Below are 54,419 nucleotides of genomic sequence, written 5' to 3'. Positions count from 1 at the left end.
CACCATCGAGGACACCGCCGAGGCCGCCGACGAGGCGACCGCCAAGGCCGCCCGCAAGCCGGCCAAGCGCACCACCGCCGCGCGCGGCAAGGCCACCGGCACCTCGACCCGCGTGAGCCGCACCCGCACCGCCAAGACCACCGACTGACCTCGGTACCCGACCAGGGCCCCGGAGCTGCCACGAGCGCTCCGGGGCCCTGTCGCGTCCGGGGGCGGTGTCCTCCGTGCGGAGGGGTCCCGCCGTGCGTCCCGGCGGGTACCCTCCCGGGCATGGCGTTCGACGCGGTCCTGCTCGAGGCCCTCTACTGGGCCACCCTCGCGCTGACCGTGTGGGCCCTCGTCGACGCGGTCATCCGCCCGGCGCCCAACTACGTCGCCGCCGGCAAGCTCACCAAGCCGGCCTGGGCGGCGATCACCGCACTGGCCGCGGTGGTGCTCTACCTGTCGGGGCCGATGACGTTCCTCGGCCTGCCCGCGGTCATCGCCGCCGTCGTGTACCTGGTCGACGTGCGGCCCGCGGTCCGCGGGGTGCAGCGGGGCAACAGCCCCTGGTGACCGCGGGCGGCCGGGTCAGTACCGGTCGTCGCGCGGCATGAGCGCCCACAGCACCAGGTAGGCGATGAACTGCGGTCCGGGCAGGATGCACGAGACCACGAAGGCCAGCCGCAGCGCGCCGGTGGAGATGCCGTAGCGGCGGGCGATGCCGGAGCAGACGCCGGCGATCATCTTGTTGCGGGTGTCGCGGGCGAGCCGGCGCGGGGCCGGTGCGGGATAGGTCATGACCCGACCCTAGGCGCGTGCCGGGCACCCCGGCATCGGGGAAGACCCTGGTCAGCGGCTGAACACGCCCGGCGGGGGCTCGGGGGAGGCGACCGCCTCGGCGTCGGTGACCGGCCGCGCCCGGCCCACGAACCGGGCGAGGTCGTCGCCGTCGACCACCCGGGCGGGCATCGGGTCGCCGGCGCAGCGCCGGGTCAGGGCGGCCACCGGCAGCGGCGCGTCCGAGGCCACCGCGACGAGGTTGCCGAACCGCCGCCCGCGCAGCGTGCCGGGCTCGGCGAGCACGCAGACGTGCGCGAAGACGGCTTGCAGCGTGGCCACCTGCCCGCGGGCGAAGCGCAGCGGCGGGCCGTCGGCGACGTTCACGGTCAGCGCGCCACCCGGCCGCAGCACCCGGTGGGCCTCGGCGGCGTACTCGACGGTGGTGAGGTGCGCCGGCGTCCGCGCCCCGGCGAAGACGTCGCTGACGACGACGTCGGCGCTCGCCGCCGGCAGCGCCGCCAGCCCGGCGCGGGCGTCGGCGGCGCGCACCCGCACGCGCGCGTCGCGGGGCAGCGGCAGGTGCGCGCGGACCAGGTCGGTCAGCCGCTGGTCGACCTCCACCACCCGCTGCCGCGAGCCCGGCCGGGTGACCGCGAGGTAGCGGGCCAGCGTGAGCGCGCCGCCGCCCAGGTGCACCGCGTCGACCGGCTGTCCCTCGGGCGCGGCCAGGTCGAGCACGTGCCCCATCCGGCGGACGTACTCGAACTCCAGGTGGGCGGGGTCGTCGAGGTCCACGTGCGACTGCGGCGTCCCCTCGACCATCAGCACCCACGAGCCGTCGCGGTCGGCGTCGCCGAGCAGCTCCGCGACGCCGCCGTCGACCTCCGTGGGCCCCGGGGGCACGACCGGCGCGCGCTCGCCGCGCCTCACGACGGCGCCACCGCCGACCAGCGCACCGTGAGCTCGCCGTGCCGCCAGCGCCGCGTGGAGCCGACCAGCGGCCAGCCGTCGTCGGCGAGGGCCTGCACCGCGGCCACCCAGCGCTGGCGCGGGCCGAACGCGGTCAGCCCGGCCGCGGCGGCCCAGGCGGCGTCGAGGGCGCGCAGCAGGTCGTGCACCGGCCGGCCGGGCACGTTGTGGTGGATGAGCGCCTTGGGCAGCCGCTCCGCGAGGTCGGAGGGCCGGTCGAGGTCGGCGACGCGGGCGGCCAGGGTCAGGGTGAGCGGGCCGTCGGCGTCGAGGGCCACCCAGGTCGCCCGCCGTCCCCACTCGTCGCAGGTGCCCTCCACCAGCAGCCCGCCGGGGCCCAGCGCCGCGCACGTGGTCTCCCACGCCCGCGCCGCGGACGCCTCGTCGTACTGGCGCAGCACGTTGAACGCGCGCACCAGCACCGGGCGCAGGCCCGCGAGCTCGAAGCCGCCCACGCGGAAGTCGACGCGCGGCGGGTCGCGGTCGGCCTCGACGGCGGCCACGCGGGCCGGGTCGATCTCCAGCCCCACCACCTCGAGGCCGGGCACCGCGGGACCCAGCCGGTCGACGAGCTCCAGGGTGGTCACCGCGGACGCGCCGTAGCCCAGGTCGACGACGAGCGGGCGGGCGGCGTCGCGCAGGCGGGGGAGCTGGGTGGCGAGGATCCAGCGGTCGACCCGGCGCAGCCGGTTGGCGTTCGTGGTGCCGCGGGTGGGCAGGCCCAGCGCCCGGGCCCGGCCGGCGGCCAGACGGGGGTTGGCCTTGCGGGGGGTGAGCGACGCCCGGCGCTTGTGCCCGCTGTCGCCCTCGCTCACCGGGTCCGAGGGTAGTCCGCCTCCCCGGCGGGCTGGCGGGCCGTGTCTACCGTGGGCGGGTGCTCGTCCGCTCCGACGCCCGTCTCGCCGACCTGACCACCCTCGGCGTGGGCGGTCCCGTCGACCGGCTGGTCGAGGTCACGACCGCCGCCGACCTGGTCGCCGCCGTCCGGGAGGCCGACGACGCCGGTCGCCCGCTGTTCGTCCTGGGCGGCGGCTCGAACGTCGTCGCCCCCGACGCCGGGTGGTCCGGCGACGTCGTGGCGGTGCGCAGCCGCGGCGTGCAGCGGCGCGGCGACGTCCTCGAGGTGCAGGCCGGCGAGCCGTGGGACGACCTGGTCGCGCTCACCGTCGAGCAGGAGCTGGCCGGGATGGAGGCGCTGTCGGGCATCCCCGGCTCCACGGGCGCGACGCCGGTGCAGAACGTCGGCGCCTACGGCCAGGAGGTCGCGCAGACGATCACCGAGGTGCGCGTCTGGGACCGCACCGAGCGTTCCGAGCGGGTGCTCTCGAACGCCGACTGCGCCTTCGGCTACCGCGACAGCCGGCTCAAGCGCGAGCCCGGCCGGTTCGTCGTCCTCACCGTCACCTTCGCGCTCGACCCGGGCCCGCTCTCGCGCCCCGTGCAGTACGCCGAGCTGGCCAAGCGCCTCGGCGTCGAGCTGGGCGGCCGGGCGCCGCTGGCCGACGTCCGCGCGGCCGTGCTGGAGCTGCGGCGCGGCAAGGGGATGGTGGTCGACCCCGCCGACCCCGACACCCGCAGCGCCGGCTCGTTCTTCACCAACCCGGTCGTCCCGCCCGAGCAGGCCGTGCCGGGCTGCCCGAGCTGGCCCGCCGGCGACGGCCGGGTCAAGCTCAGCGCCGCCTGGCTGGTGCAGTCGGCGGGCTTCGGCCGCGGCACCCGCGACGGGCGGGTGGGCACCTCGTCGCGGCACAGCCTGGCGCTGACCACCGAGCCCGGCGCGACGGCCGAGGAGCTGATGGCCTTCGCCGACCGCGTCGTCGCGGCCGTGCGGGAGCGCTTCGGCGTCACGCTGGTCCCCGAGCCCCAGCGGCTGTGACATGGTGATCCTCCGGATCACACCGCGGCCGGGTGCCGTCCCCGGCTCGCCGTGAGCCCTGCCACGGCGTCCCGGTCGGGAGCCTCCGGCCCCGCGACCGGCCCACCGTCCTGCGCGGGGGCGGCCCCGGTCGGGTGCCGTCCCCGGCGCGTGGCGGGCCGGAGGGTCAGTCCTCGCGGTGGATCTTGTGCTGGGCGGCCTGGGCGCGGGGGCGGACGACGAGCAGGTCGACGTTGACGTGGTGCGGCCGGGTGAGCGCCCAGGCGATGCAATCGGCGACGTCCTCAGCCACCAGCGGCTCGCGCACGCCCCGGTAGACCGCATCGGCCTTCTCCTGGCTGCCCGTGCGGTTGAGCGAGAACTCCTCGGTGCGCACCATCCCCGGCGCGATCTCGATGACGCGCACCGGCTCGGCCACCAGCTCCAGCCGCAGCGTCTCGGCGAGCGTGTGCACGCCGTGCTTGGCCGCGGTGTAGGACGCGCCGCCCTCGTAGCTGATGAGCCCCGCGGTGGAGCCCACGAACAGCAGGTCGCCCGCGCCCGAGGCCCGCAGCGCCGGCAGCAGCGCCTTGGTCACCCGCACGGTGCCGAGGACGTTGACGTCGTAGGTGCGCGCCCAGGAGTCGAGGTCGGCGTCGGCCACCGGGTTCGCGTCGAACGCGCCGCCGGCGTTGTTGACCAGGACGTCGACCCGCGGCAGCGCGGCGGCGAACGCCTCCACCGACGCGGGGTCGGTGATGTCCAGCTGCAGCGCGCGGCCGCCGGTGCGCTCGGCCAGCTCCTCGAGGCGGTCCAGCCGCCGGGCGCCGAGGACGACGTCGAAGCCCTCCGCCGCGAGCCGCTCGGCGGTGGCCGCGCCGATGCCGCTGGAGGCACCGGTGACGACGGCGGTGCGCCCGGACCCCGGCAGGGAACGGGCGCTGGACGGTGAGAGATCGGCGACACCCGGCATGTGGTCATCCTGTCCCTGTTGCAGGATGGAGAGCCGACAGGGGTGCCGGGACGGTGCCCGGGACGGCGCGAGGCAGGAGGTCGGGGGTGCCTGCTCGCCGACGCCTCGGCTCCCGTGCGCTCCGCCGGGTGGCGACGATCTCGGTGCACACCAGCCCCCTCGACCAGCCCGGTGCCGGCGACGCCGGGGGCATGAACGTCTACATCGTCGAGGTGTCCCGGCGGCTGGCCGCGCGCGGCATCGCCGTCGACGTGTTCACCCGCGCCACCTCCAGCGACCTGCCTCCGGTGGTCGAGATGAGCCCCGGCGTCACCGTGCGGCACGTCAGCGCCGGCCCGTTCGAGGGCCTCGGCAAGGAGGAGCTGCCCGGCCAGCTGTGCGCCTTCACCGCCGGCGTGCTGCGCGAGGAGGCCCTGCACGAGCCCGGGCACTACGACGTCGTCCACTCGCACTACTGGCTGTCGGGCCAGGTGGGGTGGCTGGCGCGCGACCGGTGGAGCGTGCCGCTCATCCACACCGCGCACACCCTCGCGAAGGTGAAGAACGCCGCGCTGGCCGACGGCGACCGCCCCGAGCCGCGGGCGCGGGTGATCGGCGAGGAGCAGGTGGTGGCCGAGGCCGACCGGCTGGTGGCCAACACCGAGGAGGAGGCCCGCCAGCTCGTCGAGCACTACGGGGCCGACCCGCGGCGCACCCTCGTCGTCCCGCCCGGCGTCGACCTCGACCGGTTCACCCCCGGCGACCGGGCCGCCGCCCGCCGCGCGCTCGGCGTGCCCGCCGACGCCGTCGTGCTGACCTTCGTCGGGCGCATCCAGCCGCTCAAGGCGCCCGACCTGCTCCTGGCCGCCGCCGCCCGCATGCTCGACGACGACCCCACGCTGCGCGGCCGGCTCCGGGTGCACGTCGTCGGCGCGCCCAGCGGCTCGGGACTGGAGGCGCCCCGCCAGCTGGAGGAGCTCGCCGCGCACCTCGGCATCGCCGACCTCGTGCGCTTCCTCCCGCCGCAGAGCCCCGACCGGCTGGCGCTGCACTACCGCGCCGCTGACGTCGCCGTCGTGCCCAGCCACAACGAGTCCTTCGGGCTGGTGGCCCTGGAGGCCCAGGCGTGCGGCACCCCGGTGGTGGCCGCCGCCGTGGGCGGGCTGCCCACCGCCGTGCGCGACGGCGTCTCCGGCGTGCTCGTCGGCAGCCGCGACCCCGGCGCCTACGCCTCCGCCATCCGCGCCGTGCTCGCCCGCCGCCCGCTGCTCGCCGCCGGTGCCCGCCGGCACGCCGCGGCGTTCTCCTGGGACCGCACCGCCGGCGCGCTGGTCGACGCCTACGCCTCCGCGGCCGCCGAGATGGCCGCCGCCGGGCGCCCTGCGCTGCGGCCCGTGGCCGGGCTCCCGACCGTGCCGCAGGTGGCCTGGTGACCGGCCCGGAGGAGGTCCGCACCGCGCGGGCCGACGTCGTCGCGGCGCTGGACGCCGTCATCGACGCCACGCTGCGCGAGGCCGAGCTGGTGCACGAGCACCCTGCCCCCGGTCGCTGGCTGGTCGACCTGCCCGGCACGAAGAAGCTCAAGACGGTGTGCGGGCTCGTCGTCGGCGAGCACGCGCTGCGCGTGGAGGCGTTCGTCTGCCGCCAGCCCGACGAGAACCGCGAGCAGCTGTGGACCCACCTGCTGCAGCGCAACGCCCGCATGTACGGCGTCGCGTGGTCGATCGACGGCGTCGGCGACATCTACCTGACCGGCCGGCTGCCGCACGCGGCGGTCACGCCCGAGGAGCTCGACCGGGTGCTCGGCGCGGTGCTCAGCTACGCCGACGACTCGTTCAACACGCTGCTCGAGATCGGCTTCGGCACCTCGATCCGCCGCGAGTGGGAGTGGCGGGTCAAGCGCGGGGAGTCGCTGCGCAACCTCGAGGCCTTCGCCGCCTTCGCGCAGGCCGGGGGAGCCGACCGGAGGGACGGCGGGGCAGCGCCCGCAGCGGACGGCGGGGGATGACCGCTCCCGGGCGGGAGGACCTGGCGGCCGCCGCCGACGAGCGTCCCGGACACGCCCGGCGCTGGTGGGTGCTGGCCACCATGACCGTCTGCCTGCTCGTGGTGATCATGGGCAACACGACGCTCAACGTCGCCATCCCGACGCTGCAGCGCGAGCTCGGCGCCACCCAGGGCGAGCTGCAGTGGGCCGTCGACGCCTACATCGTCGTCTTCGCCGGGCTGCTGTTCTCCTGGGGCGTCCTCGGCGACCGGATCGGCCGCCGGAGGGTGCTGCTGATCGGGCTCACCGTGTTCGCCGCGGGGTCGGTGCTCGCCGCGTTCTCCGACAGCCCGCTGGAGCTGATCGCCTGGCGCGCGGTCATGGGCGTCGGCGGGGCGGCGGTGCAGCCGACCACCCTCGCCGTCATCACCAACGTCTTCCCGCCCGCCGAGCGGGGCCGCGCCATCGGCATCTGGGCGGCCACCGCCGGGCTGGCCGTCGCGGGCGGGCCGCTGGCCAGCGGCGCCGTCCTCACGCACTACTGGTGGGGCGCGATCTTCCTCATCGGCGTGCCGGTCGCCGTCCTCGGCGTCGCGGGCACGCTGGCGTTCGTCCCCGAGTCGCGCGACCCCGCGCCCGGCCGCCTCGACGTGCCCGGCGTCCTGCTGTCCATCGCGGCGCTGGCCGGCCTGGTCTACGGGATCATCCACGGCGGCTCCGGGGTCGGCTGGGCGACGCCGGGCGTGCTCGTCCCGCTCGTCGGCGGCGCGCTGCTGCTGGTGCTGTTCGTCTGGCTGCAGCGGCGCTCCCCGCACCCGGCGCTCGACGTCTCGCTGTTCCGCAACCCGGCCTTCTCCGCCGCCGCCGCGGCGCTCGGCCTGAACTTCTTCGCGCTGATGGGCGCGACCTTCTACCTCGTCTACTACTTGCAGGGCGCCCGCGGCTACGACCCGCTGCAGTCCGGCGCCGCGCTCATCCCGGTAGCCCTCGGGATGGCGCTGATGGCCCCGCGCAGCTCGCGGCTGGCCGAGCGGTTCGGCGCGAAGGCCGTCTGTGCGGGCGGGTTCGTGCTCATCACGCTGTCGTTCCTGGGCTTCCAGCTGCTCGACCAGGCCGCGCCGCTGTGGCTGCTGCTCACCGCACTGACGGTGCAGGGCCTCGGCATGGGCGCGGTGATGGCGCCGGCCACCGAGTCGATCATGGCCGTGGTGCCGCGCGAGAAGGCCGGCGCCGGCGCCGCGGTGAACAACACCGTCCGCCAGGTCGGCGGCGCGCTCGGCGTGGCCATCCTCGGGTCGGTGCTGGCCACCGCCTACGCCGCGAACGTCGGCCGCGCCGTCGACGTGCTGCCGTCGGCGGTCCGCGCCGAGGCGAGCACGTCGATCGCGGCCACCCTGGAGGCGGCCCGGACGACGGCGGAGCAGGCCCGCGCCGCCGGCGACGAGCAGGCCGTCGCCGCCGCCGGGGCGCTCGAGGACACCGCCCGCGAGGCGTTCGTGTCGGCCATGCACCTGACCGCCGTCGGCACCGCCGCGGCCTCGGCGATCGCCGCCGTCGTCGTCCTGGTGTGGCTGCCCGGGCGGCGCCGGCCGGGCGCGCCGGGGGCGTCCGCCGCCTAGCGTGGGGGCCGTGCAGGAGCCCCCCGCTCAGCAGGAGCGGCTCGGCCGCGCGCTGATGGGCGTGGTGGCCGCCTCCGGCCTGGTCTACCCGCTGCTGCTGTGCGCCGTGCAGCTCGTGCTGGCCCAGCTGTTCGTCGTGGACGTCGGCGCCACCGTGCTGTGGCTGGCGGTCGCGGTGGGCTGCAGCGTCGCGCTGGTGGCGGCGGTGCGGTGGGGCGCCGCCCGGCGGGTCCGCAGCCCCTGGCTGCTGGCCGGTCTGGCGCCCCCGGCCCTCTACGAGGCGTGGGTGCTCTGGCCACTGGTCACCCGCTGAGGACGGCGTCGGGCAGGATGGGCCCGTGACCATGTCTGCGGGAACCACGCCCGGGACCCTCGTGCTGCTCCGCCACGGCGAGAGCGAGTGGAACAGGGCCAACCTGTTCACCGGCTGGGTCGACGTCGAGCTGTCGGAGAAGGGGCGCGCCGAGGCCGCGCGCGGCGGGCAGCTGCTGGCCGAGCACGGCCTGCTGCCCGACGTGCTGCACACGTCGCTGCTCAGGCGCGCCATCACCACCGCCGAGCTGGCGCTGGCCGCCGCCGACCGGCAGTGGATCCCGGTGCGCCGGTCCTGGCGGCTCAACGAGCGGCACTACGGTGCGCTGCAGGGCAAGGACAAGGCCGCCACCCTCGCGGAGTACGGCGAGGAGCAGTTCATGACCTGGCGCCGCTCCTACAGCACCCCGCCGCCGCCGATCGAGCCCGGCAGCGAGTACTCCCAGGACGCCGACCCGCGCTACGGCTTCCTGCCCCCGGAGGTGCGGCCGGCCACCGAGTGCCTGGCCGACGTCGTCGTCCGGATGCTCCCGTACTGGTACGACTCGATCGTCCCCGACCTGCGCACCGGCGCCACCGTGCTGGTCGCCGCGCACGGCAACAGCCTGCGGGCGCTGGTCAAGCACCTCGACGGGATGGGCGAGGACGAGGTCGTGGGGCTCAACATCCCCACCGGCGTCCCGCTGCGCTACGACCTCGACGCCGACCTCCGCCCGGTGAAGCCGGGCGGGGAGTACCTCGACCCGGAGGCCGCCGCGGCCGCGATCGAGGCCGTGAAGAACCAGGGCAAGAAGTAGCCCCGACGACGAGGGCCCCCGCACCGTGCGGTGCGGGGGCCCTCGTCGTGGGCGGGGCTCAGTTGCCGATCGCGGACATCTCCCGCTCACCGGTGACCAGGAAGACCACCCGGCGGGCGACGCTGACGGCGTGGTCGGCGAAGCGCTCGTAGTAGCGGCCGAGCAGCGTGATGTCGATGGCCGACTCCATGCCGTGCGGCCAGCCGGGGCTCAGCAGCTCGGTGAACAGCTGGCGGTGCAGCTGGTCCATGAGGTCGTCGTCCTTCTCCAGCTGGGCGGCGCCCTGGACGTCGAGCTTGGCGATCACCGAGCCGACCTGGGCCACCAGGCTCTGCGCGACGTGGCCCGCCTCGAGGAAGATCGGCCGGACCTCGGCCGGGACGGCGGACTCGGGGAACCGCATCCGGGCCAGCTTGGCCACGTGGACGGCGAGGTCGCCCATGCGCTCGAGGTCGCCCACGATCCGCATCGCGGTGGTGACCGTGCGCAGATCGGTGGCCACCGGCTGCTGGCGGGCGAGCAGGGTGAAGCAGCGCTCCTCGATGCTCTCGCGCACCGCGTCGATGTGCTCGTCGCCGGCGATCACGAGGTCGGCCAGGGCGACGTCGGCGTCGAGCAGCGCGGTCGTGGCCTTGCTCATCGCCGAGCCCACGGAGTTCGACATCTCCACCAGGCAGTTGTTGATGTCCTCGAGCTCTTCGCGGTAGTGCTCGCGCACGGGGTCCTCCTCGTCGGGCCGGCCGTCACCGGGCACGCCGTCCGGACACCTCTGCTCGGCGCCGTCCCTGAGACCATGAGGGTAGGTGCCCGCCGGACACGGTGAGATCCCGCCCGGTGAACGCGGGGGCACCCGGGCATGAACAATCGGTCTACCCGGTTCCGCGTCCACTCACACGGGGGATGTACCGGGCCCGGCGACGCCTAGCATCGGCGGCGTGAGCCTGCTGGTCGCCGTCGTGGCCGGCCTCGTCGTCGGTGCGGCGCTGGGAGCCGTCGCGGTCCTCCTGGCCCGCCGGCCGTTCGACGCGGCCGCGCGGGCCGCTGCCGACCCCGGAGACGCCGCCCGCGAGGCCGCGCTGGCCCGGCGGCTCATCGACCTCATGGACCCCGCCGTCCTGGTGCTCGACAAGGACGACGCCGTCGTCGTGGCCAACCCGGCCGCCCGCGCGCTGGGCCTGGTCCGCGACCGGCGGCTGCTGGTCCCCGCGCTGTCGGACCTCGTCCGCACCGTGCGCACCTCCGGCAGCCGGCGCGCCGACGTCTCCCTGCCCGGCGAGGTGGTCGGCGGCGGCACCCGCCTGGTCGGCGCCCACGGTGTCCCGCTCGACGCCGCGCCCACCGTGGTCCCCGGCCCGGTCGCGCTGGTGCTCCAGGACGTCACCGAGGCCCGCCGCGTCGAGGCGGTCCGCCGCGACTTCGTCGCCAACGTCGGCCACGAGCTCAAGACCCCGGTCGGTGCCCTGGGGCTGCTCGCCGAGGCGATGCAGGGCGCGGCCGACGACCCCGACACCGTGCAGCGCTTCGCCGCCCGCATGGCCCACGAGGCCGACCGGCTCGCCAAGCTGGTGCGCGAGCTCATCGACCTGTCCCGGCTGCAGGGCGCCGAGCCGCTGCCCGAGCTCGCGCCGGTCGACGTCGACACCGTCCTCACCGAGGCCGTCGACCGCACCGGCCTGGCCGCCGCGGCCAAGGGCATCACCATCGCCGTCGGCGGGCGCCGCGGCCTGGTGGTCCGCGGCGTGGAGAACCAGCTGACGACGGCGGTCACCAACCTGCTGGCCAACGCCGTCGCCTACAGCCCCGAGAACACCAAGATCGCCGTCGGCGCACGGGCCCGCGGCGGGTTCGCCGAGATCGCCGTGACCGACAGCGGCATCGGCATCCCGCGGGCCGACCGGGAGCGGGTGTTCGAGCGCTTCTACCGGGTCGACCAGTCGCGGGCCACCAGCACCGGCGGGACCGGGCTGGGCCTCGCGATCGTCAAGCACGTGGCCAGCAACCACGGTGGCTCGGTGAGCGTGTGGAGCGAGGAGGGCCTCGGCTCCACGTTCACCCTGCGCATCCCCCTGGCGGTCGAGGACCCCTCCGACCGCCCCGAACCTCCCGGCGCGGCGGACGACGCCCCGGCCGGGGTCCTCCAGGAAGGACGGAAATGACGCGAGTGCTCGTGGTGGAGGACGAGGAGTCCTTCTCCGACGCGCTGTCCTACATGCTCGGCCGTGAGGGCTTCGAGGCGGTCGTGGCCGCCACCGGCCCCGAGGCGCTGGCCGAGTTCGACCGCGCCGGGGCGGACATCGTCCTGCTCGACCTCATGCTCCCGGGCCTGCCCGGCACCGAGGTCTGCCGGGCGCTGCGCTCCCGCAGCAACGTCCCGATCATCATGCTCACGGCCAAGGACTCCGAGGTCGACAAGGTCGTGGGCCTCGAGCTCGGCGCCGACGACTACGTCACCAAGCCCTACTCGGCCCGCGAGCTCGTCGCCCGGATCCGCGCGGTGCTGCGCCGCCGCGGCGACGTCGACGCCCCCGTCGACGGCGCGCTCGAGGCCGGCCCGGTGCGCATGGACGTCGAGCGGCACGTCGTCGCCGTCGACGGCGAGCAGGTCGCCCTGCCGCTCAAGGAGTTCGACCTGCTCGAGCTGCTGCTGCGCAACGCCGGGCGCGTGCTCACCCGCGGCCAGCTCATCGACCGCGTCTGGGGCTCGGACTACGTGGGCGACACCAAGACCCTCGACGTCCACGTCAAGCGGCTGCGGGCCAAGATCGAGCCCGACCCGGCCAACCCCAAGCACCTCGTGACCGTCCGCGGGCTGGGCTACAAGTTCGAGCAGTGACATCTGTCGGCCTCCGGCCGACCCCGCGGCCAGGTGCCGTCCCGGCCTGCGCTGAGCCCTGCCACGGCGTGCCGGTCGGGAGCCTCCGGCCCCGCGACCGGTCCGCCGTCCTGCGCAGGGCGGCTGCCGTGGGGTGACGCGGCTCCGTGCCGCTCACCTCGTGTCGCGCGCGCGTCCGTCAGCTCAGGGGTGGGTCCTGCGGACCCGCCGCCCGAGCCGACCGGCGGGGGTCACTGGCCCCGGCCGGTCTCCTCCTGGAGCTCGTCGATCTTCTTCGACGCGTCGGCCTTCGTGATGTCGTCCGGCACGTCCTCGCCGGCCTGGCGGGCCAGCGTGTGCAGGTAGCTCTTCTGCGCGCCGGTGGCGGGCTCGTCGCCGGTCACCCAGTCCGACGGGTCCTTCTCCGCCGTGGGGTCGCCGGCCTGACCGGTGTTGACGTTCGATTCGCTCATGTGTTCGAGCCTAGGCGCGCGCGAGCTCCGGCGCAGGTCGAGCGGCCGCGGCGGCCGGGGCGGTCTCGCGCTCCTCCCAGCGGCGGCCGGTCCGGTAGACGTGCACGCTCCCGCAGGAGGGGCACTCCACGGCCAGCGCGACGTGGGTCGGGTGGTTGGTGACCGATCGGATCCGCCGGTCGGCGACCAGCTCGTCGGTCCGGGTGACGGGGCAGGTGATCAGCAACATGCGATGAGCGTGCTCCGGCCGCCTCGCGCGGACGAGTGGCAGAGGTGACATGGATCGCGTCTTTCCTGCCATGATGTCGGCGTGACCGGAACCGACCGTCCCGTCGTCGTCAGCCTCCTCGCCGGTGACGGCGTCCTGGGCGCCTTCGGCCTGGGCGTCGCCGCCGAGGTCTTCGGCTACGACCACTCCCGCTTCGGCCTGCCCCGCTTCGACTTCGCCATCGTGAGCACCGCGCCCGGGGTGGTGCGCACCGACACCGGGCTCGCGGTCCACGCCGAGCACGGCCTCGAACGGCTCGCCGTCTCCGACGTCGTCCTGGTCACCGCCTGGGAGAAGTTGTCGAGGCCGGTGCCGGACGAGGTGCTCGACGCGCTGCGCGCCGTGCACGCCCGCGGCGGCCAGATCATCAGCCACTGCACGGGCGCGTTCGTCGTCGCGTCGGCGGGGCTGCTCGACGGCAAGCGCGCCACGACCCACTGGCGCTACGCCGGCGAGCTCGCCGCCCGCTACCCGGCCGTCGACGTCGACCCGCGGGTCCTCTACGTCGACGAGGGCACCCTCATCACCGGCGCCGGCACGGCCGCAGGTGTCGACGCGCTGCTGCACTTCGTCCGCCGCGAGTGGGGCTCCGCCGCGGCCAACGCGCTGGCCCGCGAGATGGTCGTCCCGCCGCACCGCGACGGCGGCCAGGCCCAGTACATCGACGAGCCCGTCGCCCGCTGCGAGGACGACCTGCTCGGACTCGTCCTCGACTGGGCCCGCGCCCACCTCGCCGAGGACATCAGCGTCGAGGTGCTCGCCCGGCGCGCGCTCATGAGCCCGCGCAGCTTCGCCCGCCGGTTCAAGGCCACCACCGGGACGACGCCGCACGCGTGGCTGCTCGCCCAGCGGCTGGCCGCGGCCGAGACCCTGCTGGAGGAGAGCGACGCCCCGGTCGAGGAGATCGCCCGGCTCGTCGGCTTCGGCACCGCGGCGGGCTTCCGCGAGCAGTTCGGCCGTCGCCGCGGCGTCTCCCCGCGGGCCTACCGGCAGACGTTCCGCGCCGGGGCCGTGGTGCCGGTGGGCGAGGGCTCGGCCGCCTGAGGGCGGGAGGTCAGACCGGGATCGGGCGGGCCACGCCGACCAGGCTGTCGAGCCGGCCGGCGTTGCTCGGCGCCAGCGGGCTGCGCACCACCTGTGTCAGGGCGAAGCCCGCGCGCGCCAGCACCATCGCGTGCGTGCGCGGGGTGAAGTGCCAGATGTGCTCGGCGGGCTTGAGCGTCCACCAGCGGGTGCCCAGCAGCCGCGCGGGCAGCGACGAGACGTAGGGCGTGGAGAACAGCACGACGCCGTCCTCGGCCACCAGCGAGCGCGCCGTCCGCCAGAAGTCGAGCGGGTCGGGCACGTGCTCGACGGTGTCCCAGGCGCAGACGACGTCGAAGCCCGGGGTGAGCGGCGCGTCGGCGAGCTGGCCGCAGAAGACGTCGAGTCCGAGCGTGTCCACCGCGTGCCGCGCGCCGGTGCGCGACAGCTCCACGCCGCTGGTCTGCCAGCCGCCGCGCCGCGCCGCGTCGAGGAACAGCCCGTAGCCCGCGCCGACCTCGAGCAGCCGGCCCCCGGCGGCGCGGCCGCGCACCCGGTCGAGCAGCGCGAGCCGGCCCGCCGTCCAGGTGCGCTGCAGGACCATCGCCGGGTCGAGGCGCTTCGCCTCCTGGGCCGTCCCGCCGTCGATGGCGTCGCCGTAGACGCGGCCCTCGAAGTAGCCGGCGTCGTCGTAGAGGCGCTGCAGGGCCTCCGGCCGCAGCCGCGGGCTGACGAACACCAGGCCGCAGGACGGGCAGCGGACGACGCCGAAGGGCGTGAGGTCGTGCACCGGCCGGCCGCGGACGCCGCAGAGGCAGCAGTCGACCTCCTCGGTGTCCTCGGCCGTCCACGTCGGCGGGGGAGGCGTCACCGGGGCAGTCACGGCGATCAGCCTACGGAGCCTCCGGGGATGCTCCCGGTACCGGTCCGGCCCGCCCCGACCGGCGCGTCGGCCGGACCGCTCGCGCCGTCGGTGGCGTCCACGGGGTCCGCGGGGGCGCTCTCCGGGTAGCGCTGGGCCAGCAGCGTGCCCAGCCGGCGCTTCACCGCGGCCGACACCAGCCCGTCGCCGTCGTGCGGCGCGTCGGCGTCGAGCAGCTCGCCGGGGACGACGACGTAGCGGTCGGGCGCGGCGTCGGCCCGGGCGAGGAAGCCGGCGCGCACGGCGTCGGCGTCGGCGCCGGGGGGCCCGACGGTCACCGGCGAGTCGACGAGCACGGTCAGGTCGGGCAGCAGGCCGCGGGTGGCCCACAGCGACGTGCGCAGGATGCGGTCGGCGTCGAGGCCCTGGCCGGCGCCGTGGAAGGCCATCGAGGTGTCGACGTAGTGGTTGCACACCACGACCTGGCGGCGCTGCAGCGCCGGGCGGATCACCGTGGCCACGTGCTCGGCGCGGTCGGCGGCGGCCAGCAGCGCCGCGGTGTAGGCCGCTACCGGGCGGCCCTCGTCGTCGGTGACCGCGCGTCCGTCCGCGGGCGGCGCGGCCGGCGGGAACAGCAGCCCGCGCACCTGCCGGCCCAGGCCGGTGTCGCTGGGCTCGTGCGTGGTCACCACGGGGCGGCCGTCGGCGCGGAGGACCCGGGCCAGGTCGGCGGTGTAGCGGCGGGTGAGGTCGCGGTCGGCGCCCTCGACGACGACGAACAGGCCGACCCCGCTCGAGGAGGCCGACAGCAGGTCCGAGCTGCCCCACAGCAGCCGGAACACGTCGCGGGCCCGGGTGCCGGGGCGCCCGCGCGGCGCCACCTGCCGGACGGCGTAGGCGCTCACCCCGAGCGCCAGGAGCGCGCCCACCAGCAGCGTCAGGCCGGGGCCGGTGACGGTGAACCGCAGCTCGCCGACGTTGAGCTCGTGCGAGCCCAGCAGGCCGGCCAGGCCGGGGCCGACGGCGACCGCGAGCAGCAGCTCGATGCGCACCGAGGAGAAGACGAAGGCGAACACCCGCCCGCGCAGCCGGTCCTCGACCTCGAAGCCGATCAGCGTGTAGCCGATGATCCAGGAGACCCCGGCGAACAGGCCGACGAGGAACGCCGCGGCCGCGGCCAGCACGAACTCCTGCAGCAGCGACATCGCGAGCAGCGCGAGGCCGGCCAGGCCGATGGAGCGGGCGAACAGGCTGCGTCGGGGGATGGTCGGCAGGATCCGCGGGCCGACGAGCATGCCCATCGCCAGGCCGGTGAAGACGACGCCGAAGAGGATGCCGTACCCGGCGGCGCCGGCGTCGAGGGTGACGACGTAGAGCTGGGCGACGCCGACGGTCAGCCCGCCCGCGCCGAAGGCCCCGATGACGCCCACGTACAGCGCCCGCATCAGCGGCTGCCCGCGGAGGAACGAGACGCCCTCGACGACGAGCGAGAACACGTTGGCCGGCGCCTCGCGGTCGACCTGGGTGGCCGGTATGAGCGCCCGCGACAGCAGCACGATGCCCGCCGACAGCGCGAACGTCAGCGAGTTGAACACCAGCGCGACGACGATCGCCGTCCTCGTGTCGCCGTCCTCGCCACCCGGGAACACCCGCGAGACGGTGGACAGGAGCGCGAACAGCAGCGCGGCGACGGGCACCGACCCGTACACGCTGAACAGCGACACCTGGTTCGCCGTCGCCAGCCGCTCCCGCGGGACGATCGCCACCCAGTTCGCCTGCTTGGCCGGGTTGGTGAACAGGCCGACCGCCTCGACCAGGAACTGCGCGACGTAGAGCCAGGTCAGCTCGTAACTGAGCGCGATGGAGAGGTAGAGGCCACAGGCCAGCAGGTCGCCGACGATGACGGTCGTGCGGCGGTCGAGCCGGTCGGCCAGGGCGCCGGCGATCGGGCCGAGGAGCAGGTCGGGCAGCAGCCGGGTGAGGATGACGCCGGAGATGGCGACGCCCTGCACCGCCGTCGACTCGTCGCGGGTGAGCTGCTGGGCCATCGCGGTCGTGGCGAGCAGGCCCAGCCAGTCGCCGAGGCTGGAGACGGCGATCGCCGCCCACATGCGCCGGAAGACCGGGATGCGCAGCAGCGCGACGAACGCGTTGTCGGTGCCCCGACCGGTCGCCGACGACCCGGGCCCGTGCGTGCCCGGGCTCGCCGCATGTCCGTCGCTCACAGTCCTCGCCGTCCGGTCGTCGCGGTCGTCCTCCGCAGGGTAGTGGCGCAGCGTGATCGTCAGGCCGCGCCGCACCCGGACGGGCGAGCGGTCTCAGGCTCCCGGCCGCCGGGGGAGCAGCGTCAGGGACACCGGTGCGGGGCTGGCCGGGTGCGGGGCGACGAGCCCCTGGTCCAGCCGCGCCTCGGTGAGCCGGAGCAGCTCGGCGTAGGCGTCGGGGCCGACCAGCGCGGCCAGCTCGGCGGCGTAGGTGAGCACCAGCGGCTCGGGGGAGACGTGCGCGGCGGGCGAGCCGGTGCACCACCAGTGCAGGTCGGCGCCGCCCGGCCCCCAGCCGCGGCGGTCGAACTCGCCGATGGTGCTGACCAGCACGGTGCTGCCGTCGGGCCGCTCGACCTCCTCCTGCTCGCGGCGCACCGGTAGCTGCCAGCAGACGTCGGGCTTGGTGAGCAGCGGGTGCAGGTCCTCGCGCAGGGCCATGCGGTGCAGCGCGCAGCCGGTGCCGCCGGCGAAGCCGGGCCGGTTGAGGAAGACGCACGCGCCGTCGACCAGGCGGGTGCGCAGGGAGCGGACGCCGCCCTCCTCGGGGGCCACGTCGTCGGCGGAGTCCTCCTCGGTCCAGGCGCCGCGGCCCACCGGGGCGAGCTGCCAGTCGTCGTCGGTGAGGTCGGCGACGGCGGCGGTCACCCGGGCGAGGTCGTCCTCGTCGCTGAAGAAGGCGCCGTGGCTGCAGCAGCCGTCGTCGGCCCGGCCGGGGACGACGCCGGCGCAGCCGCGGCCGAACACGCAGGTCCAGGCCGAGGACAGCCAGGTGAGGTCGGCGCGGACCCGGTGCCGCGGGTCGGCCGGGTCGGGGAACTCCACCCACTCGCGGGCGAAGTCGGGGTCGACCTCGGGCGGCACGTCCTGCACCCGCCCAGGCTAGACGGAGGACCCCGTCCCTCTCCTGCCTCGCTCCGCTCGCCACGAGCCTCCGGAGGGGGCCAGGCAGACTGGGGCCATGCGGCTCGGGGTGCTGGACGTCGGCTCGAACACCGTCCACCTCCTGGTGGTCGACGCGCACCGCGGCGCCGAGCCCACCGCGCAGCACGACGACCGGTGGCTGCTGCGCCTCTCCGAGCACGTCGGCGCCGACGACGTGCTGTCGAAGGAGGGCGAGAAGGCGCTGGTCAAGGCCGTGCAGAAGGCCTGCGACCAGGCGGAGAAGGAGAAGTGCGACGAGGTCCTCGCACTCGTCACCTCCGCCATCCGCGAGGCGCGCAACGGCATGGACGTGCTGGCGCGGGTGCGCTCGCGGACCGGCGTCGACCTGCAGGTGACCAGCGGGGAGGAGGAGGCGCGGCTGACCTTCCTCGCCGTCCGCCGCTGGTACGGGTGGAGCGCCGGGCGGCTGCTGGTCCTCGACATCGGCGGCGGCTCGCTGGAGCTGGCCACCGGCACCGACGAGGACCCCGACGTGGCGCTGTCGGTGCCGCTGGGCGCCGGCCGGATGACCCGCCGGTTCCTGCCCGAGGCGGCCACGGGCGGCCGTCCCGACCTCGCCGCCCTCAACGCCCTGCGCGAGCACGCCTCCGACGTGCTGCGGCCCGCGGCGAAGAAGCTGCGCGCCGCCGGGCCACCGGACCTGGTCGCCGCCACCAGCAAGACCTTCCGCACGCTCGCCCGGCTCACCGGCGCCGCGCCGTACTCGGCGGGGCTGCGGGTGCCGCGGGAGCTCAGCGCCGGCGGGCTGGACCAGCTCATCGGCTTCGTGTCCCGGATCGAGTCCCGCGCGCTGGCCGAGCTGCGCGGCGTGTCGCCCGACCGCGCGCACCAGGTCCCGGCCGGCGCCGTGGTGGCGCAGGCCGCCATGCAGGCTCTGGATCTACCCTCCGTGCGGATCTGCCCGTGGGCCCTGCGGGAGGGCGTCATCCTCCGGCGGCTCGACTCCCTGGGAGGCGCGTGATGTCACAGCCCGGTCCGGAGACCGGTGGCCGGCCGCTGGCCGACATCCTGCGCGAGGCCGGCATCGAGGCGCCGCGCAGCGCCCGGCGCCGCCGCGGGGACACCGGCGACATCCCGGTCAAGCAGCGCTCGCGGGAGTCCGACACCGACGGCGGCCGCCCCAACCCCGGCCGCCGCGCCAGTGACACCGGCCGGACCTCCGACACCGGGCGGGTCCCGGACACCGGGCGGGACCCCGGCCGGAAGCGCGAGGCCGCCCGCCCGGCCCGCGACGCCGACCGGGACACCGGGCGCAGCGCCCCGGCGACGGCCGGTCGCGGGCCCGACGGCCCGACGACGGCCGCCATCCCCGGTCTCGGCGGTCCCTCGCGCAAGCCCGGCGTGCCCGGCGCCGCGGATCCCGCGCCGGCCACCGGCCCGATCCCGGTGACCCGGGCCGGCGAGACCGACGTCCTCGACGAGCCGCTCGGCGCGAAGGAGGGCGCGCTCGCCTGGCTGCGGTTCGCCGGCGAGCTGGTGCTGGCCCTCGCCGCAGGCGTCGGCATCTACTTCCTGTCCACCGTCGTGTGGGAGCAGCTCCCGCAGGTGGCCGTGGTGCTCGCCCCGCTCGCGGTGACCGCCCTGGTCGCCGGCGTCGGCGCCTGGCGCAGCCGCACCGGCCGGGAGCCGGTGGGGCCGAAGCTGGTCGCCGTCCTCGTCTTCGCCGGCACGCTGCTCACCATCGCCCCGGCCGCCGGGCTGCTCGCCGCCGCCACCTGACGCGGCGAGCGGCCCGGCCGGGGCTCACTCGTCCTCGTCGGCCTCGGTGTCGGCCTGCGCGAACTGCTCGACGATCGCCGCGGAGAACGCGTCGAGGTCGTCGGGGTTGCGGCTCGTGGTCAGGTTGCCGTCGACGACGACCTCCTCGTCCACCCACTTGGCGCCGGCGTTGCGCAGGTCGGTCTGCAGCGAGGGCCACGACGTCATGCGCCGCCCCCGGACGACGTCGGCCTCGGCGAGCACCCACGGCGCGTGGCAGATCGCCGCCACCGGCTTGTCCGCCTCGAAGAACGCCTTCACGAACGCGACGGCGTCGGCGTCGGCCCGGACGAAGTCCCCGTTGATGACGCCGCCGGGCAGGACCAGCGCGGCGTAGTCCTCGGGGTCGGCCGAGGCGACGGTGGTGTCGACCTTCTTCGTGTCGCCCTTGTCGATGTGCTGGTACATGGTGATCGTGCCGCCGTCGAGCGACACGAGCTCCGGTTCGGCCCCGGCCTCCTCCAGCGCCTGCCACGGCCGCTCGAGCTCGACCTGCTCGACGCCGTCGGTCGCGAGCACGGCCACCTTCATCCCGTCCAGTTCTCCTGCCATGCGGGCGCGGCTACCCGGGGCCCCCGGGCGGCACACCCCGGCGCACTACGGTCCGACCGGTACCTCGACAGGCGGGAGCGGGCGGATGGGCGAGCGGCGGGGCCTGGCGGTCCTGGGCGGCGGCAAGATGGGCGAGGCGCTGCTGGCGGGGCTGGTGAGGCGGCAGGGCGCGGACGGCGTCGTCGTCTGCGAGCGGCACCCGGAGCGGGGCGCGGAGCTCGCGGCGCGCTACGGCATCGACGTCGTCTCCTTCGAGGAGGCGGCGGCGCGCTCGCGGGTGCTCCTGCTGGCGGTCAAGCCGCAGGACCTGCCGGCCCTGCTGGAGCTGCTGGCGCCGTCGGTCGGCCCGGACCACCTGGTGGTGAGCATCGCCGCGGGCATCTCGACGGCGACCATCGAGGCGGCCCTGCCCGCCGGCGTGCCGGTGGTGCGGGTCATGCCCAACACCCCGGCGCTGGTCGACGAGGGCATGAGCGTGCTGTCGGCCGGGGCGTCGGCGGGCGAGGCCGAGCTGGACGAGGCCGAGGCGCTGCTGTCGACCGTGGGCCGGGTGGCGCGGGTGCCGGAGTACCAGCAGGACGCGGTGACGGCGCTGTCGGGCAGCGGCCCGGCCTATTTCTTCTACCTCGTCGAGGCGATGGTCGACGCCGGCGTGCTGCTGGGCCTGCCGCGGGCGCTGACGACGGAGCTGGTGGTGCAGACGGCGCTGGGCTCGGCGGTGATGCTGCGGGAGTCCGGCGAGCACCCGGCCCAGTTGCGGGACGCGGTGAGCAGCCCGGGCGGGACGACGATCGCCGGCATCCGGGAGCTGGAGCGGCACTCCGTCCGCTCGGCGCTCATCGCGGCCATCGAGGCGGCCGCGCGGCGCTCGGTGGAGCTGGGCCGTCCCGACGGGAGCCGGTGACCGTACCCCGGCTCAGGCGCTGATGGGTGGACGCTGCGTCACCGTGTCGACACATCTCCTCGTGGACGCGCCGATACGGCTGTGAAGCGAGTTGCATAGGTGTAGTTCTGCCAGGGACGGACCGTTCCCCGTGTTCGTTTCTTCCATCGCATCAGTCACGCGGGCCCCCCTACTCTCTGTATCAGCACGTGCGTGTCCCGTAGCCGGTGGGGAAGCCGGCGCCCGACTCGTGCTAGGTCCGGAGAGCTGATCATGACCATGCCCCAGCGCACCAACGCCGCCTACGTCCGCCCGGCCGTGCCCGGCCCCCGCCCGATGGCCCGCCCCATCCCGGCCGCCGCCGTCGCCCGCCCCGTGGGCCCGCAGCACCCCGCCGCCGTGCCGGTCGGCCGCCCGGCGGTCCCGCAGCCGCGCGCCGCGGTCACCTTCCTGACCGTCGCCGAGGTCGCCAGCATGATGCGCGTCTCCAAGATGACCGTGTACCGCCTCGTCCACGCCGGCGAGCTGTCCGCCGTCCGCGTCGGCCGCTCGTTCCGCGTCCCGGAGCGCGCCGTCCAGGACTACCTGCGCGACGCCTACACCGACATCGCCTGAGTCGTGACCGCCTGACCGGGCGCGGCCCGGTCGCCGTGGCACCCCGCCGCGGCCGCACCACAGCACCACCACGCAGCACCACCACGCAGCACCACCGATCGACCGTCGATCGGCGCCCCCACCCCTCGGGGTGGGATCCGTCCGGCCCGGTTCCCGCGGCAGCGTCGCCGCGGGGGCGCCGGGTAGGCTCGGGCGCCGAGCGACAACCCCGGCCCCGGCCGGAGCCGTCGCACACGAGCTGATCCACACTCGCGTGGCGTCCGGTTCCGCCCCTGCGGCCACCGGCGGACGCCACGCGGCCAACACGTCGGGAGCAGGACATGGGTTCGGTCATCAAGAAGCGCCGCAAGCGGATGGCGAAGAAGAAGCACCGCAAGCTGCTGAAGAAGACCCGCGTGCAGCGTCGCAACAAGAAGTGAGCTGACGCTCGTGCCGCCCGCGGTCGTCCTGGTCACCGGCGTGAGCCGGTGGCTCGGTGGCGCGCTGGCGGCCGAGCTCGCTCGCGACCCGGCCATCGACCGGGTCATCGGGGTCGACACCGTCCCCCCGTCGGCGGAGCTGCTCCGCCGCCTCGGCCGCACCGAGTTCGTGCGCGCCGACATCCGCAACCCGCTGATCGGCAAGGTCATCGCCACCGCGGGGGTCGACACCGTCGTCCACATGAACATCAGCTCCACACCCGCCGGTGCCGGTGGGCGGGGGCCGATGAAGGAGCTCAACGTCATCGGGACGATGCAGCTCCTCGCCGCCTGCCAGCGCGCCCCCTCGGTCCGCCGCCTCGTGCTCAAGTCGACCAGCGCCGTCTACGGCGCCTCGCCGCGCGACCCGGCCGTCTTCACCGAGCGGATGCAGGCCCGCCGCGTCCCCTCCGGCGGCTTCGCCAAGGACAGCCTCGACATCGAGGGCTACGTGCGGTCGTTCTCGCGCCGCCGTCCCGACGTCGGGGTCGCCGTCCTGCGGTTCACCAACTTCATCGGCCCGCGGATCGACTCGGTGCTCACCGGGTTCCTGCGCATGCCGGTGGTCCCCACGGCGCTCGGCTACGACGCCCGAGTGCAGCTGCTGCACGAGGACGACGCCCTCGGCGTGCTCACCCGCGCCACCACCGGTGACTTCGCCGGCACGGTGAACGTCGGGGGAGAGGGCACGCTGCTGCTGTCGCAGGTCATCCGCCGCCTGGGTCGGCTCCAGCTGCCGGTGCCCTCGCCGGCGCTGGGGTCGCTGAGCCGGCTCACCCGCCGGTTCGGTTTCGTCGACTACTCACCCGAGCAGATGCGCTTCCTCAACTTCGGCCGCGTCGTCGACACCACGGTGCTGCGCACCGAGTTCGGCTACACGCCCCGCTACACCACGTCCGAGGCGCTCGCCGACTACGCGCGCACCGTGCCGCCGGTCGTCCCGCCCGCGCTCGTCGGCGACCTCGCCGGCCGCGCGGAGGGCCTGGTGCACCGCGCCGGCTCGGTCGCCACCACCGTCGGCACGACCGTCCACGGCAGGCTGCGGCCGGCCCCGGCGCCCCCCGGGCTGCGGGCGGTGCGCGATGCCTGAGGCCCGCGTCATCCGGCTGCGTCCCGACGACGAGCAGCCGAACGTCCCGCCGCCGTCGGACCCGAGCTGGGACGAGCAGGTCGCCGGCGGCCTGGAGTTCCTCCGCCGCCGGCTGACCGGGGAGTACGAGACCGACGAGTTCGGCTTCGACCCCGACCTCACCGACCACGTGCTGCTGCCGCTGCTGCGGCCGCTGTTCTCGCGCTGGTTCCGGGTGGAGACCTCCGGTGTCGAGAACGTCCCCACCGACGGCGGCGCGCTCGTGGTGGCCAACCACTCCGGCACCGTCCCGGTCGACGCGCTCATGGCCACCGTCGCGCTGCACGACGACCACCCGGCGCAGCGGCGCTTCCGGCTGCTCGGCGCCGACCTGGTGTTCGACCTGCCCGTCGTCGGCTCGCTGGCCCGCAAGTTCGGCGCGACGCTGGCCTGCAGCGAGGACGCCGAGCGGCTGCTGTGCGGCGGCGAGCTGGTCGGCGTGTTCCCCGAGGGGTTCAAGGGCGTCGGCAAGCCGTTCCGCGACCGGTACACCCTGCAGCGGTTCGGCCGCGGGGGTTTCGTCACGGCGGCACTGCGCACCGGCAAGCCGATCATCCCGTGCGCCATCGTCGGCGCCGAGGAGATCTACCCGATGATCGGCAACGCGAAGACGCTGGCCCGCCTGCTCGGGCTGCCGTACTTCCCGGTGACGCCCACCTTCCCGGCGCTCGGCCCGCTCGGCCTGGTGCCGCTGCCGTCGAAGTGGCTGATCGCGTTCGGGGAGCCGATCGAGACGGCGTCCTACGGCCCGGCGGCCGCCGAGGACCCGATGCTGGTGTTCAACCTGACCGACCAGGTCCGCGAGACCATCCAGCAGTCGATCTACCAGCTCCTCCTGCAGCGGAGCTCCGTCTTCTCCTGACATCCGTCGGCCTCCGGCCGACACCGCGGCCAGGTGCCGTCCCCCTGTGGCGTCGAGCCGCACCCGCCGCTCCTCGGGGACCCTCCGGGCGCCGCTCGTCGCGCCGCCTCACAGGGCGGCTCGCGTGGGCCCCCGCGGCCGGGAGCGTCCTGGGACGGCGCCGCGCCTGCGGGCGCTTCCTCGTCGGGGACCCTCCGGGTCCCCTCCTCAGACGGTCTTGCGGCGGCGGAAGGCGAGGGCGCCGCCGACGACGCCGCCGGTGAGCGCGGCCGCGGCCACCGTGGGGACGCCGATCCGGGCGGCCTTCCGGCCGGTGCGGAAGTCGCGGATCGTCCAGCCGCGGGACCGGGCGACGGCGCGCAACTCGGTGTCGGGGTTCACCGCGACCGCCGTGCCCGTCAGCGACAGCATGGGCAGGTCGTTCGCGGAGTCGCTGTAGGCGGTGCAGCGCGACAGGTCCAGGTCCTCGCGCTCGGCCAGCGCCCGCACGGCCTCGGCCTTCGCCTCACCGTGCATGAGCTCGCCCACCAGCCGGCCGGTGTAGCGCCCGTCGACCACCTCCGACACCGTGCCCAGCGCACCGGTCAGGCCGAGCCGGTGGGCGATGATCCGCGCGAGCTCCACCGGCGTCGCGGTCACCAGCCACACCCGCTGCCCGGCGTCGAGGTGCTGCTGGGCCAGGTTGCGGGTGCCCGACCAGATCCGGTCGGCCATCAGCTCGTCGTAGATCTCCTCGCCCGCGTCGACGATCTCCGACACCTCGCGCCCGGCGACGAAGGCCAGCGCCGTCTCCCGGATGGTCAGCATGTCGCCGGCGCTCTCGTTGCCGGCCACCCGGAACTTGGCCTGCTGCCAGGCGAAGCGGGCGATGTCGCGCGAGGTGAGGTACTTGCGGGAGGCCAGGCCGCGGGCGAACCAGAACAGCGAGGCGCCCATCATCATCGTGTTGTCGACGTCGAAGAACGCGGCCGCGGCGCGGTCCTGGACGACGGCCGGGACCGGCTCGACCTCCGCCGCGGCGGCCGACGCGAGACCGGCGACGTGCGCGCGGAGCTCCTCCTCCGACGTCGCCGCCGCGTCCGACCGGCGGCGGCCGCGGAACGGCAGTCCCGGCACGGGCTCCCTCCCTGGCTCTGCGGCCCCGCCTCGCGGCGGTCCCCCGAGCCCGACCCTATCGGCAGCCGCCGGGACGGCCGCCGGGCGTCAGCAGACCAGCGGCCAGACGCAGATGGGCAGCGGGAGGTCGACCAGCGGGCCCGGGGACGGCGACGACGACGTCGGCCCGGTGCCGCCCGGGACCGGCAGCGGCGGCAGCGGCAGCCCCGGGGGCGGGGGCGGGGCCGGGGCCGGGGCCGGGGCCGGCGGCACGCTGCCACCGGTCGGCGCCGACGGCGTCGGCTGCGCGCCGCCCGAGGGGGCGGGTGCCGGTGCCGGCGCGCCGCCCGTCGGGGCGGAGGGAGCCGGGACCGGCGAGGGCACCGCCGGGTCCTGGCCGGCGGGCGGCTCGCCGGAGGGGGTGGCCGTCCCCGGCGCGGGGGCGGTGGGCGGAGGCGAGGGCGCGGCCGGCGCGGCACCGCACACACCCGGCAGCGGGCCGAGCGCGTCGCGGCCGGCGGTGGCCGGGCCGGAGGGGCAGGTGAGCGCGGTCTGCAGGGCGGCGGCGCGCGAGCCGACCTGCTCCACGAGCGCGATCGACGTGCCGGCCTCGCCGGGCAGCGCGGCGCGGATGTCCGAGAGCCGGGTGCCCTGCTGCCGCGCCCAGCCGCCGAGCACGGTCAGCGGCGCGGCGTCCGCGGCCTCGACGGCGCGCGTGAGCACGAGCGCGGCGCCCTCGGTGGTCTGCGCGTCCATCGTCGCGAGGGTGTCGCGGACGAGGTCGGCCGGCGGGGCGCCCCCGGTGGCCTCGACCAGCGCGTCGAGCTCCTGCAGCCGGGTGGTGGCGAACTCGAGCAGGGTCAGGCCCCGCTCGTCGCCGGCCAGGGCGAGCTGGGTCTGCTCGGTGCCCCGCTTGAGGCCGTAGAGGACGTCGCCGGGCTGCGCGTCGCTCGAGAGGGCCACCAGCGTGCCGAGCGCGGTGACCGCCACCGCGACGCCGGCGACCGTGGCCGCGAGCCGGGCGCGCCACGGGTTCGTGCGCCGCCGGGACGGCGCGAGCCGGGCCAGGCCGCCCCGGGGTGCGGGCTCCGGGGTGCGGACGGCGGCCATCGCGACCAGCCGGGCGCGGGTGGCGGCGCGGAAGTCGGGCGCCGGCGCGTCGTCGAGGTCGGTGGCCAGGGCCCGGAGCCGCTCCTCGACGGCGAGCTCGCGTTCCTGCACGGACGCGCGGCGGTGCCTGCCCGCGGCGTCGTGCTCGGCGCTCACCTGCGTCCTCCGGTCGGTCGGTCAGGAGTCGATCGACGGGAGCAACGACGCAGGTCGGGGGCCGTTACGGGGTACCGGCCGGTAACAACGGCGGGTCCCCCGCACGGGGTCCCGGCGGTCACCGCAGCCCCTCCGGCAACAGGCTCGCCAGCCGCCGCACCGCGCGGTGCTGCAGCGCCTTGATCGCGCCGTCCTTCTTCCCCATGACCGCGGCGGTCTCCGACACCGACAGCCCCTGCAGGAAGCGCAGCGAGATGCACTCCTGCTGCTCGCTGCCCAGCTGCCGGATGCAGGCGAGCAGCTGCTCGTTGGTCAGCCGGGCGACGACGGCGTCCTCGGGACCGTCGGTGGCCTGGTCGGCGTCGCGCATGTCCGCGGTCGTGACCTCCAGCCGGAACCGGCTGCTCTTCACGTGGTCGCGGATGATGTTGCGGGCGATGGTCACGAGCCAGGCGCCGACGTCGCGGCCCTGGAACGACAGCGAGTCGATCCGGCGCAGCGCCCGCACGAACGTCTCGCTGGTGAAGTCCTCGGCCTGCGCCCGGTCGCCCACGCGGTGCAGCACGTAGCGGTACACCAGCGTCACGTAGTGGTCGTAGAGGCGGCCGAACGCCTCGGCGTCGCCGTCCTGGGCCTGCCGGACCAGGGTCCAGACGTCCACCCGGTCCCCGGGCAGCGCCTCCTCGAGGGCGGCGAGCTCCTCGGCGAGCGCGCCGTCGTCCTCGACGTCCTGCGCGGGGACCCCGGGCTCCGCGGCCGGGGTCTCGACGTCGGGGGCGTCGACGGCTGGCTCCGCCGGCGGCGCGCCCTCCGCGCTGGCGCGCGGGTACGGCGTCGGACGGGGACGCGGGCTGGGCCGCCGCCCGGTCGGGACGGCGGACGACCGCTCGTCCACCGGGCGCGACTGCGGCATGCGGGACGTCGACCTCCTCGTCGGCCCGCCGAGCCCGGACGGCTCGCCCGACGGGGGTCCTCCCAGCTCGGCGGTGTCCCGCACTGCTGCGGGTCCTGCCCCATGGTGACAACATCACTCCGAACCGTCCACGCCGGGCGGTCGGCCGGTATCCCGCGGTACCTCCCCTGGGGGACCGCTCCCGCCCGGAGGAGGTGCCCGTGACCCCGCCCGCTCCCGCCGCGCCCACGGGACTCGCCGCGCTGGTACGGGACGCCGCGCGGCGCCGGCCGGCCGCGCCCGCCGTCGTCGACGGCGACACCCGGCTCAGCTGGGCCGAGCTCGACGCGCTGGTCGACCGGAGCGCCGCCGCCCTGTCCACCCGCGGGCTCGGGCGCGGCGACCGGGTGGCCGTGCAGCTGCCCAACGGCGTCGCCTGGCTCCGCGCGGTCCTCGGGGCGCTGCGGGCCGGGCTGGTCGTCGTACCGGTGAACACCGCCTACACCGACGACGAGGTCGCCCACGTGCTGACCGACTCCGGGGCCGCGCTCCTCGTGGCCGCGGCGGAGCGGGAGCCGGTGGCCGGGGTGCCGGTGGTGGCCGGCCCGCCCGACGCCGACGGCGACCCGCCGGCGGACGACGACGACCCCGCCGCGCTGTCGTTCCTCGCCTACACCAGCGGCACCACCGGCCGACCGCGCGGCGCGATGCTCACCGCCGCGGCGCTGCGCGCCAACCAGGAGCAGTGCCTGGCCCTGGACCCGCCGCCGGTACGCGCCGACGACCGGGTGCTGCTGGTCCTGCCGCTGTTCCACGTCTACGGCCTCAACGCCGGCTTCGGCCTGGTGGCGGCCACCGGCGCGTGCGCCGTGCTGCTCCCGGTCTTCGACCCGCGGGCCGCCCTCGAGGTCGTCGAGCGGGAGCAGGTCACCGCCGTCCCCGGCGTGCCGCCGATGTACCAGGCCTGGCTGGCGGTCGCCGACGCCGAGGGCGGCGACGGGCACCTGCGGCGGGCGCTGGCCACGGTGCGCCTGGCTTCCTCGGGTGCCGCGCCGCTGCCGGCGGAGACCTGGACGGCGATGCGCGACCGCGCCGGCGTGCGGGTCTGGGAGGGCTACGGGCTCACCGAGGCCTGCCCGGTGGTGGCGAGCACGCTGGCCACCGGGCGGTCGAAGCCGGCGTGCATCGGTGGCCCGCTGCCCGGCGTGGAGGTGGCGCTGCGCGAGGCGGCCGGCGCCCCTGACGGCGGTGACCCGGACGTCGGCGAGGGGCCGGGGGAGCTGTGGGTGCGCGGCGCCAACCTCTTCGCCGGCTTCTGGCCCGACGGCGCCGACGGCCCCGACGCCGCGGGCTGGCTGGGCACCGGCGACCTGGCCCACCGCGACAGCGACGGCGACCTGCACCTGGTCGACCGGCGCAGCGACCTCGTGCTGGTCAGCGGATTCAACGTCTATCCGGCCGAGGTGGAGCGCGTGCTCGACGCGCACCCCGCCGTCGCCGAGAGCGCGGTCATCGGCGTTCCGGACCCGCGCACCGGCGCCGCCGTCGTCGCCGTGGTGGTGACCGTCCCCGGCGCCGAGGTGGACGCCGCAGAGCTCCGTGCCCACGCCGCCGCGTCGCTGGCCCGCTACAAGGTGCCGACGACGGTCGTCTTCCGCCCGGCGCTCCCGCACTCGCTCACCGGCAAGGTCAGCCGGGCCCGGCTGCGCGAGCTCGGCCTCACCGCGGAGGAGGCCCGGTGACCGACCCCGCGCCCCGGCTGGAGCTGCTCACCCGCGCCGGCTGCCACCTGTGCGTCACCGCGGCCGAGACGCTCGCCCGCATCGCGGCGGAGGCCGGCGTGGCCAGCCGGGAGGTCGACGTCGACGCCGACCCCGAGCTGCAGGCCGAGTACGGCGACCGGGTGCCGGTCGTGCTGCTCGACGGCCGCGAGCACTCCTACTTCACCGTCGACGTCCCGCGCCTGCGCCGCGACCTCGGGACCGGCTGACCGCCGGGCCTCCCGTCATCCGCGCGGGTATGGTGTCGGACACAGGTCGCCGCATCCGCGCAGGCCCGGGGCCCGGAGCCCGTCGCGCGACTTTGTTCCTGCGTTCACAAGCGGTTACCGTGGCAGATGCCGGGCGGCCGACCGCCCGGATCCCCGATGTCGTCCGCCCCCCTCGGCTCCCGCCGTCGCCCGGGCGCGACCGCTGTGGAGTAGGCCCGTGATGCAGTCGCGGCCCCGGATCCCGGAGGCCACCGTCGCCCGGCTGGCCGTGTACCTGCGGGTGCTCACCGGCCTCGCCGACGGCGGCCGGGGCACCGTCTCCTCCGGTGAGCTGGCCTCCGCGGCCGGCGTGAACCCGGCCGGGCTGCGCAAGGACCTCTCCCACCTCGGGCCGTGCGGCACCCGCGGCGTCGGCTACGAGGTCTCCACGCTGCGCGACCGCATCGCCGGGGTGCTGGGCATGGAGACCGCCCACGCCTGCGTGCTCGTCGGCATCGGCAACCTCGGCGCGGCGCTCGCCGGCTACGGCGGCTTCGGCAGCCGCGGCTTCGAGTTCGTCGGGCTCTTCGACGCCTCGCCGGCCCGGGTGGGCCAGCAGATCGGCGGCCTCCCGGTGCGCCCGGTGGCCGAGCTCGAGGACGTCGTGGCCGCCACCGGGGCGACGATCGGGGTCATCGCGACACCGGCCGAGGTGGCCCAGCCGATCTGCGACCGGCTGACCACGGCCGGGGTGAGGAGCATCTTGAACTTCGCGCCGGTGACGCTGAGCGCGCCCGCCGGGGTCGACGTCCGCCAGGTCGACCTCTCCGTCGAGCTCCAGGTCCTCGCGTTCCTCGACAAGCAGCGCGGTGCCGTCCCCGGCGTCCGGCTGGACGCGCTCGCCGGGGGGATGACATGAGTCTGCTGTCCGTCGGCATCAGCCACCAGACGGCGCCGGTGGCGCTGCTCGAGCAGTTCGCCATGACCACCGATGACAAGGTCAAGGCGCTGCACGAGCTGGTCGAGAGCGACCACGTCAGCGAGGCGCTGGTCCTGGCCACCTGCAACCGCATCGAGGTCTTCGCCGAGGTCGACCGCTTCCACGGCGGCGTCGCCGAGGTCAGCCGCGTGCTGGCCCGCCAGGCCGGCGCCGGCGTCGAGGAGCTCACCCCGTACGTGACCGTCCACTACGAGGACCAGGCCGTCGCGCACCTGTTCACCGTGGCCGCCGGGCTCGACTCGATGGTCGTCGGCGAGACGCAGGTGCTCGGGCAGCTGCGCGCCGCCTACGCCCTCGCCCAGGAGGAGGGCACGGTCGGCCGGTCGCTGCACCCGGTCGCCCAGCACGCCCTGCGCGTCGGCAAGCGCGTGCACTCCGAGACCGGCATCGACCGCGCCGGCGCCAACCTGGTCACCGTCTCCCTCGACCACGCCGAGGACCGCGTCGGCCCGCTGGCCGGCCGCCCCGCGCTCGTCGTCGGCGCCGGGTCGATGGGCGCGCTCGCCGCCACCACGCTGTCCCGCCGCGGCGCGCTGGTCACCGTCGCCAGCCGCTCCCCGGAGTCGGCCGCGCGGCTGGCCGCCGCCGTCGACGGCGGCACCGCCGAGCTGACCGACCTGCGCGCGGCGATCGCCGACGCCGACGTCGTGGTCACCTGCACCGGCGCCACCGGGCTGGTCGTGGGCACCGACGTCGTCGCCGCCGCCATGGCCGACCGCGGTGGGCGCCCGCTCGCCGTCGTCGACCTGGCCCTGCCCCGCGACGTCGACCCCGGCGTGGCCGCGCTGCCCGGCGTGCACGTCGTCGACCTGGCCCTGCTCCAGGGCGAGCGCTCGGCCGCCGGCGAGGCCGGGGCCAGCCCGGTCGCCGCCGACGACGTCTTCGCCGCGCACGCCCTCATCGAGGCCGAGACCGCGCTGCTGCGCGCCGAGCGGCAGGCCGCCGCCGTCGCGCCCACCGTCTCCGCGCTGCGCAGCCAGGCCGCCGAGGTCGTCGACGCCGAGCTGCTGCGCCTGTCCACCCGGCTGCCCGACCTCGACGCCCGCGCGCGCAGCGAGATCGCCCGCACCGTGCGCCGCGTCGTCGACAAGCTGCTGCACGAGCCCACCGTGCGGGTGAAGGAGCTGGCCAGCACGCCGGGCGGCGTCGACTACGCCGACGCCCTGCGCGCGCTGTTCGGCCTCGGCCTCGACGCCGAGGTGCCCGCCGACGGCCCGCGGCTGGCCCAGGCGGTCGCCGTCGACCCCGAGGACCTGCGTCCCGGCGGTGCGGCATGAGCACACCGGCCACCGCCACCGGCACGCTGCGCCTGGGCACCCGCGCCAGCCAGCTGGCCCGCACCCAGTCGCAGACCGTCGCCGACGCCCTCACCGCGGCCAGCGGCGTGCCGGTCGAGCTCGTGCACATCAGCACCGAGGGCGACCGCTCGGCCGCCGCGATCGCGCAGCTCGGCGGCACCGGCGTCTTCGTCACCGCGATCCGGCAGGCGCTGCTCGAGGGCACCGTCGACGTCGCCGTGCACAGCTACAAGGACCTGCCCACCGCGCCGGAGCCCGGCCTGGTGCTCGCCGCGGTCCCGCCGCGGGAGGACCCGCGCGACGCGCTGGTCGCCCGCGACCGGCTCACCCTCGGCGAGCTGCCGGCCGGCGCCCGCGTCGGCACCGGCGCCCCGCGCCGCGTCGCCCAGCTGCGCGCGCTCGGCCTGGGCCTGGAGATCGTGCCGATCCGCGGCAACGTCGACACCCGCATGGCCCGCGTCGTCCCCGGCGACCTCGACGCCGTCGTCCTCGCCCGCGCGGGGCTCGCCCGCCTCGGCCGGCTCGAGGTGGTCACCGAGACGCTCGACCCGCTGCAGGTGCTGCCCGCGCCCGCGCAGGGCGCGCTCGCCGTGGAGTGCCGGGCCGGCGACGAGCGCACGCGGGCGCTGCTCGCCGCGCTCGACGACCCCGCCACCCGCGCCGCCGTGCTCGCCGAGCGGACCACGCTCGCCGCGCTGGAGGCCGGGTGCAGCGCCCCGGTCGCCGCGTACGCGGAGCTGGCCGAGGGCGACGACGGCCCGGAGCTGTACCTGCGCGCGTCGGTCACCGCGATCGACGGCAGCGACGGCGTCCGCGGCTCGCTCACCGGCCCGGTCGGCGACGCGGAGCGGCTCGGCCGCGAGCTCGCCGCCGACCTGCTCGACCGCGGCGCCGCCGCGCTCATGGCGGCCTCCCGGTGACCCGCCGGGACCCGCGCACCCAGACCCCCGCACACGCCCCCACCAGGGCCAGGACCCCCAGAAGGACCAGGAGCTCGCGATGACGCGCTTCCGCAAGACCCCCGGCCGCGTCGTCTTCGTCGGCGCCGGCCCCGGTGACCCCGGGATGCTCACCGCCCGCGCCACGGCCGCGCTGGCCGAGGCCACGGCCGTGCTCGTCGACCCCGATGTGCCGGCCGCCCTCACCGACGCCGTCCGCGAGGACCGGCCCGGCCTGGAGCTGACCCCGGTCAGCGGCGAGCCGGCCGAGGTGGCCAAGAGCGCCGTCGCCGCCGCGAAGAACGGCGACGTCGTCGTCCGGCTGGTCGCCGGTGACCCCTACACCTCCGAGGCCGCCGTCAAGGAGGTGCTCGCCGTCTGCCGCACCTCGGTGCCCTTCGACGTCGTCCCCGGCGTCGCCCCGGCCACCGCGGTGCCCGCCTTCGCCGGCGTTGCGCTGGGCGGCACCTCGCTGACCGCCGACCTGCGCGACGGCGAGACCGACGTCGCCGCGCTCGGCACCGCGGCCGCCGCCCTCGGCGCCCCCGTGGTGCTGCAGGCCGGCGCCGAGCAGCTCCCCGACGCCGCCACGCGGCTGGTCGAGGGCGGCCTGTCCGGCAGCACCCCGGTCGTCGTCACCAGCGGCGGCTCGGGCACCGGCCAGAAGAGCGTCACCGCCAAGCTGTCGGCCGTCGCCGAGAAGACCGCCGACCTCGCCGGCCTCACCGGCCCGGTCGTGGCCACCGTGGGCGCCGCCGTCGACAAGCGCGGCAAGCTCTCCTGGTGGGAGAGCCGCCCGCTGTTCGGCTGGCGGGTGCTCGTGCCGCGCACCAAGGACCAGGCCGGCGAGATGAGCGAGCGGCTGCGGGCCTACGGCGCGGTGCCGGTGGAGGTGCCGACGATCGCCGTCGAGCCGCCGCGCAGCGCCGCCCAGATGGACCGCGCCATCAAGGGCCTGGTCACCGGCCGCTACGGCTGGATCGTGTTCACCTCGGGCAACGCCGTGAAGGCCGTGCGCGAGAAGTTCGCCGAGCTCGGCCTCGACGCCCGCGCGTTCGCCGGGGTGAAGGTCGCCTGCGTCGGCGAGCAGACCGCCGAGGCGGTGCGCTCGTTCGGCATCGTCCCCGAGCTGGTGCCCTCCGGCGCCCAGTCCAGCGAGGGCCTGCTGGCCGACTTCCCCGAGTTCGACGACGTGCTCGACCCGATCAACCGGGTGCTGTTGCCGCGCGCGGACATCGCCACCGAGACCCTCGCCGCGGGCCTGCAGGAGCGCGGCTGGGAGATCGACGACGTCACCGCCTACCGCACCGTCCGGGCGGCCCCGCCGCCGGCGCCGGTCCGCGAGGCGATCAAGGGCGGCGGCTTCGACGCGGTGTGCTTCACCTCGTCGAGCACCGTGCGCAACCTGGTCGGCATCGCGGGCAAGCCGCACGCCAAGACCGTCGTCGCGGTGATCGGCCCCGCCACCGCCGCGACCGCGCAGGAGTTCGGCCTGCGGGTCGACGTGCAGCCGGAGACGGCCGCCGTCGCGCCGCTGGTCGACGCGCTGGCCGAGTACGCCGAGGCCAAGCGGGCGGAGGCCGGGGAGTGACCCCGGCGCAGGGCGGGTCGAACCCGGGCTTCGCGCGCGGGCGCCGGCTGCGGTCGACGCCCGCGCTGCGCCGGCTCACCGCGCAGACCCGGGTGGCCTCGGCGGACCTGGTGCTGCCGGTCTTCGTCAAGGAGGGCATCTCCGAGCCGGTCCCGATCGGCTCGATGCCCGGCGTCGTCCAGCACACGACCGACTCGCTGCGGAAGGCCGCGCACGAGGCGGCGGAGGCCGGCATCGGCGGCCTCGTCCTCTTCGGCATCCCCGCCGAGAAGGACGAGGCCGGCTCGCAGGCCGACGCCGCCGACGGCATCGTCAACGTGGCGCTGCGGGAGCTGCGCGCCGACCTCGGCGACGAGCTGGTGCTCATCGCCGACCTGTGCCTGTGCGAGTACACCTCGCACGGGCACTGTGGGCTGGTGACGCCGGCCGGCGTCGTCGACAACGACCCGACGCTGGACCGGTACGCCTCGGTGGCCATCGCCCAGGCCGAGGCCGGCGCCCACGTCATCGCCCCCAGCGGGATGATGGACGGGCAGGTGGCGGCGATCCGCCGGGCGCTGGACTCCCGCGCCTTCACCGAGACGCCGATCCTCGCCTACGCGGCGAAGTACGCGAGCGGCTTCTACGGGCCGTTCCGCGAGGCCGCGGAGGGTGCGCCGCAGTTCGGCGACCGCTCGACCTACCAGATGGACCCGCCCAACGCCGACGAGGCGCTGCGCGAGGTGGCGCAAGACCTCGCCGAGGGCGCCGACGCCGTCATGGTCAAGCCCGCGCTGCCCTACCTGGACATCGTCACCCGGGTCGCCGACGCCGTCGACGTCCCGGTGAGCGCCTACCAGGTCAGCGGCGAGTACGCGATGGTCGAGGCGGCCGCCGCCAACGGCTGGATCGACCGCGAGCGGGCCATCCTCGAGACGCTCACCGCCATCCGGCGGGCCGGCGCCGGCCAGGTGCTCACCTACTGGGCGGTCGAGGCCGCGCGCCTGCTCACCCGCTGACCGTGGGACACGTCGAGCCCGGGGGCTCCTGGCGGCCGTTCTGGACGGTCGCCGGGGTCCTCGGGCTCCTCGGCGTCCTGGACCTGGTGCTCCCCGGCCCCGACGTGCCGCCCCTGGTGTGGCTGGTCGCCGTCGTCGCGGTGCTCGGGATCGTCGCCGCGGCCTGCCTCGCGGGGCGCCGGGCGTGGACCGTCCGGGTCGAGCCCGGTGGTCCCGACGCCGCGCTGTCGGTCGGCCGCGAGCGGGTGCCGCTGGCCGACGTCGACGCCGCCCACCTCCGCGCCGTCCGCGCGGGGACGGCGGGCGTCGACGCCGGCGCGCCGGTGCTCGGCGGCGGCTGGTCGGTGCCGCGCGGGCGTACCGGGCTGCCGCTGCGGCTGGCCGACGGGCGCACCGTGCTCGTGCCCACCCGCGACCCCGCGGCGCTGTCCGCGGCGCTGCTCGACGCGGTGCCGGGGAGCGCAGGGTCACACCCCGCCGACCGCGACACCCCCGACGGCCGTCCCGGCGGCAGGGGGACACTGGGGCCGTGACCTCGCTGGACACGACCCGGTACGACTACGCGGCACCCGTCTCGGCCGACCTGTTCGCCCGCGGGCAGCGCCTCACCCCCGGCGGGGTCAACTCGCCGGTGCGCGCCTTCCGCGCGGTGGGCGGCACCCCGCGCTTCATGGTGCAGGCACAGGGGCCCTGGCTCACCGACGCCGACGGCCGCCGCTACGTGGACCTCGTCGCCTCGTGGGGGCCGATGATCCTCGGCCACGCCCACCCGGCCGTCGTCGAGGCGGTCACCGCCGCCGCCCGCCGCGGGTTCTCCTTCGGCACGCCCACCGAGGGCGAGCTGGACCTGGCGCAGGAGATCGTCGACCGCGTCGCCCCCGTCGAGCGGGTGCGGCTGGTCAACTCCGGCACCGAGGCGGTGCTCTCGGCGCTCCGCCTGGCCCGCGGTGCCACCGGCCGCCCGCTCGTCGTCAAGTTCGCCGGCAACTACCACGGCCACGTCGACGCGCTGCTGGCCTCGGCCGGCTCCGGCGTCGCCACCCTCGGCCTGCCCGACACCCCCGGCGTCACCACCGGCGCGGCCGCCGACACGATCGTGCTGCCCTACAACGACGTCGCCGCGGTCGAGGCCGTCTTCGCCGAGCGCGGGTCCGACATCGCCGTCGTCGTCAGCGAGGCGGCGCCGGGCAACATGGGCGTCGTCCCGCCGCTGGACGGCTTCAACGCGCACCTGCGCCGGATCACCGCCGAGCACGGCGCGCTGCTGCTGCTCGACGAGGTGATGACCGGCTTCCGGGTGTCCCGCTCGGGCTGGTACGGCCTGGACCCCGTCGACGCCGACCTGTTCACCTTCGGCAAGGTCATGGGCGGCGGGCTGCCGGCCGCGGCGTTCGGCGGCCGCGCCGACCTCATGGAGCAGCTCGCCCCCGTCGGCCCCGTCTACCAGGCCGGCACGCTGTCGGGGAACCCGGTCGCCGTCGCCGCCGGGCTCACCACGCTGCGGCACTGCACCGACGAGGTCTACGCCCGCTGCGACGAGGTGGCGGTGACCCTGCGGGGCGCCGCCAGCGCGGCGCTGTTCGGCGCCGGCGTCCCGCACCGCGTGCAGCAGGCCGGCTCGATGTTCTCGGTGTTCTTCGTGCCCGACGAGCGCCAGGTGCGCGACTACGAGGACGCCCGCACCCAGGACGTCGCGGCGCACCGCGCCTTCTTCCACGAGATGCTCGCCCGCGGCGTGTACCTGCCGCCGTCGGCGTTCGAGGCCTGGTTCGTCAGCGCCGCCCTCGACGACGAGGCCGTGGAGAAGGTGCTCGACGCGCTGCCCGCCGCCGCCCGCGCCGCGGCGGCCGCCGACCCCGCCGACGCGCCGTCCGACGAGGACGCCAAGGACGCCCAGGAGCTGCAGCCCTGATGGAGACGACCGTCGTCCACCTGCTGCGGCACGGGGAGGTGTACAACCCCGAGGGCGTGCTCTACGGCCGGCTGCCCGGCTACCGGCTGTCCGAGGCCGGCGAGGGCATGGCCCGGCGCGCCGCCGAGTGGCTCGTCGGCCGCGACGTGACGTACCTGGTGTCCAGCCCGCTCGAGCGCGCCCGGCAGACCGCCGCGCCGGTGGCCGAGACCCTCGGCCTGGACGTCGCCGTCGACGAGCGGCTCATCGAGGCCGGCAACGCCTTCGAGGGGCTGCGGGTCGGCGTCGGTGACGGCGCGCTGCGCTCCCCGCGCCACTGGTGGAAGCTCCGCAACCCGATGCGGCCCTCGTGGGGCGAGCCCTACGTGGAGATCGCCGCCCGCATGCTGCTCGCCGTCGAGGCCGCCCGCGACGCCGCCCGCGGCGGTGCCGCCGTCTGCGTCAGCCACCAGCTGCCCATCTGGACGCTGCGTCTGCACCTCGAGGGCAAGCGGTACGCGCACGACCCGCGCCGCCGCCAGTGCGGGCTGGCCAGCGTCACGTCGGTGACCTACGAGGGCGACCGGGTCGCGCGGATCGACTACGCCGAGCCGGCCGGGGCCACCGACCCCGACGCGGTGCCCGGGGCATGAGGCGCGCCCTCCTCGCGGCCGGGGCCGCGCTCGCCGTCCTCACCGGCTGCTCCACCGGCGACGGCCAGGTCGACGTCACCAACGGCGGGCAGTTCCGCTTCGTCGCCGGTACCCCCGCCGGCGAGGTGATCCCCGAGGACCAGCGCCAGTCGGCCCCCGACTTCGGCGGGACGCTGCTCGGCGGCGGCGAGTGGACCTCCGACGAGCTCGACGGGCAGATCGCCGTCCTCAACTTCTGGGGCTCCTGGTGCGCGCCCTGCCGCGTGGAGACGCCGCAGTTCCAGGAGGTGTACGCCGAGGTCCGCGACGAGGGCGTGGCGTTCCTCGGGCTGAACGTCAAGGAGGCCGACGAGCAGTTCGGCCAGGCGTTCGTCGACACCCAGGGCATCGAGTTCCCCTCGCTCTACGACCCCGCCGGTGAGGTCGCGCTGACCTTCCGGGACTACCCGGCCAACGCCATCCCGTCCACGATCGTGCTGGACCGGGAGGGGCGGGTCGCGGCCGTGTACACCGGTGAGGTGTCGCAGGACGACCTGCGGGCCGTCCTGGACCTGCTGCTCGGGGAGGGCTGACGTGGGACAGGAGTTCGCCGCGCTGGTCACCGACGGGCCGCTGCTGGTCGCCGCCGCCGTCGCCGCCCTCGTCGGGCTGGTCAGCTTCGCCTCGCCCTGCGTCCTGCCGCTCGTGCCCGGGTACCTCTCCTACGTCACCGGGCTGGTCGGCAGCGGGGTCCGCACGGCCCCCGCGCCCGCCGGCGACGGCGCGGCGCCCGGGGCCACGGCCACCGCCGTCCGCACCGACGAGCGCTCCCCGCGCGGGCGGATGGTGCTCGGCGCGCTGCTGTTCGTGCTCGGCTTCACCGCCGTCTTCGTCGCCGTGGGCACCGCGTTCGGCGGGTTGGGCCGGCTGCTCGTGCAGTACGACGACGTGATCACCCGGGTCATGGGCGTCGTCGTCATCGTCGTCGGACTGGCCTTCCTCGGTTGGCTGCCGCTGCTGCAGCGCACCGCCCGGCTGTCGGTGCGCCCGGCCGCGGGCCTCGCCGGCGCGCCGCTGCTCGGCGTCGTCTTCGGCCTCGGCTGGACGCCGTGCCTGGGCCCGACGCTGTCGGCGGTCTACTCGCTGGCCTACACCGAGGCCACCGCCGGCCGCGGCGCGCTGCTGTCGGTCGCCTACTGCCTCGGCCTCGGGGTGCCGTTCGTGCTGGTCGCCCTCGGCGCCCGCTGGGCGGTCGGGGCGACGACGTTCCTGCGCCGGCACGCCCGCGCGGTCACCCGCTTCGGCGGCGCGGTGCTGGTGCTGGTCGGCCTGCTGCTGGTCACCGGCGCGTGGACCGAGCTGATGGCCTGGCTGCGCGCGTGGCTCGCCGCCACCGGGCTGGGGGAGTCGGCGCTGTGACCACCACCGCCCCGCCGCGGCCGGCCGCCGCGCCGCCGCCGTCACCCGCCCGACCCTCGGCGCCGCGCCGGGTCGGCGGCTTCCTGCTGCGCCAGTGGCGGCGGCTGACCGCCATGCGCACGGCGATCGTGCTGCTGTTCCTGCTCGCGCTCGCCGCCATCCCCGGCTCGCTGCTGCCGCAGCGGTCGCTGTCGCAGGCCAACGTCCAGCAGTACTTCGCCGACCACCCGACGCTCGCGCCGGTGCTCGACGACCTCTACCTGTTCGACGTCTTCAGCTCGCCGTGGTTCGCCGCGGTCTACCTGCTGCTGTTCGTCTCGCTCATCGGCTGCGTGCTGCCGCGCGCGCTCGAGCACGCCCGCGCGCTGCGCACCCCGCCGCCCCCGGCCCCGCGCCGGCTCACGCGCCTGCCCGACTCCGCCCGGCTGGATCCCGCGCTGCCGGCCGCCGACGCGCTCGACGCCGTCGAGGAGGAACTGCGGGTGCGCCGCTACCGCGTCGTGCGGCGCGAGCGCGCCGGCGTGGCCGAGCTGTCGGCGGAGAAGGGGCTGCTCAAGGAGACCGGCAACCTGGTCTTCCACCTGGCGCTGGTGGCGCTGCTGCTCGGCCTGGCCGGCGGCAAGCTGTGGGGCTACGAGGGCAGCATCCTGGTCACCGAGGGCCAGCGGTTCTGCAACTCGTTCCAGCAGTACGACACCTACTCGTCCGGGGCGCTGGTCGACAGCGGCGACCTCTCGCCGGTCTGCGTCGGCCTCGAGGACTTCCGCGCGGAGTACGAGGAGAACCTGACGGCGGCGTCGTTCACCGCCGACATCACGTACGGCGCCCCCGGTGAGGAGGGCAGCCCCGAGGTGATCGGCGTCAACGACCCGCTGCGGGTCGACGGCGACCGCGTCTACGTGACCGGCCACGGCTTCAGCCCGCGGTTCACCGTGACACTGCCCGACGGGCGCACCTTCGCCGACGTCTCCGCGCCGTTCCTGCCCGTGGAGCAGTCGACGATGTCCAGCGAGGGCGCGCTCAAGCTGCCCGACCTCGGCGCCGGCGCGGACGACCAGCTCGCGCTGCAGGGCTTCTTCGCCCCCACCGGGCTGGTGCAGGACGACATCCTGACCTCGATCGACCCGCGGCCGCTCGCGCCGCAGGTGGCGGTCGTCGCCTACCAGGGCTACCTCGGCCTGGACTCCGGGCTGCCGCAGTCGGTCTACTCCCTCGACCAGTCGCAGATCGAGCGCGGCCGGCTCACCGAGGTGGCCCGCGGCAACCTGTCGGTGGGGGAGTCGCTGGTCCTGCCCGACGGCACCACGGTGACTTTCGACGGGTACTCGGAGTTCGCCGCCCTGCAGTTCTCGCACGACCCGGGCCAGGTGTGGGTGCTCGGCGCCGCGATCGCGGTGCTCGCCGGCCTGCTCGGGATGCTGCTGCTGCGCCGCGAGCGGGTCTTCGCCCGCGCCGACACCGACCCCGCCACCGGCGGTACGGTGCTCGACGTCGGTGCGCTGACCCGCGGCAGCGGCGACGGCGCGCCGCGGTTCGCGGCACTCACCGACGACCTGCGGGCGGTCCTCGCCAGCCGAGGCGCCGCCCGCGCCCACCGCGCCCCGTCCATGGGCGCATCCTCGACCGGAGGAACATCCGCGTGACCCCCGACCAGCTGTCCGGCCTGTCGGACACCCTGTTCTCCACCAGCGTGGGCCTCTACTCGCTGGCCACCGTCGCGTTCTGCGCGCAGCTGGCGTTCGGCCGCCGCCCGGCCCGGGAGCGGGCGCTGGTGACCGCCGGCGGGGGCGGCACCGAGGTCGTCCCGCCGGCCACTCCGCCGGCCACCGTGGACACGGACGCGGGCGCGCTGCCCGAGGACCCGCCGTCGGTGCGCCGCTGGGGCCGGGTGGCGATGCTGCTCGCCGCCGTCGGGGCGCTCACCCACGCCGGCGTGCTGGTCGCCCGCGGCATGGCGACCGACCGGCTGCCCTGGGGCAACATGTACGAGTTCGCCACGGCCGTCGTGCTGGTCGCCGTCGTGGCCTTCCTGGTGCTGGCGCTGCGTTCGCCGGGCCTGCGCCACCTGGGCCTGTTCGTGCTGGCCCCGGTCGTGGTCAGCATGGTCGCGATCGGCCTGTTCCTCTACGTCGAGGGCGGCCCGCTGGTGGCCGCGCTGCGCTCGAGCTGGCTCGCCGTGCACGTCTCGACGGCGATCCTCGGCTTCGGCGTCTTCTTCGTCAGCGGCATCGCGAGCGTGCTCTACCTGGTCCGGTCCCGGTTCGAGGCCCGCGGCGGCGACCCGTCGTCCTCGCGGCTGGTGGCCCGCATGCCGTCGGCGGCCACGCTCGACCGCGTCGCGCACCGCACCGCCGTCTTCGGCTTCCCCATCTGGACCTTCGCCGTCATCGCCGGCGCCATCTGGGCCGAGAGCGCCTGGGGCCGGTTCTGGGGCTGGGACCCCAAGGAGACCTGGGCCTTCATCGCGTGGGTGGTCTACGCCGCCTACCTGCACGCCCGCACGACCGCCGGCTGGCGCGGCCGCCCCGCGGCGTGGGTGAACGTGGTGGGCCTCGCGGTCATGGTCTTCAACCTGCTCTACGTGAACATGGTGTCCACCGGGTTGCACAGTTACGGCGGGGTCAACTGACTTCTGCCCCACCCGTCCCAGCACACGCGTCCCGTCCCTCCCGTTCGGGGTCCGGGCGCCCGCGGCTCCCGCTGCGTGCTCCACTTGTCGCCATGACCGCACGCACGGGGGCTGACCGTGGGTAGGCACGCCGCCGCCGACGGAGCAGGCACCGACCCGATCGTCGCCGCGGCGCTCGCGTCGCAGGACAGCGCCGGGTCCACGACCCGCCACGCCACCGCCGACGGCTCGTCCGGCGGCGGCACGGACGGCGGCACCGAGAGCGGCCTGGGCTGGCCCGGGGACACCACCACCGGGGGCGGCCTCGGCTGGCCCGGCGGGCTGGACCGGGCCGGGGACGCCTCGCCGGCCGGCGAGCCCGTGAGCGCCCCCGAGGCCGACGAGCGGGACGCCGAGCCGGACGCCGACGGGGACGCCGAGCGGGCCGTCGTGGAGGCCGCGGAGGACGTGCTGCGGGAGACCACGCGCATGGACGCCGTCCCGGCCGTCCCGGACCCGCGGGACGTCCTCGGGGACGGGCCCGGGGACGACGCCGACCCGCCCACGCGGCGCGGCTGGCGCCGGATCTTCGGCGGCACCCCCGCCTGAGCGACGTCGCCGGCCGCTGGGCCGGCGACCGAGGCCAGGCCGGCGACTAGGCGGGCGACCCGTCGTCGCGGTGGGCGCGGCGGCCGAGCTCGCGCAGGAACTCCGGGTCGTCGTCGGGCGCGACCGGCCGGGTGGCGCGCGGCGGACGCGGACGGTTGGCCGGGCGCTGCGGGCGCACCTCGCGGCCGGCCGCGGCGGTCGCCCGCATCACGAGCAGGACCACGACCACGGCGACCACCAGCAGGAACAACGGAGCCACCGGGCTCACCTCCTCGTCTCCCCGCCACTGTACGACCGCGGGGATACTCCGAGGGCGGAGCGCGGCACGCCGCCTCCGGTCCCTCGCCCCCTCCCGGACGGAGTGCCCCATCGACGCCGTCGACCGGCAGCTGATCGACCTGCTGCGCGCCAACGGCCGCGCCAGCTACGCCGAGCTCGCCCGCCAGGTCGGCCTCTCCGCGCCGGCCGTGCACGAGCGGGTCGGCAAGCTGGAGACCGCCGGGGTGATCACCGGCTACCGCGCCGTCGTCGACCCGGCCGCCCTCGGCCTCGACGTCACCGCGCTGGTGGGCGTGATCGAGAGCGACTCGGTCGACGACACCGGCGTCGAGGCGGCGCTGCGGGCGATGCCCGAGGTCGAGGACTGCTGGCGGGTGGCCGGCAGCGAGGGCTACGTGCTCAAGGTGCGGGTGACCGACATCCCGGCACTGGAGGCCGCCATCAACGCGTTGAACAGGATCGAGGGCGTCGCCCGCACCCGGACGACAGTGGTGCTCTCGACCAAGTGGGAGGGACGTCATGACTGAGCAGGCGCGCACCCCGGTGGGCCCCGACGGCAAGCCGCTGCCGCGGCCGAAGGTGCTGCCCTGGCTGGTGATGCACACCGTCGGCCGGCTGGCGGTCTTCGCGCTGCTGACCGTCGTGCTGTGGATGGTCGGCCTCGACTTCTGGTCGGGCCTGCTGTTCGGCCTCGTCCTGTCGATGCCGGTGGCCTACTTCCTGCTCCGCCGCTCCCGCGAGCAGCTGAGCGTGGCCCTGGTCATGCGCGCGGAGGAGAAGCGCCGCGCCAAGGAGGAGTTCCGCACCCGGCTGTCGGGCGACCAGCCCGCCTGACCGCCGTCAGCCGCTGAGCGCGAGGCCCGCCGCCAGCAGGACGCCGGTGGCGAGCGTGAGCAGGCCGGTGGCCTGCAGCGCCGCGATCAGCGCCGGGCCGCGCCCGCCGGAGAGCACCACCCGCGACGGCGGCACCGCGAGCGGCGCGGCGGCCAGCGCGAGCAGCGCCCAGGGCCGGACGACGCCGATCGCGACGACGACGGCGAAGGCGGCCGCGAGCAGCCCGGTGTACAGGAACCGGGTCCGCGCGCCACCGAGCAGCACCGCGAGCGTGCGCTTGCCCACCTGCGCGTCGCCCTCGACGTCGCGCAGGTTGTTGACCACCAGCAGCGCCACCGACAGCAGCCCGACCGGCACCGCGGCGGCCAGCGCCAGGCCCTCGATCCGGCCGGTCTGCGCGAACGTCGTCCCGGCGACGGCGACCAGGCCGAAGAACACGAAGACGAACACCTCGCCCAGCGCCCGGTACCCGTAGGGGAGCGGGCCGCCGGTGTAGGTCCAGGCCGCGGCGATGCACACCGCGCCGACGGCGACCAGCCACCAGCTCGACAACGCCGCCAGCACCAGGCCCGCGACCCCCGCGACGGCGAAGGACAGCAGCGCGGCGGTGAGCACCTGCCGGGCGGGCGCCGCGCCGGAGCCGACCAGCCGCATCGGCCCCACCCGGTCGGCATCGGTGCCGCGCTCGCCGTCGGAGTAGTCGTTGGCGTAGTTCACCGCCACCTGCAGGGCGAGGGCGACCAGCAGCGCCAGCAGCGCGGGGACCAGCCGGAAGCCGTCGAGCGCAGCGGCCGCGCCGGTGCCCACCAGGACGGGCGCGAGGGCGGCGGGCAGCGTGCGGGGCCGGGCGCCGGCCACCCACTGCGCCGGGGTGGCCATCAGCGGGTCACCGCGGCCGCGACGCCGCGGCGGTCGGGCTTGCCGGTGTGCAGCGTCGGCACGGCGTCGAGCAGGTGCAGCTCCCGCGGCGCGCTCGGCCCGCCCAGGCGCCCGGCCACCCACGCCCGCAGGGCGGCCAGCTCGGGGGCCGCCCCGGGTGCGGGCACGACGGCGGCCACCACGCGCTGGCCCCACTCGTCGTCGGGCCGGCCGAACACGACCGCGTCGGCGACGTCGGGGTGCTCGCGCAGCGCGCCCTCGACGGCCTGCGGCGCGACGTTGACCCCGCCGGTGACGACGACGTCGTCGAGCCGGCCGGTGACGGTCAGCCGCCCGTCGGGGCCGATCGTGCCGGCGTCGCGGGTGCGGAACTCCCCGCCGGGGAAGGCCTCCGCGGTGCCCTCCGGGTCGCGGCGGTAGCCGAGCGCGAGCACCGGACCGGCGATCGCGATCCCGCCGTCGTCCACCCGGACGCGGACGTCGTCGAGCGGGACGCCGTCGTACACGCAGCCGCCGGCGGTCTCGCTCATCCCGTAGGTGGTCACCACGGCCACGCCCTCCTCGCGGGCGCGGGCCAGCAGCGCGGCGTCGGTGGCCGCGCCGCCGACGAGGACCCCGTCGAAGGTGCGCAGCACCTCCGGCTCGCGCTCCAGGTACCGGCGCAGCTGGGTGGGCACCAGCGCGGTGTAGCGGCGGCCGGCGGGCATCCGGGCGACGGCGGTGGCCAGGGCCTCCCCGGGCGCGAGGACGGACGGGCGGGTGCCGGCCAGCGCCGAGCGGACGAGCACCTGCAGCCCGGCGATCGCCGAGACCGGCAGCGCCAGCAGCCAGGTGCCCGGCCCGCCGAGCCGGTCGAGGGTGGCGGTCGCCGACGCCCGCAGCGCCGAGGCCGGCAGCAGGACGCCGCGCCCGCCGCCGGTGGACCCGGAGGTGACGACGACGAGGTCGGCGCCGTCCTCGAGCGGCTCCTCCGGCGCGAGCACCTCCCGGGCGGCCGCAGCGGCGGGGCCGGCGGGGAGCACGGCCAGGGGCGCGGCGCCGTCGAGCGCGGCGCGGACGGCCGGGAGCACGGAGCCCAGCACGTCTGCGGGGGCCTCCGGCGCGGGGAGGACGGTGAGCTGCCGGGGCACGATCCCCGAGGGTACGACCCGCCCGGCCTACGCTTGCCGGCGTGATCACCTCCGTGCCGCTCCCGCCCGGGACGACGGCCACGGCGGTGTGGTCGGTGCCGATGCGCACCCGCTTCCGCGGCATCGACGTCCGCGACGGCGTGCTGGTGCGCGGGCCGGCCGGCTGGGGCGAGTTCTCCCCGTTCTGGGACTACGGCGTCGAGGAGAGCCGGCGGTGGTGGTCCGCCGCCGCCGAGGCCGCGCTGGAGGGCTGGCCCGCACCGGTGCGCGACGCCGTCCCCGTCAACGTCACCGTGCCCGCGGTCGGCGCGGAGCGGGCGCACGCGATCGCGGCCGCCTCGGGCTGCCGGACGGCGAAGGTGAAGGTGGCCGAGCCGGGGCAGACGCCGGCCGACGACCTGGCCCGGGTGGAGGCCGTCCGCGACGCGCTCGGCCCGGCCGGGGCGGTGCGGGTGGACGCCAACGCCGCCTGGGACGTCGACACCGCCGTCGCCCGCATCCGGGAGCTGGACCGCGTCGGCCTCGAGTACGCCGAGCAGCCCTGCGCCACGCTGGAGGAGCTGGCCGCGCTGCGCCGCCGGGTCGACGTGCGGGTCGCCGTCGACGAGGGCGTGCGCCGCGCCGGGGACCCGCTCGCGGTGGACCTGCGCGAGGCCGCCGACGTCGTCGTCCTCAAGGTGCAGCCGCTCGGCGGCGTGCGCGCGGCGCTGCGGGTGGCCGAGGCGCACGGGCTGCCGTGCGTGGTGTCCTCGGCGCTGGAGTCCTCCGTGGGCATCGCCGCCGGGGTGGCGCTGGCCGCCGCGCTGCCCGAGCTGCCGTTCGCCTGCGGGCTGGCCACCGTCGCGCTGCTGGTCGGCGACGTGACGGCCGACCCGTTGCTGCCGGTCGACGGCGCGCTGCCCGTCCGCGCCGTGGAGCCCGACCGGCTGGCCGAGGTGACCGCGCCCGACGACGTCACCGGCCGGTGGGCGCAGCGGCTCGCGGCGGTGCTGGCCGCGTGAACCCCTCCACCGCGTTCGCCCGCGTGCTGGTCGACGAGCTGGTCCGCGGCGGGGTGCGCGACGCCGTCGTCGCCCCGGGGTCGCGCTCGGCGCCGGTGGCGCTGGCCCTCGCCGCGGCCGAGCGGGCCGGTCTGCTGCGGCTGCACGTGCGCATCGACGAGCGGACGGCGTCCTTCCTCGCCCTCGGCCTCGCCCGGGCCTCGGGCCGCCCGGTGCCGGTGCTCACCACCTCCGGGACGGCGACCGCGCACCTGCACGCCGCCGTGCTCGAGGCCGACACCAGCGGGGTCCCGCTGCTCGCGCTGACCGCCGACCGGCCGCCGGAGCTGCGCTCGACCGGCGCCAACCAGACGATCGAGCAGCCGGGCCTCTACGGCGGCGCGGTGCGCTGGGCGGCCGATGTCGGGGTGCCCGAGGCCGGCCGCGAGGCCGCGCAGAACCGCTACTGGCGCTCGGTCGTCTCCCGCGCCCTGCTCGCCGCCACCGGCGCCATGTCCGGCGACCCCGGCCCGGTGCAGCTCGACCTGCCGCTGCGGGACCCGCTGCTGCCCGAGGAGGAGCCCGGCCCGCTCGCGGGGCCCTGGGCCGGGCGCGACGACGGCGGGCCGTGGACCGGCGGGGCGGGCGCGCCGGCCGGCGGGGACCCGCTGCCCGACGCCCCGCGCACGCTGGTGGTCGCCGGCGACGGGCCGTCCGCTTCCGGCCGGGCCTGGGCCGACGGCGCCGCGGCCGCGGGCTGGCCGGTGGTGGCCGAGCCCAGCGGGGGCGCGTGGACCGGCGACGCCGTGCGCGGCGGGGCACTGCTGCTCGGTGCGCCGGACTGGCTGGCGGAGCACCGGCCCGCGCGGGTGGTCGTGGTCGGGCGGCCGACCCTGTCCCGGCCGGTGTCGGCGCTGCTGGCCGACCCGCGCGTGCGGGTGGAGACGGTGGTGACCGGCCCGCGCTGGCCCGACCCCGCCCGCTCCAGCACCTCGGTCACCCGAGCTGTGCCGCCGTCCGGGCCGCCGGCCGACCCCGCGTGGGCGGCCGCCTGGTGGGCCGCCGCGGGGCGGGTGGGCGCGGCCGTGGACGCGCTGCTCGACGACGCGCCCGGCCTGACCGCCGCGCGGCTGGCCCGCGACGTCGTCGCCGCGCTGCCCGCCGGCGCCCTGCTGGTGCTCGGCTCCTCGACGCCGGTGCGCGACGTCGACCGGCTCGCCGTGCCGCGCGGGGACGTGGCGGTGCTGGCCAACCGGGGCGTGGCGGGTATCGACGGGACGATCTCCACGGCGATCGGGGCGGCGCTGGTGCACGGCGGCCCCGCGGTCGCGCTCATGGGCGACCTGACCTTCCTGCACGACCTCCAGGGCCTGCTGACCGGCGAGGGCGAGGCGCGGCCGGACCTCACCGTGGTCGTCCCGGACAACGACGGCGGCGGGATCTTCGCCCAGCTCGAGCCGGGCAGGCCCGCGTACGAGCGCGACTACCGGCGGGTGTTCGGCACGCCGCACGGGCGTGACCTGGTCGCCGTCGCCCGGGCCCTGGGCTGGGAGGCCACCGCCGTGACCGCCGCGGGTGAGCTGCCGGGGGCGCTGGCGCTGGGCGGGCCGCGGGTGGTCGTCGTCCGCACCGACCAGCGCGCGGAGGCGGGCCTCGCCGTCGCCCTGCGGGAGGCGGCCTCCGGGGCGCTCGCCGGTGGCTGAGGAGGCCGTTCCCCGCGCCGTCGTCCCTCGCGCCGTCGTGGTCCGCGCCGGCCAGGGGGAGGTGGTCCCGGCGGCGGGCGTGCTGCACCGGTCGCCCTGACCGGCGCCGGCACCGGCGGCCGCCTGGGTGTCGAGGAGTTCGCCGTGCCGCCTGGCGTGGTGGGCGCGCGGCCGCACGTGCACCACGCCCACGACGAGACCTTCGTCGTCCTCGCCGGGGAGCTGACGGTGTCCACCGACGACGGCGAGGCGGTGCTGCGGCCGGGTGACCTCGCACACGCGCCGCGCGGGGCGCTGCACGGGTTCCGCGACGGGGGCGCGGTGGAGGTCCGGGCGCTGTGTCCCTACACACCCCCGGGCTACGAGCAGTACTCCCGGGACGTGCCCGCCGCGGCGGGGGCCGGGGTCGAGGTCACCGACGACCTGCTGCGTGAGCTGCGCGCTCGTCACGCGACGGAGGCGCTGACCGATCGCTCGCGCCCGGGTACACGACGGATGACCGACACGCCGGACGCCGTCCACTGTGAGTGTCAACACGACGACAGTTACCAAAGCGGTATGTAACGTTTCGGTCGCGCTCAGCAAACAGGAGCGCGGCGCCCGGTCCGCCAAACCCTGCCCACCGGTCGCTCACGTCAACTCCCAGGGCAGGGGTGGGGGACCCACTTCCGGCGCGTGACGGCCTACGGGGGCCTGACCTGAACGCGTCTCCGGGGTGAAGCCGCGTCCCGCGGCCGGGCACCGATCGCCCGAACCCGACAGCTCACCTCGCCGGCGGTGATCGGGAGATCATCACCATGTCCAAGCACCGCGCACCCCGTTACGTCCGCACCAAGAAGGTCATCGCCAAGGCCCCTGTCGCCGCCGGCGCCACCGTCGTCGGTCTGGGCGTCCTCAGTTCGCCCGCCTCCGCCTCCACCGGCCACGACTGGTCCGGTGTCGCCCAGTGCGAGTCGAGCGGCAACTGGTCGATCAACACCGGCAACGGCTACTACGGCGGCCTGCAGTTCAGCCAGTCCACCTGGGCCGCGTTCGGCGGCACCGAGCTCGCCCCGCGCGCCGACCTCGCCACCCCGGCCCAGCAGGTCGAGATCGCCGAGGCGGTCCTCGCCGGGCAGGGCATCGGCGCCTGGCCGTCCTGCGGGAAGTACCTGGCCGACGGCACCACCGCGGCCGCCGCCGAGGCGCCCGCCGCCCCGGCCGCGCCCGCCGCCCCGGCTGCGCCCGCCGCCGAGGCCCCGGCGCCGGAGGCTGCCCCCGTGCCGGAGGCCGCCCCCGCGCCGGAGGCCGCCACCGCCGCGCCTGCCGAGGCCGCGCCTGCCGAGGCCGCGCCGGCCGAGGCTGCCTCGGTCGAGGCCGACACCGAGGACTACACCGTCCGCTGGGGCGACACCGTCGCCGAGATCGCCGCCGCCCACGCCCAGAGCTGGCGGGAACTGTACGAGCGCAACGTCGACGTCATCGGCAGCAACCCGAACCTGATCTTCCCGGGTCAGGTGTTCGCGGTGAGCGGGGCGGCCCCGGCCGCCGCGCCCGCCGCCCCCGCCGCCGAGGCGCCGGCCGAGACCCCCGCCCAGAGCCCCGCCCCGGCCGAGGCCCCCGCCGGTGGCTCGAACGCCGGGGAGTCCGCGCCCGCCGGCGAGGTCGCCCCGCTCGCCGAGGCCGCCCCCGAGGTCGCCGCGGCGCCCGCCCCGGTCGCCGCCGTCGCCACCATCACCAACAGCTCCGGGCCGATCCACGCCGCGGTGCAGGCGGCCGCGAACGCCGTCGTCAGCGCCGTCCCCGGCGCCGGCGACATCACCCTCGGCGGCACCCGGCCCAGCGCCGTCGACCCCGACGGCCACCCCTCGGGCAAGGCCCTGGACTACATGGTCATGAGCGACGCCGCCCTCGGCGACGCCATCGCGCAGTACCACGTGGACCACTGGGACGAGCTCGGCGTCGAGTACGTCATCTGGGAGCAGCGCATCCTCACCTCGCCCGACGGCGCGTGGCGTGCCATGGAGGACCGCGGTGGCGTCACCGCGAACCACTTCGACCACGTGCACGTGAACTACGTCGGCTGACGACAGCCCGACACGAGGACCCCGGCCGCCCGCGGCCGGGGTCCTCGTCGTACCGGGGCGGGCTCAGGACAGCGACGCCCAGTACGCGAGGTGGGCGCGGTGGAGCCAGCCGTCGACCCAGGCCCGGTCGGGCAGCGGCGGCACCGCCGGGCTGTCGCGCAGCGCCACCAGCCGCGCCTCGGCGTCGTCGACCGCCGCGACCACCTCGGCCAGCGGCACCTCGCCGCGGCGGACCCGCCGCAGGTACGCGCGGTCGGGCTCGGGCACCGGCAGCGTGATCCGGCCGGTGCGCAGCAGCTCGACGCCCTGCAGCCCGAGCCGCAGCGCGTGCGTCGCGAACTTCACGTCGAACCCGTGCGCGTCCACGAGCTCCGCCCGGCCGGGGCGGGCGCCGGTCATCGCCGCCCGCTGGGCGCGCAGGTAGCCGAGGAAGCGGTCGGCCGCGAGGCGCGAGACGAACCGGTCGGCGTGCGCCACCAGCTCCGCCCCGGTCTCCGTGCGGACCACGACCTCCTCGTCCGGCACGAACAGCAGGAGCAGGACCGTCGGGTTGCCGCCCAGCGCCAGGCGCGCCCACTTCCGCGCCGAGTAGACGACGACGTCGAGGTCACCGGCGCCCGAGCGGTTGGCCAGCCCGCCGGGCCGGTCCCAGGCGGTGTGCCGGTGGTACTGCTCGAACGGCACGGTCGCCGTCGTCGACAGCCCCGCCGGCACCCGGCCGGTGCCGGTCACGAACTCCGGCGGCTCGAGGCAGATGCCCATCTCGTCGCGGTCGTCCTGGCCGGCCACCGAGGTGCCGTGGACGCCGGACCCGACCTGGGCACGCAGGACCGTCCCCCGCTCGGCGATCGCGCGGGCCTCCGCGGAGGCGTGCGGGTGGTCGAACGGGGGAGGCAGGGAGCGGTCGCCGGGAACGGTCGGGACGGGACGCACCGGGCCACCCAACCAGGGCCGATGGCCCCTGCCGACCGGATTCCCCGGCGCTCAGCCCGGACGCCGCCACACCAGCCCGTAGCGCCAGAACAGCAGGCGGCGGACGCGCACGCCCGGCAGGACCGCCCGGGCCCGTGCCCGCACCTCCCGCACGGTGAGCTCCGGGTCCCGCATCGGCATCCCCGGCGCGGGGAGCTCGACGGGCAGGCCGCGCACGGCCCGCCACAGCCCCACGGCGCGGTCCGCGACCGCCGCGGCGAGCTCCACCGGCAGCTCGTGGGGCAGGTCGGTGCGGGGCAGCGCGACCATCGCCAGCACGCCGCCCGGGCGCAGCGCCGCCGCGAGGGCCCGCAGTGCCTCCTCCAGCGGCAGGTGGTGCAGCACGCTCATGCCGACGACGGCGTCGTACGCGTCGCGCGGCAGGGGGAGGGCCAGCACGTCGGCCTCGAGGACCTGTACGTCCCCGGGCACCCGTGCGCGGGCCGCCGCGACCATCTCCGGTGAGCGGTCCACGGCGTCCACCCGCGCCGCCCGTCGCGCGAGCGCCGCGGCGAGGTCACCGGCGCCGCAGCCGACCTCGAGCACCCGGCCGGCGCCGCGCGGCACGGCGCGCAGGAGCAGGGGCCGGTAGTGCGCGTTGTGGTCCCAGCGCAGGTCGGGGACCAGCCGCATCAGCTCTCCAGCGCGGCCTGGAAGGCGGCGAACTTCGACTGGGTCTCGGCGAGCTCGGCGGCCGGGTCGGAGCCGGCCACGATGCCGCACCCGGCGAACAGCCGGGCCGAGGCGGGGTCGTCGTCGCACAGCTGCGCGCACCGCAGCGCCAGGCCGAACTCGCCGTCGCCGCGGGCGTCGAGCCAGCCGACCGGTCCGGCGTAGCGGCCGCGGTCCATGCCCTCGAGCTCGCCGATCACCGCGCGCGCGACGTCGGGAGGGGTGCCGCAGACGGCGGCCGTCGGGTGCACGGCGTCCACCAGGTCCAGCAGGCCGGCGCGCCCGCGCCCGCCGGAGCGGCGCTGGGTGCCGACGACGTCGGTGGCCAGGTGCCGCACGTTCGGCAGCGTCAGCAGCGAGGGCTCCACCGGCACCGACAGCGCGGTGCAGAAGGGGTCGAGCGCGCGGACCAGGGAGTCGACGGCGAGGGCGTGCTCGGCGCGGTCCTTGGAGCTGACCAGCAGCCCCGCCGCGAGCCGCTCGTCGTCGGCCCCCGCGCCGCGCGGCGCGGTGCCGGCGAGCACCCGGGCCGACAACTGCCGCCCGGTGCGGCGCAGCAGCAGCTCCGGGGTGGCGCCGAGCAGGCCGTCGACGGCGAAGGTCCAGCAGTCGGGGAAGCGGGCGGCCAGGCGGTCGAGCAGCCGGCGGGCGTCGAGCGGCACGTCGGCGGTGACCAGCAGGTCGCGGGCGAGCACCACCTTGGCGAGGTCGCCGTCGCCGATGCGCGCGACGGCGGCGGACACCGCGCCGCACCAGGACGCCGGGTCGAGCGCGCCGTCGGCGTAGCGCAGCCGCGCGGGCGCCGGCGGCAGCGGAGCGGGGGAGGGCAGGTCGCGCGGGTCGGCGTCGCCGGTGGTGGTCATCCACGCGACCCCGCCGCGGCGGCCGACGACGACCTCCGGGACGACGAACACCGACGTCCCCGCGGCCGGGTCGAACGCGATGCTCGCGAACACGACCGGACCGGAGCCGGGGACCCCGACGGCGTCGTCGACGGCGAGCGCGGCGCTGCGGTCGGCCCACCAGGCGGCGGCCTCGGCCAGCGCGCCGGGACCGGAGACCTCGAGACGGTCGGCCTCGCCCCAGCCGACCAGGCCCTCGCCGCGGCGCACCCACGACAGGGCGCCCTCGCGCGGCAGCAGCGTCAGCAGGTCGGGGGCGTCGGGCAGCGCGACCGTGGTGACCGCGGGCGCGACGGCGTCCGGGGAGGTCACCGCCGCGGCTGTCACGCTCCCCAGCGTAGGCAGGCCGGTAGCGTCGGTGCCGTGACGGACCGGCGAGAGAGCGCACACACCGCCGGTCGGCGGGCCGGTCTGGACAAGCAGCCGCACGAGGTCGCGGCCATGTTCGACGGCGTCGCGCGGCGCTACGACCTCACCAACACCGTCCTGTCCGCCGGCCGCGACGTCTCCTGGCGGCGGGCCACCCGCGAGGCGCTGGGCGCCCGGCCGGGCGACGTCGTGCTCGACGTGGCCGCCGGCACGGGCGTCTCCACGGTGGAGCTCGCCGCGGGCGGCGTCCGGGCGGTGGCCTGCGACTTCTCGCAGGGGATGCTGCGCGCCGGCGCGTGGCGGCCGGTGCCCATGGTGGCCGGCGACGCGATGGCGCTGCCGCTGGCCGACGCCAGCGTCGACGGGCTGGTCATCTCCTTCGGCCTGCGCAACGTCGCCGACCCCGACGCGGCCCTGCGCGAGTTCGCCCGTGTGGTGCGCCCGGGCGGCACGCTCGTCGTCTGCGAGTTCTCCAGCCCCACGTGGGCGCCGTTCCGCACCGTCTACACCGAGTACCTCATGCGGGCGCTGCCGCGGATCGCCACCGCGGTGAGCAGCAACCCCGACGCCTACGTCTACCTCGCCGAGTCGATCCGGGCCTGGCCCGACCAGCCGGCGCTCGCCGCCCGCATCCAGGCGGCCGGCTGGGTCGACGTCGAGTGGCGCGACCTCACCGGCGGCATCGTCGCGCTGCACCGCGCCCGCCGCCCCTAGGCGCACCCCTCCCGCGATCATGAAGTCCGCGTGGGGACACGCCGGACGCCGTCGGTGTGTCGCCACCGGCGTCCCATGATCGCGGGAGGCCGCGGCGTCCGCCGCGCGCGGACAGGGCCGCCGGCCGGCGTCCACGGGGCTAGCGTCGGTCCATGACCGACCCGTTCCCGGCGCCCGAGCCGCCCGGCCCGTCGCCGTCCCCGGTGGACCCGATCTCCCCGCCGTCGCCGGCCCCGCTGCCGCAGCCGAGCCCCACCGACCCGACCGCGCCCCCGCCGGCGGGGCCCCAGCCGGTCTGAGCCGGCGGCAGCGGTGGGCCCGCCGCCGTTCGCCGACCGGCGCGACGCCGGCCGGCAGCTCGCCGCGCGCCTGACCGACCCCGCCACCGCGCCCGCCGTCCCGCTGGACGCCGGCGCGCTGGTCCTCGGGCTGCCCCGCGGCGGGGTGCTCGTCGCCGCGGAGGTGGCCGCGGCCCTCGGCGCGGAGCTCGACGTCGTCGCCGTCCGCAAGCTCGGCCTGCCCGGCCGGCCGGAGCTGGCCACCGGCGCCCTCGCCG

Annotated in this window: 62 protein-coding genes and 1 riboswitch (2 of these 63 cut by a window edge); of the genes, 42 read left to right on the top strand and 20 right to left on the bottom strand. The window is 76.7% G+C overall.

Features of this window, described 5'->3' with window-relative positions; genetic code table 11:
* Positions 1-148 carry the end of a hypothetical protein gene (locus tag ACI79X_RS09740; RefSeq protein ID WP_457025196.1) on the top strand. It extends 572 nt beyond the left edge of the window, so 148 of the gene's 720 nt are visible here — the last part of the coding sequence; the start codon falls outside the window, past its left edge; it ends in the stop codon at positions 146-148.
* A 122-nt stretch (positions 149-270) separates the two neighbouring features.
* On the top strand, positions 271-555 hold the full coding sequence (locus ACI79X_RS09735; RefSeq protein WP_073421236.1) for a DUF2516 family protein: 285 nt from the start codon (positions 271-273) through the stop codon (positions 553-555).
* A gap of 15 nt (positions 556-570) precedes the next feature.
* Here the strand turns inward: ACI79X_RS09735 and ACI79X_RS09730 are convergent, their stop codons facing one another.
* The 3 genes from ACI79X_RS09730 to ACI79X_RS09720 are packed head-to-tail and all read right to left on the bottom strand — an operon-like array spanning position 571 to position 2,546.
* The gene (locus tag ACI79X_RS09730; RefSeq protein WP_457025195.1) at positions 571-780 is read right to left on the bottom strand and encodes a PspC domain-containing protein; all 210 of its coding nucleotides are present in this window, start codon (positions 778-780) and stop codon (positions 571-573) included.
* A 51-nt stretch (positions 781-831) separates the two neighbouring features.
* On the bottom strand, positions 832-1,692 hold the full coding sequence (locus tag ACI79X_RS09725) for a spermidine synthase (protein WP_457025194.1): 861 nt from the start codon (positions 1,690-1,692) through the stop codon (positions 832-834).
* Entirely contained in the window at positions 1,689-2,546 is an 858-nt protein-coding gene (locus ACI79X_RS09720) for a class I SAM-dependent methyltransferase (protein ID WP_457025193.1), read from the bottom strand. Before ACI79X_RS09720 ends, ACI79X_RS09725 begins: the two co-directional genes overlap by 4 nt.
* A 59-nt stretch (positions 2,547-2,605) precedes the next feature.
* Here ACI79X_RS09720 and ACI79X_RS09715 point away from each other — a divergent pair, with 59 nt between their 5' ends.
* A complete protein-coding gene (locus ACI79X_RS09715) occupies positions 2,606-3,607 on the top strand; it encodes a UDP-N-acetylmuramate dehydrogenase (protein ID WP_457025192.1) in 1,002 nt (333 codons plus the stop codon).
* A gap of 166 nt (positions 3,608-3,773) precedes the next feature.
* Here the strand turns inward: ACI79X_RS09715 and ACI79X_RS09710 are convergent, their stop codons facing one another.
* Positions 3,774-4,559 carry an SDR family oxidoreductase gene (locus ACI79X_RS09710; RefSeq protein WP_457025191.1) on the bottom strand — a complete coding sequence of 262 codons (786 nt, stop codon included), beginning with the start codon at positions 4,557-4,559 and terminating at the stop codon, positions 3,774-3,776.
* Between the two features lie 128 nt (positions 4,560-4,687).
* On the opposite strand from ACI79X_RS09710, the gene mshA reads away from it, so the two are divergent.
* From mshA to ACI79X_RS09685, 5 genes are read left to right on the top strand one after another with little or no spacing between them, the layout of a single operon-like run.
* Complete coding sequence (mshA, locus tag ACI79X_RS09705) at positions 4,688-5,971, top strand: D-inositol-3-phosphate glycosyltransferase (RefSeq protein WP_457025190.1); 1,284 nt, start codon at positions 4,688-4,690, stop codon at positions 5,969-5,971.
* Positions 5,968-6,546 (top strand): YbjN domain-containing protein, encoded by a 579-nt coding sequence (locus ACI79X_RS09700; RefSeq protein WP_457025189.1) that lies wholly within the window; start codon positions 5,968-5,970, stop codon positions 6,544-6,546. Before mshA ends, ACI79X_RS09700 begins: the two co-directional genes overlap by 4 nt.
* Positions 6,543-8,144, top strand: coding sequence for an MFS transporter (locus ACI79X_RS09695; protein WP_457025188.1), 1,602 nt, complete (start codon positions 6,543-6,545; stop codon positions 8,142-8,144). Before ACI79X_RS09700 ends, ACI79X_RS09695 begins: the two co-directional genes overlap by 4 nt.
* A 10-nt stretch (positions 8,145-8,154) precedes the next feature.
* Positions 8,155-8,457, top strand: coding sequence for a hypothetical protein (locus ACI79X_RS09690; protein ID WP_457025187.1), 303 nt, complete (start codon positions 8,155-8,157; stop codon positions 8,455-8,457).
* Between the two features lie 31 nt (positions 8,458-8,488).
* Entirely contained in the window at positions 8,489-9,253 is a 765-nt protein-coding gene (locus ACI79X_RS09685; RefSeq protein WP_457025212.1) for a phosphoglyceromutase, read from the top strand.
* Positions 9,254-9,311: 58 nt separating this feature from the next.
* Here the strand turns inward: ACI79X_RS09685 and phoU are convergent, their stop codons facing one another.
* Complete coding sequence (gene phoU, locus ACI79X_RS09680) at positions 9,312-9,971, bottom strand: phosphate signaling complex protein PhoU (RefSeq protein WP_457025186.1); 660 nt, start codon at positions 9,969-9,971, stop codon at positions 9,312-9,314.
* Between the two features lie 217 nt (positions 9,972-10,188).
* On the opposite strand from phoU, the gene ACI79X_RS09675 reads away from it, so the two are divergent.
* Positions 10,189-11,409, top strand: a complete 1,221-nt coding sequence (locus tag ACI79X_RS09675; protein WP_457025185.1) for a sensor histidine kinase — start codon at positions 10,189-10,191, stop codon at positions 11,407-11,409.
* A complete protein-coding gene (locus ACI79X_RS09670; RefSeq protein ID WP_457025184.1) occupies positions 11,406-12,086 on the top strand; it encodes a winged helix-turn-helix domain-containing protein in 681 nt (226 codons plus the stop codon). The genes ACI79X_RS09675 and ACI79X_RS09670 overlap by 4 nt, the downstream gene beginning before the upstream one ends.
* Before the next feature lie 230 nt (positions 12,087-12,316).
* On the opposite strand, the gene ACI79X_RS09665 is transcribed toward ACI79X_RS09670, so the two are convergent.
* Both ACI79X_RS09665 and ACI79X_RS09660 read right to left on the bottom strand, forming a co-directional pair.
* Entirely contained in the window at positions 12,317-12,538 is a 222-nt protein-coding gene (locus tag ACI79X_RS09665; protein ID WP_457025183.1) for a DUF3072 domain-containing protein, read from the bottom strand.
* A 10-nt stretch (positions 12,539-12,548) separates the two neighbouring features.
* The gene (locus tag ACI79X_RS09660) at positions 12,549-12,767 is read right to left on the bottom strand and encodes a hypothetical protein (RefSeq protein ID WP_457025182.1); all 219 of its coding nucleotides are present in this window, start codon (positions 12,765-12,767) and stop codon (positions 12,549-12,551) included.
* Positions 12,768-12,848: 81 nt separating this feature from the next.
* On the opposite strand from ACI79X_RS09660, the gene ACI79X_RS09655 reads away from it, so the two are divergent.
* Positions 12,849-13,850, top strand: a complete 1,002-nt coding sequence (locus tag ACI79X_RS09655; protein ID WP_457025181.1) for a helix-turn-helix domain-containing protein — start codon at positions 12,849-12,851, stop codon at positions 13,848-13,850.
* 10 nt (positions 13,851-13,860) lie between these two features.
* On the opposite strand, the gene ACI79X_RS09650 is transcribed toward ACI79X_RS09655, so the two are convergent.
* The 3 genes from ACI79X_RS09650 to ACI79X_RS09640 form a co-directional block, all read right to left on the bottom strand.
* Positions 13,861-14,712: a class I SAM-dependent methyltransferase gene (locus ACI79X_RS09650; protein WP_457025180.1), complete on the bottom strand. Its 852-nt coding sequence runs from the start codon at positions 14,710-14,712 to the stop codon at positions 13,861-13,863.
* A 5-nt stretch (positions 14,713-14,717) separates the two neighbouring features.
* Complete coding sequence (locus ACI79X_RS09645; protein ID WP_457025179.1) at positions 14,718-16,916, bottom strand: bifunctional MFS transporter/dTMP kinase; 2,199 nt, start codon at positions 16,914-16,916, stop codon at positions 14,718-14,720.
* A gap of 93 nt (positions 16,917-17,009) precedes the next feature.
* Positions 17,010-17,828 (bottom strand): hypothetical protein, encoded by an 819-nt coding sequence (locus ACI79X_RS09640; RefSeq protein ID WP_457025178.1) that lies wholly within the window; start codon positions 17,826-17,828, stop codon positions 17,010-17,012.
* An 88-nt stretch (positions 17,829-17,916) separates the two neighbouring features.
* Between ACI79X_RS09640 and ACI79X_RS09635 the strand changes: the two genes are divergently transcribed.
* A complete protein-coding gene (locus tag ACI79X_RS09635; protein WP_457025177.1) occupies positions 17,917-18,861 on the top strand; it encodes a Ppx/GppA phosphatase family protein in 945 nt (314 codons plus the stop codon).
* Positions 18,861-19,619 (top strand): hypothetical protein, encoded by a 759-nt coding sequence (locus tag ACI79X_RS09630; RefSeq protein WP_457025176.1) that lies wholly within the window; start codon positions 18,861-18,863, stop codon positions 19,617-19,619. The genes ACI79X_RS09635 and ACI79X_RS09630 overlap by 1 nt, the downstream gene beginning before the upstream one ends.
* A 24-nt stretch (positions 19,620-19,643) precedes the next feature.
* On the opposite strand, the gene ACI79X_RS09625 is transcribed toward ACI79X_RS09630, so the two are convergent.
* Positions 19,644-20,210, bottom strand: coding sequence for a type 1 glutamine amidotransferase domain-containing protein (locus tag ACI79X_RS09625; RefSeq protein ID WP_457025175.1), 567 nt, complete (start codon positions 20,208-20,210; stop codon positions 19,644-19,646).
* 85 nt (positions 20,211-20,295) lie between these two features.
* On the opposite strand from ACI79X_RS09625, the gene proC reads away from it, so the two are divergent.
* The 5 genes from proC to ACI79X_RS09600 all read left to right on the top strand — a co-directional run bounded on the left by proC (position 20,296) and on the right by ACI79X_RS09600 (position 24,157).
* Positions 20,296-21,114, top strand: coding sequence for a pyrroline-5-carboxylate reductase (gene proC, locus ACI79X_RS09620; protein ID WP_457025174.1), 819 nt, complete (start codon positions 20,296-20,298; stop codon positions 21,112-21,114).
* A gap of 252 nt (positions 21,115-21,366) precedes the next feature.
* Positions 21,367-21,708: a helix-turn-helix domain-containing protein gene (locus tag ACI79X_RS09615; RefSeq protein ID WP_457025173.1), complete on the top strand. Its 342-nt coding sequence runs from the start codon at positions 21,367-21,369 to the stop codon at positions 21,706-21,708.
* Between the two features lie 320 nt (positions 21,709-22,028).
* On the top strand, positions 22,029-22,127 hold the full coding sequence (locus ACI79X_RS09610; RefSeq protein ID WP_012854759.1) for a 30S ribosomal protein bS22: 99 nt from the start codon (positions 22,029-22,031) through the stop codon (positions 22,125-22,127).
* A 10-nt stretch (positions 22,128-22,137) separates the two neighbouring features.
* Positions 22,138-23,256 (top strand): NAD-dependent epimerase/dehydratase family protein, encoded by a 1,119-nt coding sequence (locus tag ACI79X_RS09605; RefSeq protein WP_457025172.1) that lies wholly within the window; start codon positions 22,138-22,140, stop codon positions 23,254-23,256.
* A complete protein-coding gene (locus ACI79X_RS09600; RefSeq protein WP_457025171.1) occupies positions 23,249-24,157 on the top strand; it encodes a lysophospholipid acyltransferase family protein in 909 nt (302 codons plus the stop codon). Before ACI79X_RS09605 ends, ACI79X_RS09600 begins: the two co-directional genes overlap by 8 nt.
* 207 nt (positions 24,158-24,364) lie before the next feature.
* On the opposite strand, the gene ACI79X_RS09595 is transcribed toward ACI79X_RS09600, so the two are convergent.
* The 3 genes from ACI79X_RS09595 to ACI79X_RS09585 form a co-directional block, all read right to left on the bottom strand.
* Positions 24,365-25,273, bottom strand: coding sequence for an HAD family hydrolase (locus ACI79X_RS09595; protein WP_457025170.1), 909 nt, complete (start codon positions 25,271-25,273; stop codon positions 24,365-24,367).
* Between the two features lie 87 nt (positions 25,274-25,360).
* Positions 25,361-26,518, bottom strand: a complete 1,158-nt coding sequence (locus ACI79X_RS09590) for a DUF5667 domain-containing protein (protein ID WP_457025169.1) — start codon at positions 26,516-26,518, stop codon at positions 25,361-25,363.
* Between the two features lie 118 nt (positions 26,519-26,636).
* Positions 26,637-27,431, bottom strand: a complete 795-nt coding sequence (locus ACI79X_RS09585; protein WP_457025168.1) for a sigma-70 family RNA polymerase sigma factor — start codon at positions 27,429-27,431, stop codon at positions 26,637-26,639.
* 200 nt (positions 27,432-27,631) lie between these two features.
* Between ACI79X_RS09585 and ACI79X_RS09580 the strand changes: the two genes are divergently transcribed.
* The 15 genes from ACI79X_RS09580 to ACI79X_RS09510 all read left to right on the top strand — a co-directional run bounded on the left by ACI79X_RS09580 (position 27,632) and on the right by ACI79X_RS09510 (position 42,363).
* On the top strand, positions 27,632-29,152 hold the full coding sequence (locus ACI79X_RS09580; RefSeq protein WP_457025167.1) for a class I adenylate-forming enzyme family protein: 1,521 nt from the start codon (positions 27,632-27,634) through the stop codon (positions 29,150-29,152).
* On the top strand, positions 29,149-29,400 hold the full coding sequence (locus tag ACI79X_RS09575; protein WP_457025166.1) for a glutaredoxin family protein: 252 nt from the start codon (positions 29,149-29,151) through the stop codon (positions 29,398-29,400). The genes ACI79X_RS09580 and ACI79X_RS09575 overlap by 4 nt, the downstream gene beginning before the upstream one ends.
* Before the next feature lie 220 nt (positions 29,401-29,620).
* Positions 29,621-30,298 carry a redox-sensing transcriptional repressor Rex gene (locus ACI79X_RS09570; protein ID WP_457025165.1) on the top strand — a complete coding sequence of 226 codons (678 nt, stop codon included), beginning with the start codon at positions 29,621-29,623 and terminating at the stop codon, positions 30,296-30,298.
* Positions 30,295-31,656, top strand: a complete 1,362-nt coding sequence (locus ACI79X_RS09565) for a glutamyl-tRNA reductase (protein WP_457025164.1) — start codon at positions 30,295-30,297, stop codon at positions 31,654-31,656. Before ACI79X_RS09570 ends, ACI79X_RS09565 begins: the two co-directional genes overlap by 4 nt.
* Complete coding sequence (gene hemC, locus ACI79X_RS09560; RefSeq protein WP_457025163.1) at positions 31,653-32,597, top strand: hydroxymethylbilane synthase; 945 nt, start codon at positions 31,653-31,655, stop codon at positions 32,595-32,597. The genes ACI79X_RS09565 and hemC overlap by 4 nt, the downstream gene beginning before the upstream one ends.
* A gap of 79 nt (positions 32,598-32,676) precedes the next feature.
* The gene (locus ACI79X_RS09555) at positions 32,677-34,206 is read left to right on the top strand and encodes a uroporphyrinogen-III synthase (RefSeq protein WP_457025162.1); all 1,530 of its coding nucleotides are present in this window, start codon (positions 32,677-32,679) and stop codon (positions 34,204-34,206) included.
* Positions 34,203-35,204, top strand: coding sequence for a porphobilinogen synthase (gene hemB, locus ACI79X_RS09550; RefSeq protein WP_457025161.1), 1,002 nt, complete (start codon positions 34,203-34,205; stop codon positions 35,202-35,204). The genes ACI79X_RS09555 and hemB overlap by 4 nt, the downstream gene beginning before the upstream one ends.
* Positions 35,205-35,206: 2 nt before the next feature.
* Positions 35,207-35,737 carry a hypothetical protein gene (locus tag ACI79X_RS09545; RefSeq protein WP_457025160.1) on the top strand — a complete coding sequence of 177 codons (531 nt, stop codon included), beginning with the start codon at positions 35,207-35,209 and terminating at the stop codon, positions 35,735-35,737.
* The gene (gene hemL / locus ACI79X_RS09540) at positions 35,734-37,116 is read left to right on the top strand and encodes a glutamate-1-semialdehyde 2,1-aminomutase (RefSeq protein ID WP_457025159.1); all 1,383 of its coding nucleotides are present in this window, start codon (positions 35,734-35,736) and stop codon (positions 37,114-37,116) included. The genes ACI79X_RS09545 and hemL overlap by 4 nt, the downstream gene beginning before the upstream one ends.
* The gene (locus ACI79X_RS09535; RefSeq protein WP_457025158.1) at positions 37,116-37,748 is read left to right on the top strand and encodes a histidine phosphatase family protein; all 633 of its coding nucleotides are present in this window, start codon (positions 37,116-37,118) and stop codon (positions 37,746-37,748) included. Before hemL ends, ACI79X_RS09535 begins: the two co-directional genes overlap by 1 nt.
* Positions 37,745-38,320 (top strand): TlpA family protein disulfide reductase, encoded by a 576-nt coding sequence (locus ACI79X_RS09530; RefSeq protein ID WP_457025157.1) that lies wholly within the window; start codon positions 37,745-37,747, stop codon positions 38,318-38,320. Before ACI79X_RS09535 ends, ACI79X_RS09530 begins: the two co-directional genes overlap by 4 nt.
* 1 nt (position 38,321) lies before the next feature.
* Positions 38,322-39,146, top strand: coding sequence for a cytochrome c biogenesis CcdA family protein (locus ACI79X_RS09525; RefSeq protein ID WP_457025156.1), 825 nt, complete (start codon positions 38,322-38,324; stop codon positions 39,144-39,146).
* Positions 39,143-40,789 carry a cytochrome c biogenesis protein ResB gene (resB, locus tag ACI79X_RS09520; protein ID WP_457025155.1) on the top strand — a complete coding sequence of 549 codons (1,647 nt, stop codon included), beginning with the start codon at positions 39,143-39,145 and terminating at the stop codon, positions 40,787-40,789. The genes ACI79X_RS09525 and resB overlap by 4 nt, the downstream gene beginning before the upstream one ends.
* Positions 40,786-41,775 (top strand): c-type cytochrome biogenesis protein CcsB, encoded by a 990-nt coding sequence (gene ccsB, locus ACI79X_RS09515; RefSeq protein ID WP_457025154.1) that lies wholly within the window; start codon positions 40,786-40,788, stop codon positions 41,773-41,775. Before resB ends, ccsB begins: the two co-directional genes overlap by 4 nt.
* 117 nt (positions 41,776-41,892) lie before the next feature.
* A complete protein-coding gene (locus ACI79X_RS09510; protein WP_457025153.1) occupies positions 41,893-42,363 on the top strand; it encodes a hypothetical protein in 471 nt (156 codons plus the stop codon).
* Between the two features lie 46 nt (positions 42,364-42,409).
* On the opposite strand, the gene ACI79X_RS09505 is transcribed toward ACI79X_RS09510, so the two are convergent.
* Positions 42,410-42,622, bottom strand: coding sequence for a hypothetical protein (locus ACI79X_RS09505; RefSeq protein WP_457025152.1), 213 nt, complete (start codon positions 42,620-42,622; stop codon positions 42,410-42,412).
* On the opposite strand from ACI79X_RS09505, the gene ACI79X_RS09500 reads away from it, so the two are divergent.
* Both ACI79X_RS09500 and ACI79X_RS09495 read left to right on the top strand, forming a co-directional pair.
* Positions 42,519-43,169 carry an Lrp/AsnC family transcriptional regulator gene (locus tag ACI79X_RS09500; protein WP_457025151.1) on the top strand — a complete coding sequence of 217 codons (651 nt, stop codon included), beginning with the start codon at positions 42,519-42,521 and terminating at the stop codon, positions 43,167-43,169. The two genes, ACI79X_RS09505 and ACI79X_RS09500, sit on opposite strands and share 104 nt — an antisense overlap.
* Complete coding sequence (locus tag ACI79X_RS09495; RefSeq protein WP_457025150.1) at positions 43,162-43,476, top strand: DUF4229 domain-containing protein; 315 nt, start codon at positions 43,162-43,164, stop codon at positions 43,474-43,476. The genes ACI79X_RS09500 and ACI79X_RS09495 overlap by 8 nt, the downstream gene beginning before the upstream one ends.
* 6 nt (positions 43,477-43,482) lie before the next feature.
* Here ACI79X_RS09495 and ACI79X_RS09490 read toward each other — a convergent pair whose 3' ends face one another.
* Positions 43,483-44,355 carry a 1,4-dihydroxy-2-naphthoate polyprenyltransferase gene (locus ACI79X_RS09490; RefSeq protein WP_457025149.1) on the bottom strand — a complete coding sequence of 291 codons (873 nt, stop codon included), beginning with the start codon at positions 44,353-44,355 and terminating at the stop codon, positions 43,483-43,485.
* Positions 44,355-45,485 (bottom strand): o-succinylbenzoate--CoA ligase, encoded by a 1,131-nt coding sequence (gene menE / locus ACI79X_RS09485; RefSeq protein ID WP_457025148.1) that lies wholly within the window; start codon positions 45,483-45,485, stop codon positions 44,355-44,357. The genes ACI79X_RS09490 and menE overlap by 1 nt, the downstream gene beginning before the upstream one ends.
* A gap of 41 nt (positions 45,486-45,526) precedes the next feature.
* On the opposite strand from menE, the gene ACI79X_RS09480 reads away from it, so the two are divergent.
* From ACI79X_RS09480 to ACI79X_RS09465, 4 genes are all read left to right on the top strand, one after another.
* Positions 45,527-46,486 carry an o-succinylbenzoate synthase gene (locus ACI79X_RS09480; RefSeq protein WP_457025147.1) on the top strand — a complete coding sequence of 320 codons (960 nt, stop codon included), beginning with the start codon at positions 45,527-45,529 and terminating at the stop codon, positions 46,484-46,486.
* Positions 46,483-48,168: a 2-succinyl-5-enolpyruvyl-6-hydroxy-3-cyclohexene-1-carboxylic-acid synthase gene (gene menD / locus ACI79X_RS09475; RefSeq protein WP_457025146.1), complete on the top strand. Its 1,686-nt coding sequence runs from the start codon at positions 46,483-46,485 to the stop codon at positions 48,166-48,168. The genes ACI79X_RS09480 and menD overlap by 4 nt, the downstream gene beginning before the upstream one ends.
* Positions 48,169-48,312: 144 nt before the next feature.
* Positions 48,313-48,732, top strand: coding sequence for a cupin domain-containing protein (locus ACI79X_RS09470; RefSeq protein WP_457025145.1), 420 nt, complete (start codon positions 48,313-48,315; stop codon positions 48,730-48,732).
* Between the two features lie 59 nt (positions 48,733-48,791).
* A riboswitch (cyclic di-AMP (ydaO/yuaA leader) is annotated at positions 48,792-48,961 on the top strand.
* Positions 48,962-48,965: 4 nt separating this feature from the next.
* Positions 48,966-50,234, top strand: coding sequence for a transglycosylase family protein (locus ACI79X_RS09465; RefSeq protein ID WP_457025144.1), 1,269 nt, complete (start codon positions 48,966-48,968; stop codon positions 50,232-50,234).
* Positions 50,235-50,297: 63 nt separating this feature from the next.
* On the opposite strand, the gene ACI79X_RS09460 is transcribed toward ACI79X_RS09465, so the two are convergent.
* From ACI79X_RS09460 to ACI79X_RS09450, 3 genes are read right to left on the bottom strand one after another with little or no spacing between them, the layout of a single operon-like run.
* A complete protein-coding gene (locus ACI79X_RS09460; RefSeq protein ID WP_457025143.1) occupies positions 50,298-51,167 on the bottom strand; it encodes a nucleotidyltransferase domain-containing protein in 870 nt (289 codons plus the stop codon).
* A 51-nt stretch (positions 51,168-51,218) separates the two neighbouring features.
* Positions 51,219-51,839, bottom strand: coding sequence for a methyltransferase domain-containing protein (locus ACI79X_RS09455; RefSeq protein WP_457025142.1), 621 nt, complete (start codon positions 51,837-51,839; stop codon positions 51,219-51,221).
* On the bottom strand, positions 51,839-53,107 hold the full coding sequence (locus ACI79X_RS09450) for an isochorismate synthase (RefSeq protein ID WP_457025141.1): 1,269 nt from the start codon (positions 53,105-53,107) through the stop codon (positions 51,839-51,841). The genes ACI79X_RS09455 and ACI79X_RS09450 overlap by 1 nt, the downstream gene beginning before the upstream one ends.
* Positions 53,108-53,143: 36 nt before the next feature.
* Here ACI79X_RS09450 and ACI79X_RS09445 point away from each other — a divergent pair, with 36 nt between their 5' ends.
* The 3 genes from ACI79X_RS09445 to ACI79X_RS09435 all read left to right on the top strand — a co-directional run.
* Entirely contained in the window at positions 53,144-53,863 is a 720-nt protein-coding gene (locus ACI79X_RS09445; RefSeq protein WP_457025140.1) for a demethylmenaquinone methyltransferase, read from the top strand.
* Positions 53,864-54,015: 152 nt separating this feature from the next.
* On the top strand, positions 54,016-54,162 hold the full coding sequence (locus ACI79X_RS09440) for a hypothetical protein (RefSeq protein WP_175562904.1): 147 nt from the start codon (positions 54,016-54,018) through the stop codon (positions 54,160-54,162).
* A gap of 13 nt (positions 54,163-54,175) precedes the next feature.
* On the top strand, positions 54,176-54,419 hold the start of the coding sequence (locus ACI79X_RS09435) for a phosphoribosyltransferase family protein (RefSeq protein ID WP_457025139.1). Its footprint extends 431 nt past the window's final position; 244 of the gene's 675 nt are visible here — the first part of the coding sequence; it begins with the start codon at positions 54,176-54,178; its stop codon lies off the right edge, out of view.

The sequence above is a fragment of the Geodermatophilus sp. SYSU D01119 genome, from assembly GCF_054049975.1.
Note: the sequence above shows the minus strand (reverse complement) of the source record. Positions and strands in the feature narration are given on the sequence as shown.

Bases quoted from the DNA above. Each gene is read 5' to 3' on its own strand.
- ACI79X_RS09555 (WP_457025162.1), top strand. From the start codon at position 32,677: ATGACGCGCTTCCGCAAGACCCCCGGCCGCGTCGTCTTCGTCGGCGCC.
- ACI79X_RS09600 (WP_457025171.1), top strand. From the start codon at position 23,249: ATGCCTGAGGCCCGCGTCATCCGGCTGCGTCCCGACGACGAGCAGCCG.
- proC (WP_457025174.1), top strand. From the start codon at position 20,296: ATGGGCGAGCGGCGGGGCCTGGCGGTCCTGGGCGGCGGCAAGATGGGC.
- ACI79X_RS09735 (WP_073421236.1), top strand. From the start codon at position 271: ATGGCGTTCGACGCGGTCCTGCTCGAGGCCCTCTACTGGGCCACCCTC.
- ACI79X_RS09455 (WP_457025142.1), bottom strand. From the start codon at position 51,839: ATGCGGCTGGTCCCCGACCTGCGCTGGGACCACAACGCGCACTACCGG.
- ACI79X_RS09635 (WP_457025177.1), top strand. From the start codon at position 17,917: ATGCGGCTCGGGGTGCTGGACGTCGGCTCGAACACCGTCCACCTCCTG.
- ACI79X_RS09495 (WP_457025150.1), top strand. From the start codon at position 43,162: ATGACTGAGCAGGCGCGCACCCCGGTGGGCCCCGACGGCAAGCCGCTG.
- ACI79X_RS09670 (WP_457025184.1), top strand. From the start codon at position 11,406: ATGACGCGAGTGCTCGTGGTGGAGGACGAGGAGTCCTTCTCCGACGCG.
- ACI79X_RS09630 (WP_457025176.1), top strand. From the start codon at position 18,861: ATGTCACAGCCCGGTCCGGAGACCGGTGGCCGGCCGCTGGCCGACATC.
- ACI79X_RS09465 (WP_457025144.1), top strand. From the start codon at position 48,966: ATGTCCAAGCACCGCGCACCCCGTTACGTCCGCACCAAGAAGGTCATC.
- ACI79X_RS09685 (WP_457025212.1), top strand. From the start codon at position 8,489: ATGTCTGCGGGAACCACGCCCGGGACCCTCGTGCTGCTCCGCCACGGC.
- ACI79X_RS09440 (WP_175562904.1), top strand. From the start codon at position 54,016: ATGACCGACCCGTTCCCGGCGCCCGAGCCGCCCGGCCCGTCGCCGTCC.
- ACI79X_RS09530 (WP_457025157.1), top strand. From the start codon at position 37,745: ATGAGGCGCGCCCTCCTCGCGGCCGGGGCCGCGCTCGCCGTCCTCACC.
- ACI79X_RS09660 (WP_457025182.1), bottom strand. From the start codon at position 12,767: ATGTTGCTGATCACCTGCCCCGTCACCCGGACCGACGAGCTGGTCGCC.
- ACI79X_RS09710 (WP_457025191.1), bottom strand. From the start codon at position 4,559: ATGCCGGGTGTCGCCGATCTCTCACCGTCCAGCGCCCGTTCCCTGCCG.
- ACI79X_RS09490 (WP_457025149.1), bottom strand. From the start codon at position 44,355: ATGGCCACCCCGGCGCAGTGGGTGGCCGGCGCCCGGCCCCGCACGCTG.
- ACI79X_RS09570 (WP_457025165.1), top strand. From the start codon at position 29,621: ATGCAGTCGCGGCCCCGGATCCCGGAGGCCACCGTCGCCCGGCTGGCC.
- ACI79X_RS09585 (WP_457025168.1), bottom strand. From the start codon at position 27,431: ATGCCGCAGTCGCGCCCGGTGGACGAGCGGTCGTCCGCCGTCCCGACC.
- ACI79X_RS09665 (WP_457025183.1), bottom strand. From the start codon at position 12,538: ATGAGCGAATCGAACGTCAACACCGGTCAGGCCGGCGACCCCACGGCG.
- ACI79X_RS09610 (WP_012854759.1), top strand. From the start codon at position 22,029: ATGGGTTCGGTCATCAAGAAGCGCCGCAAGCGGATGGCGAAGAAGAAG.
- ACI79X_RS09730 (WP_457025195.1), bottom strand. From the start codon at position 780: ATGACCTATCCCGCACCGGCCCCGCGCCGGCTCGCCCGCGACACCCGC.
- ACI79X_RS09615 (WP_457025173.1), top strand. From the start codon at position 21,367: ATGACCATGCCCCAGCGCACCAACGCCGCCTACGTCCGCCCGGCCGTG.
- ACI79X_RS09695 (WP_457025188.1), top strand. From the start codon at position 6,543: ATGACCGCTCCCGGGCGGGAGGACCTGGCGGCCGCCGCCGACGAGCGT.
- ACI79X_RS09565 (WP_457025164.1), top strand. From the start codon at position 30,295: ATGAGTCTGCTGTCCGTCGGCATCAGCCACCAGACGGCGCCGGTGGCG.
- hemC (WP_457025163.1), top strand. From the start codon at position 31,653: ATGAGCACACCGGCCACCGCCACCGGCACGCTGCGCCTGGGCACCCGC.
- ACI79X_RS09535 (WP_457025158.1), top strand. From the start codon at position 37,116: ATGGAGACGACCGTCGTCCACCTGCTGCGGCACGGGGAGGTGTACAAC.
- ACI79X_RS09625 (WP_457025175.1), bottom strand. From the start codon at position 20,210: ATGGCAGGAGAACTGGACGGGATGAAGGTGGCCGTGCTCGCGACCGAC.